This is a genomic window from Halorientalis regularis (assembly GCF_023698535.1).
Lineage (GTDB): Archaea > Halobacteriota > Halobacteria > Halobacteriales > Haloarculaceae > Halorientalis > Halorientalis regularis.
This window is the reverse complement of the sequence record NZ_JALJCL010000005.1, coordinates 110416-166457: the sequence shown is the minus strand read 5'-3', so window position 1 is coordinate 166457 and position 56042 is coordinate 110416. Positions and strand designations below refer to the sequence as shown.

The 56042-nt window shown below is 67.3% G+C and carries 57 protein-coding genes (1 of these 57 running past the window's edge); 30 read left to right on the top strand and 27 right to left on the bottom strand.

Annotated features, from left to right (window positions below):
* Positions 1-361: the final stretch of a class I adenylate-forming enzyme family protein gene (locus MU521_RS08265; protein ID WP_092690358.1), read on the top strand. The gene continues 1178 nt to the left of window position 1, outside the view; 361 of the gene's 1539 nt are visible here — the last part of the coding sequence; the start codon falls outside the window, past its left edge; its stop codon occupies positions 359-361.
* 24 nt (positions 362-385) lie between these two features.
* On the opposite strand, the gene MU521_RS08260 is transcribed toward MU521_RS08265, so the two are convergent.
* Positions 386-1603 (bottom strand): acyl-CoA dehydrogenase family protein, encoded by a 1218-nt coding sequence (locus tag MU521_RS08260; protein WP_092690784.1) that lies wholly within the window; start codon positions 1601-1603, stop codon positions 386-388.
* Between the two features lie 149 nt (positions 1604-1752).
* Here MU521_RS08260 and MU521_RS08255 point away from each other — a divergent pair, with 149 nt between their 5' ends.
* The 9 genes from MU521_RS08255 to MU521_RS08215 all read left to right on the top strand — a co-directional run bounded on the left by MU521_RS08255 (position 1753) and on the right by MU521_RS08215 (position 12761).
* A complete protein-coding gene (locus tag MU521_RS08255; protein ID WP_092690361.1) occupies positions 1753-2313 on the top strand; it encodes a SprT-like domain-containing protein in 561 nt (186 codons plus the stop codon).
* A 202-nt stretch (positions 2314-2515) separates the two neighbouring features.
* The gene (locus MU521_RS08250; protein ID WP_092690363.1) at positions 2516-3691 is read left to right on the top strand and encodes a CBS domain-containing protein; all 1176 of its coding nucleotides are present in this window, start codon (positions 2516-2518) and stop codon (positions 3689-3691) included.
* A 90-nt stretch (positions 3692-3781) separates the two neighbouring features.
* Complete coding sequence (gene leuS, locus MU521_RS08245; protein WP_092690366.1) at positions 3782-6457, top strand: leucine--tRNA ligase; 2676 nt, start codon at positions 3782-3784, stop codon at positions 6455-6457.
* 121 nt (positions 6458-6578) lie between these two features.
* Complete coding sequence (locus MU521_RS08240; protein WP_092690368.1) at positions 6579-7301, top strand: hypothetical protein; 723 nt, start codon at positions 6579-6581, stop codon at positions 7299-7301.
* A gap of 32 nt (positions 7302-7333) precedes the next feature.
* On the top strand, positions 7334-9781 hold the full coding sequence (locus tag MU521_RS08235) for a penicillin acylase family protein (RefSeq protein WP_092690370.1): 2448 nt from the start codon (positions 7334-7336) through the stop codon (positions 9779-9781).
* The gene (locus MU521_RS08230) at positions 9778-10131 is read left to right on the top strand and encodes a hypothetical protein (RefSeq protein ID WP_092690373.1); all 354 of its coding nucleotides are present in this window, start codon (positions 9778-9780) and stop codon (positions 10129-10131) included. The genes MU521_RS08235 and MU521_RS08230 overlap by 4 nt, the downstream gene beginning before the upstream one ends.
* Before the next feature lie 158 nt (positions 10132-10289).
* A complete protein-coding gene (locus MU521_RS08225; protein WP_092690376.1) occupies positions 10290-11543 on the top strand; it encodes an RNA-guided endonuclease InsQ/TnpB family protein in 1254 nt (417 codons plus the stop codon).
* 94 nt (positions 11544-11637) lie between these two features.
* Entirely contained in the window at positions 11638-11964 is a 327-nt protein-coding gene (locus MU521_RS08220) for a hypothetical protein (protein ID WP_092690378.1), read from the top strand.
* Positions 11965-12068: 104 nt separating this feature from the next.
* The gene (locus MU521_RS08215) at positions 12069-12761 is read left to right on the top strand and encodes a GNAT family N-acetyltransferase (protein WP_092690381.1); all 693 of its coding nucleotides are present in this window, start codon (positions 12069-12071) and stop codon (positions 12759-12761) included.
* 113 nt (positions 12762-12874) lie between these two features.
* Here MU521_RS08215 and MU521_RS08210 read toward each other — a convergent pair whose 3' ends face one another.
* A complete protein-coding gene (locus MU521_RS08210) occupies positions 12875-13624 on the bottom strand; it encodes a ribonuclease H-like domain-containing protein (protein ID WP_092690383.1) in 750 nt (249 codons plus the stop codon).
* Between the two features lie 87 nt (positions 13625-13711).
* Here MU521_RS08210 and MU521_RS08205 point away from each other — a divergent pair, with 87 nt between their 5' ends.
* Together MU521_RS08205 and MU521_RS08200 are read left to right on the top strand one after the other, a co-directional pair.
* Positions 13712-14092 (top strand): universal stress protein, encoded by a 381-nt coding sequence (locus MU521_RS08205; protein WP_092690385.1) that lies wholly within the window; start codon positions 13712-13714, stop codon positions 14090-14092.
* A 46-nt stretch (positions 14093-14138) separates the two neighbouring features.
* Positions 14139-15659, top strand: coding sequence for a glutamate-cysteine ligase family protein (locus tag MU521_RS08200; RefSeq protein ID WP_092690388.1), 1521 nt, complete (start codon positions 14139-14141; stop codon positions 15657-15659).
* A 12-nt stretch (positions 15660-15671) separates the two neighbouring features.
* On the opposite strand, the gene MU521_RS08195 is transcribed toward MU521_RS08200, so the two are convergent.
* Positions 15672-16124: a hypothetical protein gene (locus tag MU521_RS08195; protein WP_092690390.1), complete on the bottom strand. Its 453-nt coding sequence runs from the start codon at positions 16122-16124 to the stop codon at positions 15672-15674.
* Positions 16121-16570 (bottom strand): TIGR00725 family protein, encoded by a 450-nt coding sequence (locus tag MU521_RS08190; RefSeq protein WP_092690393.1) that lies wholly within the window; start codon positions 16568-16570, stop codon positions 16121-16123. The genes MU521_RS08195 and MU521_RS08190 overlap by 4 nt, the downstream gene beginning before the upstream one ends.
* A 79-nt stretch (positions 16571-16649) precedes the next feature.
* Here MU521_RS08190 and MU521_RS08185 point away from each other — a divergent pair, with 79 nt between their 5' ends.
* A complete protein-coding gene (locus tag MU521_RS08185) occupies positions 16650-16922 on the top strand; it encodes a hypothetical protein (RefSeq protein ID WP_092690396.1) in 273 nt (90 codons plus the stop codon).
* 45 nt (positions 16923-16967) lie between these two features.
* Here the strand turns inward: MU521_RS08185 and fabG are convergent, their stop codons facing one another.
* The 5 genes from fabG to MU521_RS08160 form a co-directional block, all read right to left on the bottom strand.
* The gene (gene fabG / locus MU521_RS08180) at positions 16968-17708 is read right to left on the bottom strand and encodes a 3-oxoacyl-[acyl-carrier-protein] reductase (RefSeq protein ID WP_092690399.1); all 741 of its coding nucleotides are present in this window, start codon (positions 17706-17708) and stop codon (positions 16968-16970) included.
* A 68-nt stretch (positions 17709-17776) separates the two neighbouring features.
* Positions 17777-19228 carry a class III poly(R)-hydroxyalkanoic acid synthase subunit PhaC gene (gene phaC / locus MU521_RS08175; protein ID WP_092690401.1) on the bottom strand — a complete coding sequence of 484 codons (1452 nt, stop codon included), beginning with the start codon at positions 19226-19228 and terminating at the stop codon, positions 17777-17779.
* On the bottom strand, positions 19225-19767 hold the full coding sequence (locus MU521_RS08170) for a poly(R)-hydroxyalkanoic acid synthase subunit PhaE (RefSeq protein WP_092690403.1): 543 nt from the start codon (positions 19765-19767) through the stop codon (positions 19225-19227). Before MU521_RS08170 ends, phaC begins: the two co-directional genes overlap by 4 nt.
* A gap of 51 nt (positions 19768-19818) precedes the next feature.
* On the bottom strand, positions 19819-20370 hold the full coding sequence (locus MU521_RS08165) for a hypothetical protein (protein ID WP_092690405.1): 552 nt from the start codon (positions 20368-20370) through the stop codon (positions 19819-19821).
* Between the two features lie 7 nt (positions 20371-20377).
* Positions 20378-20689, bottom strand: coding sequence for an AbrB/MazE/SpoVT family DNA-binding domain-containing protein (locus MU521_RS08160; protein WP_092690408.1), 312 nt, complete (start codon positions 20687-20689; stop codon positions 20378-20380).
* A 235-nt stretch (positions 20690-20924) separates the two neighbouring features.
* On the opposite strand from MU521_RS08160, the gene MU521_RS08155 reads away from it, so the two are divergent.
* The gene (locus MU521_RS08155; protein WP_092690411.1) at positions 20925-21542 is read left to right on the top strand and encodes a MaoC family dehydratase; all 618 of its coding nucleotides are present in this window, start codon (positions 20925-20927) and stop codon (positions 21540-21542) included.
* A gap of 163 nt (positions 21543-21705) precedes the next feature.
* Here MU521_RS08155 and MU521_RS08150 read toward each other — a convergent pair whose 3' ends face one another.
* The 4 genes from MU521_RS08150 to MU521_RS08135 all read right to left on the bottom strand — a co-directional run bounded on the left by MU521_RS08150 (position 21706) and on the right by MU521_RS08135 (position 26514).
* A complete protein-coding gene (locus MU521_RS08150) occupies positions 21706-22584 on the bottom strand; it encodes an alpha/beta fold hydrolase (protein WP_092690414.1) in 879 nt (292 codons plus the stop codon).
* A 42-nt stretch (positions 22585-22626) separates the two neighbouring features.
* On the bottom strand, positions 22627-23340 hold the full coding sequence (locus MU521_RS08145) for a hypothetical protein (protein ID WP_092690417.1): 714 nt from the start codon (positions 23338-23340) through the stop codon (positions 22627-22629).
* 217 nt (positions 23341-23557) lie between these two features.
* Positions 23558-24058 carry a KEOPS complex subunit Cgi121 gene (gene cgi121, locus MU521_RS08140; protein WP_092690420.1) on the bottom strand — a complete coding sequence of 167 codons (501 nt, stop codon included), beginning with the start codon at positions 24056-24058 and terminating at the stop codon, positions 23558-23560.
* A complete protein-coding gene (locus MU521_RS08135) occupies positions 24058-26514 on the bottom strand; it encodes an ATP-dependent DNA helicase (RefSeq protein ID WP_092690423.1) in 2457 nt (818 codons plus the stop codon). Before MU521_RS08135 ends, cgi121 begins: the two co-directional genes overlap by 1 nt.
* Before the next feature lie 124 nt (positions 26515-26638).
* Here MU521_RS08135 and MU521_RS08130 point away from each other — a divergent pair, with 124 nt between their 5' ends.
* On the top strand, positions 26639-27307 hold the full coding sequence (locus tag MU521_RS08130; RefSeq protein WP_092690426.1) for a chemotaxis protein CheC: 669 nt from the start codon (positions 26639-26641) through the stop codon (positions 27305-27307).
* On the opposite strand, the gene MU521_RS08125 is transcribed toward MU521_RS08130, so the two are convergent.
* Together MU521_RS08125 and MU521_RS08120 are read right to left on the bottom strand one after the other, a co-directional pair.
* Complete coding sequence (locus MU521_RS08125; protein ID WP_092690429.1) at positions 27304-27507, bottom strand: M48 family metalloprotease; 204 nt, start codon at positions 27505-27507, stop codon at positions 27304-27306. The two genes, MU521_RS08130 and MU521_RS08125, sit on opposite strands and share 4 nt — an antisense overlap.
* Before the next feature lie 132 nt (positions 27508-27639).
* A complete protein-coding gene (locus tag MU521_RS08120) occupies positions 27640-27948 on the bottom strand; it encodes a hypothetical protein (RefSeq protein WP_092690431.1) in 309 nt (102 codons plus the stop codon).
* Between MU521_RS08120 and MU521_RS08115 the strand changes: the two genes are divergently transcribed.
* On the top strand, positions 27947-28192 hold the full coding sequence (locus MU521_RS08115; RefSeq protein WP_092690434.1) for a ferredoxin: 246 nt from the start codon (positions 27947-27949) through the stop codon (positions 28190-28192). The two genes, MU521_RS08120 and MU521_RS08115, sit on opposite strands and share 2 nt — an antisense overlap.
* A 105-nt stretch (positions 28193-28297) precedes the next feature.
* On the top strand, positions 28298-29248 hold the full coding sequence (locus MU521_RS08110) for a GNAT family N-acetyltransferase (protein ID WP_092690436.1): 951 nt from the start codon (positions 28298-28300) through the stop codon (positions 29246-29248).
* Between the two features lie 24 nt (positions 29249-29272).
* Here the strand turns inward: MU521_RS08110 and MU521_RS08105 are convergent, their stop codons facing one another.
* On the bottom strand, positions 29273-30976 hold the full coding sequence (locus tag MU521_RS08105; RefSeq protein ID WP_092690439.1) for a histidine kinase N-terminal 7TM domain-containing protein: 1704 nt from the start codon (positions 30974-30976) through the stop codon (positions 29273-29275).
* Between the two features lie 209 nt (positions 30977-31185).
* On the opposite strand from MU521_RS08105, the gene MU521_RS08100 reads away from it, so the two are divergent.
* The 3 genes from MU521_RS08100 (at position 31186) to MU521_RS08090 (ending at position 33802) form a co-directional block, all read left to right on the top strand.
* Positions 31186-32649, top strand: a complete 1464-nt coding sequence (locus MU521_RS08100) for an MATE family efflux transporter (protein WP_092690441.1) — start codon at positions 31186-31188, stop codon at positions 32647-32649.
* A gap of 130 nt (positions 32650-32779) precedes the next feature.
* Positions 32780-33574 carry a DUF7089 family protein gene (locus tag MU521_RS08095; protein ID WP_092690443.1) on the top strand — a complete coding sequence of 265 codons (795 nt, stop codon included), beginning with the start codon at positions 32780-32782 and terminating at the stop codon, positions 33572-33574.
* A 30-nt stretch (positions 33575-33604) separates the two neighbouring features.
* Positions 33605-33802 carry a hypothetical protein gene (locus MU521_RS08090; RefSeq protein ID WP_092690446.1) on the top strand — a complete coding sequence of 66 codons (198 nt, stop codon included), beginning with the start codon at positions 33605-33607 and terminating at the stop codon, positions 33800-33802.
* Between the two features lies 1 nt (position 33803).
* On the opposite strand, the gene MU521_RS08085 is transcribed toward MU521_RS08090, so the two are convergent.
* On the bottom strand, positions 33804-34382 hold the full coding sequence (locus MU521_RS08085) for a DUF7090 family protein (protein ID WP_092690449.1): 579 nt from the start codon (positions 34380-34382) through the stop codon (positions 33804-33806).
* Positions 34383-34432: 50 nt separating this feature from the next.
* Complete coding sequence (locus tag MU521_RS08080) at positions 34433-34876, bottom strand: DUF2391 family protein (protein ID WP_092690452.1); 444 nt, start codon at positions 34874-34876, stop codon at positions 34433-34435.
* 85 nt (positions 34877-34961) lie between these two features.
* Between MU521_RS08080 and MU521_RS08075 the strand changes: the two genes are divergently transcribed.
* A complete protein-coding gene (locus MU521_RS08075; RefSeq protein ID WP_092690454.1) occupies positions 34962-35642 on the top strand; it encodes a class I SAM-dependent methyltransferase in 681 nt (226 codons plus the stop codon).
* A gap of 137 nt (positions 35643-35779) precedes the next feature.
* Positions 35780-36790: an AI-2E family transporter gene (locus MU521_RS08070; RefSeq protein ID WP_092690456.1), complete on the top strand. Its 1011-nt coding sequence runs from the start codon at positions 35780-35782 to the stop codon at positions 36788-36790.
* Here MU521_RS08070 and MU521_RS08065 read toward each other — a convergent pair.
* Positions 36787-37596 carry a sulfurtransferase gene (locus MU521_RS08065; RefSeq protein WP_092690459.1) on the bottom strand — a complete coding sequence of 270 codons (810 nt, stop codon included), beginning with the start codon at positions 37594-37596 and terminating at the stop codon, positions 36787-36789. The genes MU521_RS08070 and MU521_RS08065 overlap by 4 nt on opposite strands.
* A 264-nt stretch (positions 37597-37860) precedes the next feature.
* On the opposite strand from MU521_RS08065, the gene MU521_RS08060 reads away from it, so the two are divergent.
* Positions 37861-38724 (top strand): sulfurtransferase, encoded by an 864-nt coding sequence (locus MU521_RS08060; RefSeq protein ID WP_092690462.1) that lies wholly within the window; start codon positions 37861-37863, stop codon positions 38722-38724.
* A 232-nt stretch (positions 38725-38956) separates the two neighbouring features.
* Here MU521_RS08060 and MU521_RS08055 read toward each other — a convergent pair whose 3' ends face one another.
* Positions 38957-40210 (bottom strand): MgtC/SapB family protein, encoded by a 1254-nt coding sequence (locus MU521_RS08055; RefSeq protein WP_092690465.1) that lies wholly within the window; start codon positions 40208-40210, stop codon positions 38957-38959.
* Positions 40211-40319: 109 nt separating this feature from the next.
* Between MU521_RS08055 and MU521_RS08050 the strand changes: the two genes are divergently transcribed.
* Positions 40320-40943 (top strand): hypothetical protein, encoded by a 624-nt coding sequence (locus MU521_RS08050; protein ID WP_092690469.1) that lies wholly within the window; start codon positions 40320-40322, stop codon positions 40941-40943.
* A gap of 301 nt (positions 40944-41244) precedes the next feature.
* Positions 41245-42522 carry an MFS transporter gene (locus MU521_RS08045; RefSeq protein ID WP_092690472.1) on the top strand — a complete coding sequence of 426 codons (1278 nt, stop codon included), beginning with the start codon at positions 41245-41247 and terminating at the stop codon, positions 42520-42522.
* Here the strand turns inward: MU521_RS08045 and MU521_RS08040 are convergent.
* On the bottom strand, positions 42507-43256 hold the full coding sequence (locus tag MU521_RS08040; protein ID WP_175452821.1) for a HEAT repeat domain-containing protein: 750 nt from the start codon (positions 43254-43256) through the stop codon (positions 42507-42509). The two genes, MU521_RS08045 and MU521_RS08040, sit on opposite strands and share 16 nt — an antisense overlap.
* A 150-nt stretch (positions 43257-43406) precedes the next feature.
* On the opposite strand from MU521_RS08040, the gene MU521_RS08035 reads away from it, so the two are divergent.
* The 3 genes from MU521_RS08035 to uvrB are packed head-to-tail and all read left to right on the top strand — an operon-like array spanning position 43407 to position 47009.
* The gene (locus MU521_RS08035) at positions 43407-44717 is read left to right on the top strand and encodes an MFS transporter (RefSeq protein ID WP_092690478.1); all 1311 of its coding nucleotides are present in this window, start codon (positions 43407-43409) and stop codon (positions 44715-44717) included.
* A gap of 41 nt (positions 44718-44758) precedes the next feature.
* A complete protein-coding gene (locus MU521_RS08030) occupies positions 44759-44902 on the top strand; it encodes a hypothetical protein (protein ID WP_175452822.1) in 144 nt (47 codons plus the stop codon).
* Between the two features lie 46 nt (positions 44903-44948).
* Positions 44949-47009: an excinuclease ABC subunit UvrB gene (uvrB, locus tag MU521_RS08025; protein ID WP_092690481.1), complete on the top strand. Its 2061-nt coding sequence runs from the start codon at positions 44949-44951 to the stop codon at positions 47007-47009.
* Positions 47010-47175: 166 nt separating this feature from the next.
* Here the strand turns inward: uvrB and MU521_RS08020 are convergent, their stop codons facing one another.
* Entirely contained in the window at positions 47176-47367 is a 192-nt protein-coding gene (locus MU521_RS08020) for a hypothetical protein (RefSeq protein ID WP_092690483.1), read from the bottom strand.
* Between the two features lie 217 nt (positions 47368-47584).
* On the opposite strand from MU521_RS08020, the gene MU521_RS08015 reads away from it, so the two are divergent.
* Both MU521_RS08015 and MU521_RS08010 read left to right on the top strand, forming a co-directional pair.
* On the top strand, positions 47585-48667 hold the full coding sequence (locus MU521_RS08015; RefSeq protein ID WP_092690486.1) for a sulfite exporter TauE/SafE family protein: 1083 nt from the start codon (positions 47585-47587) through the stop codon (positions 48665-48667).
* A 6-nt stretch (positions 48668-48673) separates the two neighbouring features.
* Positions 48674-49111, top strand: coding sequence for a universal stress protein (locus MU521_RS08010; RefSeq protein ID WP_092690490.1), 438 nt, complete (start codon positions 48674-48676; stop codon positions 49109-49111).
* 2 nt (positions 49112-49113) lie between these two features.
* Here MU521_RS08010 and MU521_RS08005 read toward each other — a convergent pair whose 3' ends face one another.
* The 5 genes from MU521_RS08005 to MU521_RS07985 form a co-directional block, all read right to left on the bottom strand.
* Positions 49114-49917, bottom strand: a complete 804-nt coding sequence (locus tag MU521_RS08005; RefSeq protein ID WP_092690494.1) for an MOSC domain-containing protein — start codon at positions 49915-49917, stop codon at positions 49114-49116.
* Between the two features lie 86 nt (positions 49918-50003).
* Complete coding sequence (locus MU521_RS08000) at positions 50004-51158, bottom strand: SPFH domain-containing protein (protein ID WP_092690497.1); 1155 nt, start codon at positions 51156-51158, stop codon at positions 50004-50006.
* Between the two features lie 102 nt (positions 51159-51260).
* Positions 51261-52988 (bottom strand): hypothetical protein, encoded by a 1728-nt coding sequence (locus MU521_RS07995; RefSeq protein WP_092690499.1) that lies wholly within the window; start codon positions 52986-52988, stop codon positions 51261-51263.
* Between the two features lie 295 nt (positions 52989-53283).
* Complete coding sequence (locus MU521_RS07990; RefSeq protein ID WP_092690502.1) at positions 53284-55041, bottom strand: excinuclease ABC subunit C; 1758 nt, start codon at positions 55039-55041, stop codon at positions 53284-53286.
* 34 nt (positions 55042-55075) lie between these two features.
* The gene (locus MU521_RS07985) at positions 55076-56008 is read right to left on the bottom strand and encodes a hypothetical protein (protein ID WP_139171079.1); all 933 of its coding nucleotides are present in this window, start codon (positions 56006-56008) and stop codon (positions 55076-55078) included.
* Positions 56009-56042 lie beyond the last annotated feature (34 nt).

The window sequence follows — 56042 nt, the reverse complement described above, 5'->3', positions numbered from 1 at the left end:
CCTCGATCGCAAGAAAGACATCGTCCGCCGGGGCGGGGAGAACATCTCCTCGTTCGAGGTCGAGGGAGTCATCAAAGCCCTCTCGGCCGTCGACGAGGTGGCGGTCATCCCCAGTCCCGACGAGTTCTACGGCGAGGTGGTCAAGGCGATGGTGCGGCGGAAGGAGGGTCACGATCTCGCCCCGGAGGACGTGGTCGCGGCCTGCCGTGGCGAACTGGCGTCGTACAAGCTCCCCGAGTACGTCGAGTTCGTCGACGACTTCCCCTATACGCCGACCGGCAAGATCCAGAAACAGCAGCTCCGCGAGCGCGAGCGATCCGAGGAGCCCGACCACTGGGCACGCGAGGGCGACGCCGAATAACCGCTGGTTCGCCCGCTCGCCCCCTCACTCGCCGAACCGCGTCAGCGCGTCGAGTTCTTCCTCGGGCACGTCTTCGAAGGCTTCGCGGGCGACGGTGCGCTTGTGGACCTCGTCGGCCCCGTCGACGATGCGGAACTGCCGGACGCTCTCGTAGAAGTCCGCGACGGGCAGGTCCTTGGCGATCCCGTTGCCGCCGAGGAACTGCAGGGCGGTGTCGATGGCTTCCTGGGTGGCGTTCGCCGTGAACACCTTCGCCATGCTCACCTCGACGCGGGCCTCGTGGCCGGCGGCGATGCGGTCGGCGGCCTGCCGGACGAGCGAGCGGGCGGCCGCCAGGTTGGTCTCTTGCTCGGCGATGACCATCCGCGGGTGCTGTTTGTCGGCCAGCTTCTCGCCGAAGGCGTCGCGTTCGCTCATGTAGGCCTTGGTCACGTCCAGCGCCCGCTCGGCCATCCCGGAGTAGCGCATGCAGTGGGTCAGGCGGGCGGGCCCGAGCCGTTCCTGGACGTGCTGGAAGCCCTTCCCCGCCTCGCCGAGCAGGTGTTCTTCGGGGACGCGCACGTCGTTGTACTTGATCTCGGCGTGGCCCATCCCGTGCACGTCGCTGCCGACGTGGGGGATGTTCCGGACGACCTCGACGCCGTCGGCGTCTTTCGGGACGAGGAACACCGAACAGCCCTCGTAGGGGTGGGCCTCCTGGTCGGTTCGGGCGAACACGAGCAACACGTCGGCCTTGATGCCCTTGCTGGTCCACCACTTGTGGCCGTTGATGACCCACTCGTCACCGTCCTTTTCGGCGGTGGTCTTGAGCATCTTCGGGTCGGAGCCGCCGCCCTGCATCGGCTCGGTCATCGAGAACCCGGAGGCGATCTCGCCCTCGACGAGGGGTTTCAGGTACTCCTCTTTCTGGAGCTCGGAGCCGTGCAGTTCCAGCAGGTGCATATTCCCCTCGTCGGGGGCGTCGACCCGCATCGCGATCTGGCCCAGCGTCGACCGTCCGGCCTCCTCGAAGGTCGGGAGTGTGTCACGGAAGTCGTAGCCCATGCCGCCGTACTCCTCGTCGATCTGCGGGGCGTAGACGCCGTACTCGCGGGCCGCCTCGCGGAGTTCGTCGATGGTGCTGTCCGACACTGCCATTCCGCCCGACAGTTCCCGCTCTTTCGGGAGGACGACTTCCTCCATCAGGTCGTGTGCGCGTTCGGCCAGTTCCTCGGCCGCCTCGGAGTCGTTGAACGTGAGCATCTTCCCGAGAAATTCCGGCCCGGCCATCATAAATCCCGTGCCGAAATCTCACAATGTTAGAATATCAGTCGAAAAGCTCTCACGTTGTTAGTGCCCTCTGTCGGGTTGCGGGCGGAACCGCTTAGGGGGTCGGCTCCGAGGGGTCGGGCGTGACGACCGGGGAACCGACGACGCGCGACGGGTTGCTGGCGCGGGCGGCCGAGTACGCCGCGACGGTGCCCATCGACCTCGACGTGGCGCAACTGGAGTGGGCGATCTCGGAACGTGCCCGGCGGCGGGCCGGCTGTTGCCGGTACGACGCCGACAGCGGCGAAATCACCGTCGTCCTGACCTGGGACGCCTACCGGGAGTTCGGCTGGGACGAGTTCGTCGGGACGATCCGCCACGAACTCGTCCACGCCTGGGAGTTCCAGCGGTTCGGCGAGTCCGGCCACGGTGACCGCTTCTACCGGAAGGCCGACGGGATCGACGCGCCGCGCCACTGTCGGTCGTTCACCGACGGCCGGCTCGAACTGGTCTGCACCGACGAGCACTGCGACTGGCGGCCCGAGCGCCACCGCGCCTCGAAGCCCGTTCGTCAGCCCGATGCGGCTTACCAGTGTGGCGACTGTGGCAGCGAGTACGTCGTCCGACACCGTACCTCCGGCCGGACCTGGCGGACGGCGGACGGGTACGAACGCGCTCGCGAGGCGCTGGGCGACGACTGGTGAGACATATATAACTCTCCGGAGCGTCCGGGGGTCCGTTTCGGCTGCCGCTGGGGGCGGCCCGGACGCGGAGCAGTCAGTCGGTTCTCGACCCGAAGTGGGCGGGTTCGGCCGGCCGGCGCTCGGATCGCACCCCTCGCGGTTCCAGCGACCGCCCGCCGCCGGAGGGGGACGACTTATGCGGCCGATGGCCCTACACACGCATATGGCAAGTGTTCGGATCGGCTCGGCGTTCGGTATCCCGATTCGCCTGGGCGGATCGTTTCTGCTCGTTCTCCCGGTGCTGGTCTTCCTGATCGGGTCGCAGGTCGGCACGACCGCGGAGGTCCTCGGCGAGTCGCTCGGGACGACCATCGACGCGGCGGCCCTCGGCGCGGGGTCGCTCCCCTGGGTGCTGGGGCTAGCCGCCGCGCTCGGACTGTTCGCCGGCGTGTTGATCCACGAGTTCGGCCACGCCCTCGTGGCCCAGCGGTTCGGCGTCCACGTCGACTCGATCACCCTCTGGTTTCTCGGCGGGCTGGCCCAGCTGGAGGAGTTCCCCGAGGACTGGCAACAGGAGTTCACCATCGCCGTCGCCGGTCCCATCGTCAGCGTCGGCGTCGGCGCGGTCTGTTACGCGGCCTTCCTGGCCTTCCCGGTCGGCCAGCCCGCGCCGCGGTTCGTCTTCGGCTACCTGGCCATCCTGAACGTCTTCCTGGCCGCGTTCAACCTCCTGCCCGGGTTCCCGATGGACGGGGGGCGCATCCTCCGGGCAATCCTCTCGCGCAACCGCTCCCGGCTGGACGCCACGCGCATCGCCGCCGGCGTCGGGAAGGGCTTCGCCGTCCTGCTCGGGCTGGGCGGCATCCTGCTCGGCCAGCTGTTCTGGATCGCCATCGCCTTCTTCATCTACATCGGCGCGACCGGCGAGACCCGCCAGCTGATCCTCGAAGCCGCCTTCGAGGGGCTGTCCGTCGCCGACGTCATGACGCCCGCGGGCGACCTCTCGACGGTCACGCCCGAGACCAGCGTCGCCGACCTCGTGGACCGGATGGTCAAGGAGCGCCACACCGGCTACCCGGTCGTCACCGAGTCCGGCGACCTCCGGGGGATCGTGACCCTCTCCGACGTGCAACAGGTCGATCAGGTTGAGCGCGACGCGATGCGCGTCGCGGACGTGATGACCACGGACCTGCGGACGGTCACGCCCGACACGGAGGCCGAGGACGCCGTCTCGACCATCCTCGGCCAGAACGTCGGCCGCCTGCTGGTCGTCGACGAGACCGGCGACCTCGCCGGCCTGGTCTCCCGGACGGACCTGATGACCGTCTTTCAGATCCTCCAGGAGAGCCGCTCGGCGGCGCTGGGCAAGCCGGCCGGGGAGCCGCCCCTCCAGCGGTAGGCAGTCGCCGGCCGCCCCGCCGCCCGCACGCACCGCGCAACCGAACAGTGATGTGGCTCGCGGTTCCAGAGAGCACAACGGCGAATTCCGATGCCTCAGCGCTACAACCCCTCGCAGGTCACGGAGTACTGGCAGCACGTCTGGGCGGAGGAAGGGGTCTACGACTGTCCCGACGACGCCGAGGACCCCACCTACGTCCTCGGGATGTTCCCCTACACCTCCGGGGCGCTCCACATGGGCCACGTCCGCAACTACGCGATCACCGACGCCTACGCCCGCTACCGGCGGATGTGCGGCGACGACGTGCTCCACCCGATGGGCTGGGATGCCTTCGGCCTCCCCGCGGAGAACGCCGCCTTCGAGCGCGACACCGACCCGGAGTCGTGGACCCGCACCTGCATCGAGCGGATGCGCGACGAACTCGAACGGATGGGCTTTGGCTACGACTGGTCCCGGGAGATCACGACCTGTGACCCCGAGTACTACCGCTGGAACCAGTGGCTCTTCACCCAGTTCTACGAGGAGGGACTGGTCGACTACGAAGGGGCCGCGGTCAACTGGTGTCCCGACTGCGAGACGGTGCTGGCCGACGCGCAGGTCAACGAGCACGAGCGCGAGGCTAATACCGGGACCGAGACCGTCGAGGTCTGCTGGCGCTGTGAGACGCCGGTCGGCCGCCGAGAACTCGACCAGTGGTTCCTCTCTATCACCGACTACGCCGCCGAACTCCACGCCGACCTCGACGACCTCGACGGGTGGCCCGAGGGCGTCCGGGACATCCAGCGCAACTGGATCGGCCGCCAGGAGGGCGCTCGCGTCGCGTTCGAGATCGACGCCCCGGCGGACGACGCCCTCGACGGCGACGCGGTGGACGTGTTCACGACCCGTCTGGACACGCTGTTCGGCGCGACCTACATCGCGCTCTCGCCGGGTCACGACCTCGCCGACGCAATCGCCGTCGAGGACGAAGCCGTTGCCGAGTACGTCGATTCGGTGCGGGCGGCCGACCCCGGCGAGGGCGGGATGTCCGGCGTCGACACCGGAGTGACCGCGACCCACCCACTGACCGGCGAGGCGATCCCCGTCTACGTCGCGGCCTACGTGCTGGACGACGTGGGGACGGGGGCGGTCATGGGCGTGCCAGCGCACAACGAGCGCGACCACGCCTTTGCCACCGAGCAGGACCTCCCAATAGAGCAGGTGATCGAACCCATCGGCGACGCGACGGCCGACCTGCCCGCCGACCCGTACACCGAGGACGGGATGCTCACCGCGAGCGGCGAGTACGACGGGCTGGCCAGCGCGGCCGCCCGCGAGCAGTTACAGGCCCACGACGCCGTCGAGAGCGACGTGACCTACCGGCTCCGGGACTGGCTCATCTCCCGCCAGCGCTACTGGGGGACGCCCATCCCCATCGTCCACTGCGACGAGTGTGGCCCCGTGCCGGTCCCCGAGGACGACCTCCCCGTGGAACTGCCCGAGTACGTCCAGACGACGGGCAACCCCCTCGCCGAGAACGACGAGTTCGTCGAGACCACCTGTCCGGAGTGTGGCGGCCCCGCCGAGCGCGAGACCGACACGATGGACACCTTCGTCGACTCTTCGTGGTACTTCCTGCGCTACCTCTCGCCCGATCTGGACGACGCGCCCTTCGACACCGACGTGGCCGACGAGTGGCTCCCGGTCGACGTGTACGTCGGCGGCGAGGAACACGCCATCCTCCACCTGCTGTACATCCGCTTTTTCACCCGTGCGCTGGCCGATCTCGGCCTGCTCGACGCCCGCGAACCCGTCGAGCAGTTGGTCAACCAGGGCACGGTGTTGAAAGACGGCAAGAAGATGTCCAAGTCGAAGGGCAACGCCATCGCCCCCCACGAGTACGGCGCGGAGACGACGCGGCTGTTCGTCCTCTCGGCGGCCCACCCCCGTCAGGACTTCGAGTGGACCGTCAAGAACGTCAGGACGGCCTACGAGTTCCAGCAGGAGCTGTACGGGATGGTGGCGGAGTTCAGTGAGGGGGAAATCGAGAGCCGGACCGAGAGTGAACCGCACGACGCCTACCTCGAACGGGAGATCGACCGGACCATCGCGGCGGTGACGACCGAGTACGACCGCTTCCGGTTCCACCAGGTCGTCGGCGAACTCCGGCGCTTCGCCCGCCTGCTCCGGCGCTATCGGGACTACGAACCCCCGTACAAGTACGCCTACAGTCGCGCGCTCCGGACGCTCGCGGCGCTGGTCGCGCCAATCGCGCCGTACCTGGGTGAGGAGCTGTGGCACCTGCTCGGTGAGGACGGGTTGGCCGCGGGGGCCGACTGGCCGACCGCGCTCCACGACGTGGACGACTTCCGGATCGAGCGGGAACTCGTCCGGAACACGCTCGACGACGTGCGGGAGATTACGGACGTGGTCGACATCGACGACCCGGAAAGGATCGAGATCGTCGTCGCCCAGGACTGGAAGTACCGGGCCTACGGGATCGCTCGCGAAGCCGCTGCCGACACCGCCGTCGTGGGCCAGGTCATGGACGACGAGGCGGTCCGCGACCACGGCGAGGCGGCCGCCGACTTCGCCGCGTCGCTGGGCGAGCGCAGCGCCGAACTCGAACCGACGATGGCTCCGGACCGCGAGCGCGAGATCCTGAAGCAGGCGGTCTGGCTCTTCGAAGACGAGTTCGGGGCCGCGGTCACGGTCCGGCAGGCCGCCGACGGCGACGACCTCGCGGCCAAGGCCGAACCCAACCGGCCGGCGATCCACATCCACTGAGCGGCCGGCGGTCCGGCCACGGACCGCGGTTCGTGGCTTCGACACGACCGATACGCATTTCTGACAGCTTCGTGACGCACCGGATAGGATGGCAGTTTCGGTCCGAAGTACGGTACGTGGCATGGGGACGCGGGCGAATCCGGCGTTCGCGGTCGGGGCGGTGGCCGTCCCGGTCGCGCTACTGGTTTACGCGGTGACACTCGGGACGCTCCAGCAACATACCTACGTTCACGTCATGGCGGGCGTGCTGTGGACGGGGACGGACCTGTTCATGGCGCTCGTGCTGGGGCCGGTGCTGGGCGGGCTCGCCGTCGAGGAACGCGCGAGCGTCTTCCGGCGACTCACGCCGAAGACCTCGTTTCTGTTGCCCTCGCTGGCGCTCGTGACCATCGCAGGTGGGATCACGCTCGTGCTCCGTAGCCCCGTCTGGCCGTTCCCGCACGCACACGCCTGGCTGGCGCTGTTGACCGCAGCGACACTGTTGCCCGCCCTCGCGCTGATCGGCTGGCAGTTCGACGCGTTCACCGACTGGCGGTGGCTCGTCGCCTTCGGCGTCGCGCTCGTGGGCAGCGGCGCGTACCTCGCCGTCGCCCTGCCGAACTTCGGGATGACCCGGCCGGTGTTCGTGGTCATTCTGGCGATCGTCACGGTCCTCAGCGTGCTTGGCTTTGGCGTCTTGATGCCCGGCGAGGTGCGGATGTACCTGGAGATGCAGTCGGCCGACCCCGACGCCGATCTCATCAGCGACATTGGGATGCGCAACGCGAAACTCAGCGCGATTCAGGGACTGTTCCAGCTACTGATCATCGTCGCCATGGTCTACCTGCGCTGGGGCGGATTCTAGGGTTTTACACCGCTCGGGCTCCGTGACGGCTCATGGATCGCGAACGAACCCGTCGCGCCGTGCTGGGCGCGCTGCTGGCGGGCGGGGTCGTCGGTGCCGCCGGGACGCCGATCCGGCGCTATCTCGACCGGTTCGCGCCGTTCGGCGGCGACCTCTGGGACACCGCCGGCGACGACCTCCCCGAGACCGTCGAGAGCCCGTACGGCGCGGCGACGGTGCGCTACGACGATCACGGCGTGCCCCACGTGTCGGCCGACGACGAACGGGCGCTGTACTTCGCAGTCGGGTACGTGCAGGGGGTCGACCGCCTCTTTCAGATGGACCTCCAGCGCCGGCAGATGCGCGGCGAACTGTCGGCGGTCGTCGGCGACGCGACGCTGGCGTCCGACCGCTTTCACGTCCTGATGGATTTCGCTGGCGCGGCCGAGGCGTCATGGCAGCGGGTCGAAGGCACCGAGACGGGCGACCTCGTCACGGCGTACACCGAGGGCGTCAATCGCCACGTCGACAGCGACCGACCGCTCCCGATAGAGTACGACCTGCTGGGCTTCGAGCCGGAGCCCTGGACGCCGGCCGACGCCATGCTCGCCGAGAAACAGATCGGCTGGACGCTCACCGGGCGCTTCCGGACGCTCCGCGAGGCGACTGTCACCGCGGCGCTCGGGCCGGACGTCGCCGAGACGCTGTTTCCCACGCAGATGGACCACGAGGCGGCCATTCTGCGCGACCAGTCGTTCTCGGCCGACACCGGGTGGACCACGGCCGAGTCCGGGGCAGGTGGGACTGATGCGTCCCGGTCGGCGACCGCGGTCGACCCCGACCTCGTCGACTGGCTCGGTGCCTTCGAGTCGCCGCGGGGGATCGGGTCGAACTCCTGGGTCGTTTCGGGCGAACACACGGCCTCGGGGTCGCCGCTACTGGCCAACGACCCGCACCTCTCCCTGATGGCACCGCCGGTCTGGTACGAGATGCACCTCACAGGCCCGGAGACAGACGTTCGGGGCGTGACCTTCCCGGGCGTCCCCTTCGTCGTCATCGGCGAAAACGACGCCGGAGCGTGGGGATTCACCAACACCGGGACCGACGTCATCGACTTCTACGAGTACGACACCCGCGACGGGCAGTACCGCTACGGCGAGGAGTGGCGCGACTTCGAGACCGAGCAACGAACCATCGCGGTCGCCGACGGCGACGACCGGACGGTGACGGTCCGCAAGACGGTCCACGGGCCGATGCTGGGCGTCGAGAGCGACGGCGACGAGTTCCGAACCGAGGTGGCCGTCGCGTGGACGGGACTCGGTGCCACGCGAACCACGGCGGCCGTCTCCGAGTTGAACCGGAGCGAGGGGCTGGATGACGCCCTGTCCGCGGTTCGGAAGTTCGACCTGCCGACACAGAACTTCGTCTACGCCGACCGCGACGGCAACACCCACTACCGAGTGGTCGGGAAAGTGCCGATCCGACGGACCGCCGGCGAGGCGGTCCGGGGCGACCGGGTGTTCGACGGCTCCGCCCGCGAGGGGGAGTGGGCCGGCTACACGCCGTACGGGGAGACGGAGTGGGACGGCGACGGGTTCATCGCCTTCGAGGAGATGCCCCACGTCGACCAGCCCGAGTATCTCGGGACCGCCAACCAGCGCGTCCTCCCGCGGGACGACGACTATCCGTACTACTTCGAGAAGCCCTACTCGACACCGTTCCGCGGGCTGCGCCTGTGGGAACGCCTCGACGAACGTGTGGCCAGCGACGAGGCCGCCGACCCGGCGTTCATGCGGCGTCTCCAGCGAGACGTGTACGACAAACGGGCCGAGCAGTTCGTCCCCGTCATGCTCGATGTCCGCGATGATCTCCGGAGCGGGAGCGACGCACGCGCGCTGCTCGACGAACTCGACGACTGGGACTACCGCATGAGCCGTGACGCTCGTGGCGCACTGATCTTCGAGAAGTTCATGCAGAGCTACCGACACGTCGTGTTCGGCGACAGGCTGGAACAGGCACTCGGTGAGCGCCGGAACGTGTCGGCGTACTACGGCACCGACTGGTCGCTGATACAGTTGCCGCCCGATTCGGCGTGGTTCTCGGACGGCCGGCCGGAAGCGATCAGGCAGGCGCTGTCGACGACGGCCGTCCAGTTCGACAAGCAGGGCTGGGAGACCTACGGCGACTACAACGTCACGGCCATCGACCACCCGTTCGACCGGTCGTGGCTGAACTATCCACGGTACGCGACCGACGGCTCGGGCGCGACACTGAACAACTTCCACAGAGAGGAGCAGTTCGGGAGTAGCTGGCGGATGATCTGCCCGATGGACAAATCGGCGGCCACCTCCGAGGGTGCCTTCCCCGGCGGCAACGACGGCTCGGTCTTCTCGGATCACTACCACGACCAGTTGCGCGCCTGGGCCGACGGCGAGTACAAGCCGATCCCGCTCGGGACCAACGGCGAGATCGCCGTGCGGTTCGAGGAGGGCGAGCGATGAGCGAACAGTCCGGGACACTCGGTGGCCGCCTCGACGCGCTCCGGGCGGACCCGCGCCACCGCCGGCTCGCGGCCGTGGGAGCCGTCGTCGTCGGACTGGCGATCGTCCCGGTCCACTGGCTGGGGTTCGTCCTCGGCGGGGCGCTCGTCGCGCTCACCCAGCCCTCGCTGGGCCGTGGCCTGCTCGCTGGCCTCGGCTTCGGTATCCTCTCGTGGCTCGTCTTCGCTCTCTGGCTCGCAGGCACGGGCAACCTGGGACTCTTCCTCGGCATGGGACAAGTCTTCGCGGTCAGCACCGCCATCCCGCTCGTCGGGAGTCTGCTGGGCGCGCTGGCTCGCGGAATCCGCTAGCTATCTTGATACAGCGAGAGAATCCCGGCGTTCACGCCGGGCGTGAATCGCGTAAGCTTTGATACGACGCCACCGGGTGACAGACGGGCTGGATATTCTATGTTCACTTTCACCCCGGTTGGCCACTACTTATCAATTTCACACACAACAGGCTATGTATGGCGGATCAGGTCACTCGCACCTACGTTGCATCCATTCGCAACCACCAGCAGGTGCGTGCAGACCTCGATTCGCTCGGGTTCGCTGCCTCGAAACTCTGGAACGTCGCTCGATGGACGTGTGACCGGATTTGGGATGAAACCGGTACGATACCAGACGACGGCGTTCTCAAAGCGTACCTCAAGAATCACGAACGCTACGCGGATTTGAACGCACAATCCAGTCAGGAAATTCTCGAAGAATTGGCTGAAGCGTTCGACTCGTGGTACACGCTCCGTGGGAACGGTGACGAGAAGGCGAACCCACCCGGCTACCGCAAACATGGCGACGAGCATCCACGCTCGACAGTCACGTTCAAAGAAGATGGGTTCGAGCACGACCTCGAACATAATCAGATTCGACTCTCGAAGGGACGGAATCTGAAAGACGGACGGCAGGACTTCATTCTCTGTGAATATGCTGCTGACCCAGATGTGGCCATCAAGAACGTCCAACAGGTCCGAGCAGTCTGGACTGATACCGAGTGGGAGTTGCACATCGTGTGCAACGTCGAGATCGGCGACCCTGACCCACCGGGCGACCGGGTGGCAGGTATCGACCTCGGTATCTGCAATTTCGCCGCTGTTGCGGTTGGCGACGATGCTCTGCTGTATCCCGGCGGCGCACTCAAAGAGGATGAGTACTACTTCCTGAAAGAGCGAGCGAAGTGCGACGATAGTGACTCACAGAAGGCACGGCGACTGGACCGGAAGCGCGACGAGCGCCGGACGCACTTCTTCCACGCCGTCTCGAAGGATATAGTAGCCGAGTGCGCCGCTCGTAACGTCGGGAAAATTGCCGCAGGCGACTTGACTGGTATCCGCGAGGACGCCGACTGGGGCGACCACGGCAACCTCGACTTGCATGGGTGGGCGTTCGACAGGTTCACCGAGATGCTGGAATACAAAGCCGCTGAACACGGTATCAGCGTCGAGCGTGTGGATGAGCGTGACACGTCCAAGTCTTGCGCATCCTGTGGAACGACCGAGGACAGCCAACGTGTTGAACGTGGGCTGTACGTCTGTGAGGAGTGTGGACTGGTCGCCAATGCCGACGTGAACGGGGCTGAAAACATCCGACAGAAGGTACTCCCGACTCTCGCCTGTGATGGGGGAGATAGGGATAACGGCTGGATGGCACAGCCAGCGGTGCGCCTGTTCGAGAAATCCACGGGGCGAGTTGCCCCACAAGAACAGGTGTGCCGCGAACCATAATATCCCAACGCCTGGGAAACCCCGGCGTTCACGCCGGGGAGGACGTCATCACGTATCACTACTACTGTAAGTCGCTGGCCGACCTACTGGTGGTATGGCATTCGACGACGTAACTCTGTTCGAGCTACACTTCGACGGCGCGACCATCGGCATTCCGGCCCCTGGGGAGGACGTGGACGACGTAGTCGTCACCGACCCCGAGCGCATGATCAAGGGCGAGGACGTGGCGATGGCCGAGGGCGAGATGGAGCACTCCTCGCCGTCCCGCGGCCGACGCGTGATCGGTGTCGTGGCCGTCGTGGCCGCCGCGGTGGCGGCCCGTGCGATGTACCGACGCCGGGGCGGCCGTGACGAGGGGGCCGCGGTGGCGGTCGAGTCCGTCGACCCCGACGACCCCGGGGCCGAACCGGTCGAGCAGTGAGGACCAGCGGGGGTGGCCACCCGCCGTCCGGTTCGCTTCACCAGCCAGTACGATGCGACTACTTTTATTCGCGGCTCCGCTATCCCGGACAGGTCGCCGTAACGATGTCGGACGTCCGCTTTCGTCGGGCCGAGCCGGAGGACGCAGAAGCGATTCTCTCGATCAAGCGGGCGGCGATCGAGGACCTCGAACACTGGCAGTACAGTCCCGAACAGGTCGACGCCTGGAAACCGGAGGACAGCTACCTCGCCACGTTCGAGGAGGCCATCGGCGACGACCGCTTCATCGTCCACGTCGGGGAGCGTGACGACCGGATCGTCGGCTACGGGGCGCTGAACGTCCCCGACGAGCGTATCGACGCCGTCTACGTCCACCCCGACCACCACGGCCACGGCGTCGCCACGGCGCTGGTCAAACAACTCGAACTCTCCGCGCAGTTCCAGGGTATCGAACAAATCGACATCGTCGCGGCGCGCAACGCCGTCCAGTTCTACGAGTCGGTCGGCTACTGGCAACTCGACGACGAAGTGACCACCATCGAGGACGTCTCCGTCGAGTTCGTCCGCATGCGCAAACACGTCGCCGACGACGCGGACCCGTTCGACGGCGACCGCGACCCCGGCGACACGCCGGATCTCACCGGCGACGACGCGAGTGATGGTCCCGTCGAAGGCCCGTCAGCCCCGCGGCTCGCCGACTCCGAAGCCCCCGACTGGTTCCAGCTCGACGAGTGGCTCGACGACGAGACCGGCGACGTGGACGAACTGTTCGACTCCACCGACGAATCCGACGGTTAACCCTCTCTTCGACTGGAACCGATATTCACCGTCGTCCCGCTCACTACGACTGTTCGTGCAGTCGAAACGAAGGGGTGTTGTAGGTCCGGTGACAGGTACGGGGGTGGACAGTATTACCGCTCGGCGGCCGGCGCGAACACGTCGTCGTGGAGGCGGTCGGCGACGGTGTCGCTGAGCGTCCGGAGGTTGACGGCGTCCTCGCGGTTGTACGAGACCAGCGTTTCGAGCGCGCCGTCGCGGCCGCGCTGGTGTTCCTTCCAGAGGCGAACGGCGTCCTCGCCGGAGATGTCGGGGCGGTCGCGTTCGACGCCGATCTCCTGCTCGATCACCTTGAGCCCGCCCGTGAGGCCGAGTTGCTTGCAGGGGTACATGAGATCGAGGTGGGGGTGATCGAGCGAGAGGTCGAAGGAAGTCTCGAGGAAGGGCACGTCGAAGCGTTTCCCGTTGAACGTCACGAGCATGGCGGCGTCCTCGAACTGGGCGCGGAGAGCGTCGGCGGTGAGGTCGTCGCCCCGGACGAGGGTGGTGGTCTCGCCGTCCTGGTGGAAGCTGACGGTCGTCACCGTGTCGCGGTGCTGTGAGAGGCCGGTGGTCTCGATATCGAAAAAGCAGGCCTCGGATCGGAAGTTCTCGTACATCCGCCAGCGCTCGCCGCTGGGGAACTGCTCGCCGAAGTAGCGGGCGTCGCCGTCGGCCAGTCGGTCCCGTGCCGTGTCGATGAACGACTGGATCCGGTCGGCCGTGGTCTCCCCGACGACGGAGCCGTCGAACTCGTCCCAGTGGGTGACGCCGGCCTCCCAGAGCCGGCGCTCGGTCGTCTCGCCCACGCCCCGGACCGGAATGAAGCTGTTCTCGATTCGCACACCGACAGGGGTGGGCCCGGCGGACAAAACGCTGTCGCCTGCCGCCGCCGGAGACGATTTATGGTGGTCGCGCACGCAGTCGGGGGTATGACCACCTTCCTCGTCGCCACCGCGTCGGTCCACACGACCGCGGCCGCCTGTGACTACCTCGGCGAACGCACTACCGCCGCGGACACCGTAACCGTCGTCAGCGTCACCGAACCCGACGGCGATCCCCGCGATTCGGGCGACGCCACCAACGTCGCCCGCACGCGTCTCGTCGACCCGACCGTCGAGACGATCACCGAGGCGGGCCGGCCCAGCGAGGTGATCCAGTCGCTGGTCGCCGAGCGCGACGTCGACGAGGTCCTGATCGGCGCGCGACGGGGCGACCCCGACGCCGCGCCCGGACTGGGTGGAACCGCCGCCGACCTGCTGGTGAGTCTCGACGTGCCCGTCGTCGTCGTGCCCCTGCCGGACCTGTCCTGAGCCCGAGACCCCGCTTCTTTTCACCGAGGCCAGCACAGGGGGCGGTATGTCCGGCTCCGAGCTCGCAGCACGGGTCAGGGAGGCGCTCACTGTCGACGCCGAGGCGTTCCAGGAGCGTGCCGAAGCCGAAGCCGAGGAACTGATCGAGGAGGTGTACGACGGCACCTTCGACAACTCCCAGGCCATCATCGGGCTGGAGCAGGAGCTGTACGCCGTCGACGACCGTACCGACGCCCTCAGGCGGGTCCCCCGCCAGCTACTGGACCGCATTGGGTTCGAGAAGGAACTCGGCCTCCACAACGCCGAGATCCAGACCTCACCCGTCCCGCTCTCCCGGTACGGACTGGAAGCTCAGGAGGCCGAACTCCAGGCGCACGTCGACGCCGCCGAGACGGCCGTCGGCCGCGAGAACATCCAGCTCGTCGCCGACGGGATGTGGACCGTTCCGCCAAACGGCGAGACGGCCACCGACTACCTCTGTGACAGCATCGAGGCCGACGGCATCCGCATCGCGACCAACATGTCCGACGCCGTGCGGTACCACACGATGGCCAACACCGACTACCCCTCCGGGCTCCGGATCGACGCCCCCCACGTCACCCTCGAGGCCGACACGGTGATGCCGGAGAGCCTCATCACCTCGATCCAGCCCCACTACCAGGTCCCCCACGCCCCCGACCTGCCCGAACACTTCACCTACGCTCTGCGGGTGGCCGGCCCGCTGGCCGCCCTCGGTGCCAACTCACCCTTCTTCCCGCCGGAGATGTACGACGACGTGCCCGCGGGACAGATCCTGGCCGACGCCTGGATGGAGAACCGCATCACCGTCTTCGAGGACGTGTTGAACCCCCAGACCGGCGACGGCGATCCCAAGGTGTGTTTCCCGCCCGACTTCGACACCGTCGAGGACGCGATCCAGGACATCGCGGGGGACCGCACCATCGTCCCGATGGACGTGCCCGACGGCCAGCGCTTCGACGACCGCTTCCGGCACCTGCGACACAAACACGGCTCCTACTGGCGCTGGGTCCGCCCCGTCTTCGACGGTGCCTCCCGCTCGGCGGCCAACGCCCGTATCGAGTTCCGTCCGCTGGCGGCCCAGCCCACCATCCGGGACGCCGTCGCCTTCCAGGCCCTCTTCGCCGGCCTCATGGAGAGTCTGCCCCGCCGGGAACACCCCGTCCGGAACCTCGACTGGCAGACGGCCAAGGCCAACTTCTACGCCGCGGTCTGTGACGGTCTCCAGGCCGAATTCACCTGGCTCACCGCCGATGCCTCCGAGACCGGCGCTGTCGACGAGATCTACGGCGAGATCTTCGAGTACGCCCGCGACGGCCTCGAACTCCGCGGCCTCTCGACCGAGGAAGCTCGCCGGTACATCCGCCCACTGCGGGAACGCGTCGACCGCCGGACCACGCCCGCCCGCTGGAAACACGAGCTCGTCGAACGCCAGGTCGAGCGTGGTGTGCCACTCACGGAGGCCATCTGGGGCATGCAGGCCCGCTACGTCGAAAAACAGACCGAGACGCTCGTCGAAGGCACCTTCGCCGACTGGTTAGAGGGCTAGTCCGACCCCCGATCAGCGCCGCGACAGCACCACCAGCCCGAGCGCCCCGGCGAGGAACAACAGCACGTCCCCGGCGTCCGGAAGCGGGACGAGCGGGTCACCGAACAACCCGACCGCCATCGCCGCCAGCGCGACCGTCCCCGGGATCGGACGCTCCCGGACCGTCCCCGCCAACACTCGCAGGGACCAGTAGAACCCCGTCAGCTGTCCGGCGATCCACGCACCCGGCGACCGGCTCCCGTCCGGGTTCTCGGCCGGTTCGACCGCTGACAGGTCGTCCCGGTCCACGGTGACGACGGTACCGGTGTGACGACGCGTCCCGTCGGGGCCGGCTACCTGCAGGAGCGTGACGCCGTCCGCATCCGTCCCGACGACGCGATAGACGCCCGGTTCGAGGGCGTCGTCGATAGGTCGGACGTGGTCGTAGACATCGGGGTCGTCGAGGCCGGTGGTTCGGTCGATCATCGCTCGCCCACCGCCGACTCGACGTGTTCCACTGCGGCGGCCGCAGAGTCGACCACTGCGACCCCCTCGATGTCGTGGGTGTCGATGCCAGCCACGGGTCTGCCGAAATCCAGCGCGTGGCCGATCTCCGAGAGGGTGCCCGTCGACCCGTCGATGGCGATGGCCGCGTCGCCGTTCAGGACGACGAGGACGTTCCGGGCGTTGCCCATGGCCGTCGCGATGGCGGTGTCGACGTACTCGTTGGCCGCCTCGCGGTCCGGACCGGGGACGATGCCGATGGTGTCGCCGCCCGCCTCCTCCGCCCCTTCGCAGACGGCTTCCATCACGCCGCCGAGGCCGCCACAGACGACCGTGTGGCCCCGGTCGCCGAGTTCACGACCCACCGCGCGGGCCGTAGCGGCCGTTTCGCGGTCGATCACGCCGCCGCCGATCACGCTGACTCGCATGGGGGTCGGTGTGTCGCCCGACGAGTAAACAGCCACGGCTACCGACGATCTTCTGACACGTCCGGCTGAACAGCGGCGCATGGCTCCCTCCGTCAGTACCGCCCTGAACGGGGCGTTCTACGGAACCGAAGCTCCGACGTTCGTCCCGGTCCGCGGCCGCCGTGCCCTGATCGTCCTGTGTGGCATCTCGCTCGGTGCGCTCGTCACGCTCTGGCTCGTCCTCCGGTTCGACGTCGGCGACATCGGAACCACCGTGCTGAGCTACGTCGTCATGTTCGGCCTGATGCACGTTTTCGGATTCCTCGCGCACCTGTTCGGCCTGGCGGGCGAGACTGCCAGCGACGAGAACTGATTGCGCTCGCACGTCGGCGGACCGGTCACCTGCCGACCGCCCGAGTCACCACTCCATGCCGCCGTTGACGGCCAGCACCTGGCCGGTCATGTAACTGGATTCGGCGCTGGAGAGGAAGCGCACGATCCCGGCGATGTCCTCGACCTCGGCGAACCGGTTCAGCGGAATCCGGTCGATGATCTTCTGCTGGACGCGCTCGGGCACGTCCTCGAGCATATCGGTCTCGACGAACCCGGGGGCGACGCAGTTGGCCGTCGACCCGGTGGAGGCCAGTTCCAGCGCCAGCGTCCGGGTGAAACCAAAGAGGCCGGACTTGGTGGTCGCGTAGTTGGCCTGGCCGTAGTTGCCCTGCTGGCCCACGACCGAGGAGATGTTGATCAGCCGGCCCTGGTCGGCGGCCTTGATGTCGTCGAACAGGCAGTGCGTGCAGTTGAACACGCCCCCGAGGTTCACGTCCATCACCGTCTCCCAGTCCTCCTTGGTCATGTTCTCGAACTTCTTGTCGATGGTGATGCCCGCGTTGTTGACCAGCACGTCCACCTGCCCGAAGGTATCGTGGATCCGCTCACACATCGCTTCCACGTCGTCGTAGTCGGCCACGTCGCCCTGGACGGCGATGGCCGTCTCGCCCTCGTCCTCGATGGCGTCGACGACCTCGTGGGCCGCCGCCTCCGAAGAACGGTAGTTGACGACCACGTCCGCGCCGTGCCGACCCAGCTCTTCAGCGATACCGCGTCCGATGCCGCGTGAACTCCCAGTGACCAGGCAGGTCTGTCCGTCGAGCATACCCCACCTTCGAGCGCCGTGCCAAAAAGGATGTGCGCACGCAGCCGAAAAAATTGCCGTCGTGGGAATCAGGCGACCTGGTCGATCCAGTCCTGTGCGCGGGACGCCGAGACTTCGGCGGCCTCGGCGACCGTTGCGGCGTCGGCCGCTGCCAGGTCCGCGGTCGTCTCGATGCCGGCGGCTTCGAGTCGCTCGGCGTAGGTCGGGCCGATGCCGTTGACCGTGTCCACGCTGTCAGCGCCCTCCTCGTCGGTGAGGGTGGCCTGTTCGCCGTCCTCGCTCTCGGGCGTCTCGACTTCGATCTCGTCGTCCTCGGCCGGCGGTCCGCCGGCCTCGGGTTCCTCTCCGGCCTCGGTGGCCGCGTCGGCACCGTCGCCGATCTCGATCTCGGTGGCCGCCTCCTCGAGTTCCACGTCCTCGCTTTGCTCGTGGAACCACTCGGCGGCGCGGGGCCAGACGTCCTCGTGGGACGACCCGGAGACCGACAGGCCGATGTGGCCGGTCGGGTACTCGATGGTCTCGATGTCGTCGGCGCCGACCACGTCGTTGAACGGCTTGCTTGCCGCCGCCGGGATGAGGTGGTCGTACTCGCCCATGAGCTGGAGCAGGGGCATGTCGATGTTCTCCACGTCGACGTGTTTCCCGTCCAGGTACAGTTCGTTCTTGTAGAGTTTGTTCTCCTGGTAGATGTCGCCCAGGAACTGCTCGTAGGCCGCACCGGCGAGGTCGATCCCCTCGTCCAGCCACCGCTCCATCCGGGCGAAGTTCTCGACGAAGTCCTCGTTCTCGAGGTTGTCGTACAGCCGGACGTACTTCGAGACGAAGTTGTCGACGGGGTCCATCAGGGCGAACCCGACGTCGAGCATCCCCGCGGGGACGTTCCCGAACGCCGAGGTCACGTCCTCGGGGTCGTAGTACTCGTCGCTCCCCCACTCTTCGAGGACGCCGCCCGTGTCGTCGAAGTAGAGGCCGGCGGCCATCAGGGCCATCGCGTTGACCTTCTCGGGGTGGAGCGCGGCGTACATCGCCGTCATGGTCCCGCCCATGCAGTACCCGAGGACGTTGATCTGCTCGTTGCCCGTCCGCTCCGCGACCTCCTCGACGCAGTTGTGGATGTACCGGTTGACGTAATCGTCGAGCGTGAGGTACTGGTCCATCCGGGACGGTTCGTTCCAGTCGATGAGGTACACGTCGTGGCCCGCCTCCAGCAGGCGGCGTACGACCGACCGCTCGGCCTGGAGGTCGAGGATGTACGGCTTGTTGATCAGCGCGTACACGATGAGGATCGGCACGTCACACTGCTCCTCCTCGGGCACCTCGATGCCGGCGTCCTCGGGCTTGTAGTGGAGCAGCTCCAGCTTGTTCTCGGTGTAGACGACTTCGCTGGGGGTCTCGCCGACCTCGATCTTCGCCAGCGGGCCAGCCCGTTCGGGGGCGACGCTGGCCTTCTCCAGCCCGTCGGCCATCGCCTCGAACCCCTCGCGCTGGGCGTCCAGTGCGTTCGCGAACGGGTTGATCATAGTTCCTCGAGGATCTCGTCGAGCTTCTGCTCGACGGCGTGCTGGCGGCGTTCCAGTTCGACGAGTCGCTCGCCGACCTCCATCACGTCGTCACGGGTGGGCAGGCCCAGCTGCTGGATCGTGTCCTGGGTGACCTCGTCGGCCTCTTCCTGCATATCCATCATCGCCTCGACCAGTTGGCCGTTGGCGGCGGCAAAGGCGGAGGTGCCCATGACTTCCTTGAAGGCCTCGTTGGCCGACTGGAGCCAGATGTCACGCATCTCGGAGGGCTCGACGTCCTCGCCCTGGGCCGCGTCGGTCGTGCGCTCGAACATCTTCTCGGAGGCGTCCATCCAGACCTCGTAGGCGCGGTTGTACCCCTCGAAGCCCTCGGCGACTTCGTCTTCCTCGGGCATCGAGCCCTCGACGGCCTCTGCCCAGGACTCCATGAAGGCCGCCTGGGCCTTCATGTTCTGCTCCATCGAGTCCGCGACCGCGTCGTTCATCTCCTCTACCATCTCGTTCCAGTCGTCCATCGGGTCGTTGGTTGTATCGCTCATGGTGTATGGTTTGTAGCCGGCAACAAAAATCGGGTTGGTCGTTCGCGCCGGTCAGGCCTCGAGGGATTCCTGGGCCTGCTCCTGGACTTCCTGGACCTGGTCCTGCACCTGCTCGACCTGATCCTGCATCTGTTCGAGCTGGTCTTCGACCTGTTCGGCGGCCTCGATGGACTGGCCTTCGAGGTCCTCGTGGGCCTCCAGGACCATCTCGATCTGCTCGTCCATCGCGTCGAGGTAGTCCGTGGTCAGCTCGTCGTAGGCGTCGAGCCCGTCACGGGTCTCCTCTTCGATGTTCTCGAACAGTTCGGCGTGGTTCTCGAGCAGGAACTCGAACTGCTCGTCGACGGCCTCGCGGACCTCTTCGACGGAGCCGGCCGCCCCGGGCACGGTGCTCTCCATCGCGTCGAGGTAGCTGTGGAAGGCAGTCTTCGAGAGTTCGACGGTGCGGCGCTGGGCCGACTCCTGGCTGCCCAGGCTGTCGACGAAGGCCTCGCTGACCGTCTGCTGGAACTCGACGCCCTGCTCGACGGCGTTCTGTCCCTGCTTGATTGCCTGGCGCTGCATCTCGAATGTCGTGGTGATGGGGGTCGTGTATTCTGCCATAGTGGGTTCACTCCTGGGAACGCTTGCGCTTGACCGGCACGACGACAGTCTGGACGATATCACCCTCCTCGATGTCGAGCGCCTCGCGCTCGGCGTCGGGAATGCTGATGCGTCCGCCGCTCTGGACGCGGGTCTTGAACGTCGCCATCTGACTCATCGCGCCCAGCTGGGGGACGCCAACGCCCGACGTGCTGGCACCGAGCAGCTGCTGGATAAATTCCTGTTGCTGCTCCATCGCCTGCTCGCTGGCCTGCTGGAACCCCTTCATCATCGCGGGGGGCCACATGGACCCGTCCTGACTGTCGTGTTGCTCGGTCATCCCTTCACCCCTCTCTACTCCACTCGACACCATAAGGGTTATGATTCTCACCACTCATTACCATCTATTGGTAGCAAATGGTAGAAACTGAGCCCACGGGGGCCGGCCGGCGGCCCTCACCGACCACGACGAGCGCGCGCGATCCGTACAGAGCGGCCTCTAGAGGCCGTTCTGGAGCGGACGAATCATGTGAACCACCACGCTTTAATACAGCCACTTCCAACAACTGGTGCCAATGAGCTCCAACCCGAACCGGAGCGCGTTGCTGGATACGTGGACGGAGACCTCGTCGCACGTTTTCAACAGCGTCCTCGAGGCGAACAGAGCGGCGTTCGCGGCCTTCGGTGTCAACTCCGACGACGACACCAACGAGGACCCGACGCTGCCGCCGCGAGAGCGGATCGAACCCGACGAAGACCTCCCCGAGTGGACCATCGAACGGACCGAAGACGACCGAACAAAGCTCGGCGTCGGGGACCGTATCGAGTTCACCAAGACCATTTCCGAGGACGACGTGACTTCGTTCGCGGCCGCCAGCGGTGACACGAACCCGCTGCATCTGGACGACGAGTACGCATCCGAGACCCGGTTCCGGGGCCGGATCGCCCACGGGACGCTCGTCGGCGGCCTCATCAGCGCCGCCCTCGCCCGCGTGCCCGGACTGGTCGTCTATCTCTCGCAGGATCTGGAATTCCACAACCCGGTCCGCATCGGTGACCGGCTCACCGCCGAGATCGAGATCGTCGAGGACCTGGGCAACGACCAGTTCCGGCTGACCACGCAGGTCAAGCAGGGCGACGAAGTCGTCATCGACGGCGAAGCCGTCATCCTGGTCGACGAACAGCCCGAATAAACTCCAGCACGCGCGCTCCACATTCTGCCCGCACTGCGGCGGGAACACATTCTCGCCATCTCTCCGGTTGGTTTAATGACATTTGGTCCTGGCGGCCGAAACATTTCCAGTCGCTGGCCGTTCGCCCGACTCGTTTACCAGTGTTCGTGAAACGGTCGACGAGCTAGCTCGCCAGAAATTCGGCCAGCACGCGATTGAACGTGGCCGGGCGTTCCCGTGGCGGCCAGTGGCCACAGTCTTCGAGGACGTGCAGGCGGCTGTCGGGGAGCCGGTCGTGGGCGCGTTCGGACCACGTCGTCGGCAGGAGGGTGTCGTCGTCGCCGTGGACCAGTAGCGTCGGGATGCCCAGTTCGGAGAGCTCGTCCACGTAGCAAGTTCGGAACCCGCAGGCGCGGAATTCACTGCGCTGCCAGCTCCGGAGGGTGCGGCCACAGGCGTCGTCCTGCAGGACCTCGTGGATCTCCGTGACGAACTCCTCTGAGGCCTGGGTCATGTACCCGCGGAGCGTGTCCCGGACCGTCCCCTCGTTGACGCCCATCGTGTTCCAGACGAACTGATCGACGACCGGCATCCGGAGCGCCATCGACGCCATCGGTCGCCAGCCGGCGTCGGCTCCCAGCCCGTAACTGTCGACCAGCGCCAAGCGCTCGACCGCCGCCTCCAGTGCGTAGCCCAGCGCGATGGCACCGCCCATCGAGATCCCGGCGACGCTGGGCCGGTCGAGATCGAGTTCCTCGACCAGCCCCGCGAGTACGTCGACGTAGTAGTCGGTCGTGTACCGGATGTTCGGCTTGTCGCTGGCCCCGTGGCCCGGCAGGTCCGGGGCGATCACGCGGTGGTCCTCGGCCAGGTGTGGGATCGCGTGTTTCCAGGAGATGTGTTTCGCGTCGAGACCGACGCCGTGTAACAACACCAGCGGTTCTCCCTCGCCCGTGTCTCTGTACCGGACGGTCGTGGTCGTTTCCCGTCCCGACCCGTCTTCGGCCGTCACCTCGACCGCTCGTTGCCCGCCGGTTCCGGCGTCACTGCTCGAACTCGCCATTCACCCGTACCTCGGAGCGACAGACCTTGTGTCTTCGGAATCTTACGACGTGTCGATCCGTCGGTTTCGCGGCCACGAGCCGGTGAGGTTCGTCTCGGCGAGTCCGACGACGAGCAGGCTCCCGCCGGCGAACGCGAGGGCCGCCACCTGCCCGGCCGGCGACAGGCCGAACGTCCCGAGTCCGAGCACGGTCACGCCCAGGAACCCGATCAGGATGCAGACTGTGAGGGCCGTCGCCCGTAGCCAGCCGTCTCCGTGCCCGACCGCGGCTCTGACCGTGACGTGGCCGGCCAGGACCGCCGCGCCGAGCAGGCCAACCAGCGACCCGGCGGCGTACCCGGCTGCCAGCGTCGCACCGCCGACGCTCCGACGGCCAAGCGCCGCCCGACCGTTCGGCCCCGCCGCGCCGACGACGACCCACGCGAGAATCGTCCCGAACGAGGCCATCACGCCCGCGACGCCCGGGTTCTCGCCGGCCGCCGTCAGCATCGCGACCGCCCCGAGACTCGACAGCAGCGGTCCGACTGCCACCGCTAACCAGTCGGCCGCCAACCCCTCGCCGTCGTCCAGCCGCTGGGTCACCGCGATCCAGGCGACGAGCAACCCCGCGCTGACGGCCATGCCCGCGATGATCGCGACGCCCAGCACGCCGCCGTCGGTCCCCGGCGCGGCCGCCGCGGCCCGGCCGACGACTGCGCCGCTCCCGAGCGCGCCGACGCCCAATCCGACCGACGCGACCCGCCACGCGTCGCTCATGCCTGGGTTGTATGCCCGGACGGCCCGCGTTCGCGCCCGATACCCCCCGTTCCAGCTCCGCCCGAACCCATGTTATCGTATAGCATACCAACAGGTAGTTGCGCCGTGGTACCGGCATGAATCACTGGTTCTTCGCGAAGGGCCCGACTCGTCGTTCACTGCGCTCCCTCGGACGGATCGAGCGAGTCCGGTCGTTTCAACCTTCCGGACAGACAGGTTACTTTTCGACGGACAGCAGCGCCACGCGCTCGCCGACCAGCGCCGCCAGGCCGGCGTCGGTGGCCGCGAGTTCCCGGTCGGACACGCCGAAGAAGTCCCGAACGCGCTCCTCATCGTACGCACTGAGGGTTTCGGCCGGTTCCAGCAGGTCCGTCACCGCCGCGGCCGCCTCCCCCTCGTTCGCGCTCTCGGTCACACCGTGGACGAGGACCGCGACCGGGCACTCCCCCTCGGCGACCCCCATTTCGAGTGCCTGCGAGATCTGTCGTCGGCCCGCCGCGTACAGCAGGATCTCGACGGCGTGGTCGTCGGCGATGGCCTCCCCCTGTGCCCGGGCCCGGTCGGCACACGCGACCGCGCGTTCGAGGTGGTCGCGGCCGACGACGTACCGGGCGTCGAACGCCTGGACCGCACAGCCGTGTTCGTCGCCGATCTCGCCCAGTGTTGCGACGAACGCGTCGACATCCTCGACCGTCGCCGTGCCCTCGATCACCTCCATCAGAAATCACCCAGGCTGGACTGATCTTCGGGGTCGTCGGCCGTCCCACTCCCGCCGTCACCGCCGCCCGTGGTGGTCGTCTCGATGCCGTCGATGTCTGCCGGTTCGACCTCCGCCATCGATGGATCTTCGCGGCCGGCGTTCTCCAGGACGTTCTCCGCGGTCTTCTCCCGGCCCCGGAGTGCCCCGAGGACGACCGCTTTCTCGGCCTCCCGCAGGTCTGCCCGGGTCCGGATGCCGGCCTCGTAGAGCCGCCGTGCGCGTTTCCGCCCGACCCCGCGCACGCTCGCCAGATCGACGAGTTCGCTCTTCACGCCGTGTTCGACCCGGGTGCGCGCTTCCCGGATCGCCGGCACGCAGTCCATGCCGAGTTCGCCCGCCAGCGACTCCGCGGCCCCCAGCAACCACTGGGTGGTCTCGACCTTCCCGCGGATGTCCCCCGGGCCGACGCCGTAGCGGTCGGTGATCTCGTTCTCGTCGATCTCGCTGGCCCAGTCTTCGAGCAGGCGGGCGGTCTTCAGCGCCGACAGCCAGTCCTCGAAGCGGTCGTCCTCGTACTCGCTGGGCATCGGGCCCAGAAACTCCGTCTCGCGCTCGTAGGCCAGTTGCGTGAACTCCTCCTCGTCGCCGCTCCGGAGGTACAGTTCGTACATGTCCGGCGTGCGCGCGACGAGATGGTAGAGACCGAGCGCCGACGGCGGCTCCCGGGGGCCGTCGTCGTCGCCGTGGTCGGCCGCGAGTTCGCTCGCCCGGGTGAAGCCCGCGGGTTCCTCGGCTTCGGCCTCGTCGCCCGCCGTCTCGGCCCGCTCCCTCCCGGCGCTCGTCCCGCCCGCCCGCTCCCAGTCGCGCAGGCCGTCGATGATCTCGGCGGCGCTCATCGGGTCGAGATAGAGCCGCGAGACCGTGTGACCGAGGCCGGTGGCCTGTAACTGGTCGCCGTCTCTGGTAAGAAAGTCGTTCACCTCCAGATAGTCGAGCATCCGGTCGGTGACCCGTTCCAGTTCGTTCCGGTCGGCGTTCTGTGTGGCGTGGAGCGTCCGTTCGAGAAACTCCAGCAGTCCCTCGCGGGAACTGGCGAAGCCGGAGGCCACAGTCGCGAGCAGGTGGGTCCGGAGCGCGGGTTCGGCGGCGAGTTTCGACTGCACCGGCTCGGGATCGGCCCAGACGTACCGCTCGAACAGTTCGTCCAGTTCGTCGTGGCTGTTGGCCAGCAGGACGGCCTCACCGTAGGGGTCGAGGCCGGGTCGTCCGGCCCGCCCCATCATCTGGTGGACCTCGAGCACCGAGAGCGGGGCCATCCCGCCGGTCGACCCGTCGTAGCGCCGCCAGTCCCGGACGACGACCCGCCGGGAGGGCGTGTTGACCCCCGCCGCCAGCGTCGGCGTCGCACAGACGACCTTCAACAGACGGTCGCGAAAGGCGTCCTCGATCAGCGAGCGGTGGTCGCTGGCGAGCCCGGCGTGGTGAAACGCCGCGCCCCCCTCGACGGCGTCGGCCAGGTCGTCGCTCGTTTCGGTGTCGCTCACGTCCCGGATCTCGGCGGCGATCTCGGCGAGCGCCTCGCGCTCGTCGGCATCGAGGAACTCTCGCGTCGTCGAGGCGAGTCGGCGGGCCGCGGCCTCGGCGTTCCGGCGGGAGTTGACGAACACCAGCGTCGACCCGTCGTCGGCCAGCGTGTCCCGGACGATGGCGGCCGTCTCGCTCTCGCCGTTGCGGACTTCGAGGCGTTGCTGGCTGCCGTCTTCGAGGTGGAGCGCCTGCCCGTAGTGGACGCCCTTCTGGAGTTCGATGGGTCGCCAGTTCGAGTCGACCAGTTCGGCGTCGAGCCAGTCGGCCAGTTCGTCGGCGTTGCCGATGGTCGCCGACAGCGCGACGGTCTGGAGGCCGGCGTTCAACTGCCGGAGTTTCGCGAGGGTGACCTCCAGGGTGGGCCCGCGCTGGCCGTCGTCCACGAGGTGGACCTCGTCGGCGACGACACAGGACAGGTCTTCGATCCAGGCGGCGTCGTTGCGCACCAGCGAGTCGACCTTCTCGCTTGTCGCGACGATGACGTCCTTGTCGGCGAGCCAGCCGCCGTCGGAATCGTAGTTACCCGTCGAGACGCCCACCTCGACGCCGTACCGCTCGAACTGCTCGAACTCCTCGGCCTTCTCGCTGGCCAGCGCCCGGAGGGGAACGATGTAGAGCGCTTTGCCGCCGTCGGACAGTGGGCCCGACGAGGCCCCACTCGCGTCACTCCCGGGACCGCTCTCCTCGCCTGCGACCGCCGACAGCATCGCCAGCTCGGCGACCAGCGTCTTCCCGCTAGCGGTCGGTACGCTGGCGACGAGGTTCGCGCCCTCGGTGACGCCCGCCTCGACGGCCTCGGCCTGGGGCGGGTACAGCGCCTCGATGCCCTCGTCCTGCAGGTGTCCTGACAGCCAGTCGGGGACCCCCGGAATCGCCGAAACGTCCATTACCCGTCCGTTGCGCGTCACCGGGTTTAAATTGTCGTCCTCGGTCGACGGGAACTGGGCGTTCGCCCGTATCGAGTGCTTACCTGCCCCGTGGTTTCATGCCCGTGGACGCGTAGGTTTCCCTATGGATTCCCTGAAGGTCGACGTGCGGAAGCTCCACCTGTTCAACGGGCTGGCCAAAGAAGGGGCCGAAACCGTCGCCGACCACCTCCAGCAGATGAGCGGTCTCGAGACCACCGCGTCGGTCTCGAAGTTGAACTTCCTCGACTTCGGCGACGTGGGCACCCACCTGCGCACCGAGTCCGAGACCGATTCACACGTCGGCATCTACACCGAACTCGAAGACCCACCTCACGGCTACCTGCTCTTTCTGGTCTCCCGCGGTGAGTCGAAGCGGCTGACAAACGCCATGCTCGGGCAGGGAGCCGAGGCCGAAGCCGACGGCAGCGGCTTCTCGGACATGCAGAAGTCGGCGATCCAGGAGGTCGGCAACATCATGACCTCCGCGTTCATCGACGGCTGGGCGAACGTGCTGGGCACGACCATCGCCCACTCGCCGCCCCACTTCGCCTACGGCGACAGCGAGACGATGCTCGACGAGATCGCCGACTGGCCCGACACCGACATCGTGTTCGTCATCGACTCGGAGATCACCGCCGCCGACGTGGACTTCTCGCTGACCTGCTACACCTTCCCCGAACTGGAACCGCTCGTCGACCTGATCCACGACATCGACGTCGACTCGATCGACGACGCCGCGACCGCGCCCTCCGACTTCTCCGAACTCGTCTAGGCTGTCGTCGTCGGCCGTTCCCGCGCCGTCTCGTCCGCCAGCCGCGCGACTCGCACGTGGAGGGGCGGGTGCGCCGCGAAGGGACCGGGCGTCGTCAGCAGCACTCGCTGGACGGCCAACTCCTCCAGCGCCGACGCCAGCGCCGGGCCGAGCCCCTGCCCGGCAGCGTAGGCGTCGGCCGCGTACTCGGTGCGCCGCACGACGGCGAACGCGCCGACCGCACCCGCGGCCGCCAGCCAGCAGTGGGCGACGACCGTGACCGAGGGGAGGACATCGACGCGGACTGCGTTCCTGTCAATAAAAAACGTTGGCTGCTGCGTCCCCGTGCGCCGTCAGGACTGTCGTTGTTGCAGAAACGCAAGCGAGAGGCCGAGCGAAGTGCCGCCAGCGAGGCCCGTGAGCGCCATCGTGGTAAATCCCTGCGGTGCGACGACCTCGAACACCGCGTGGGTCACGACCCAGATGAGCAGGATACCGAGCCAGCTGACCAGCGGCAATCCGCCCGTGGAATCGAACATACACATCGATTCGTGTTGGCGGAGTACCGTCTTGTGGTGCGGGATCGTCGCCAGCCGATTCTGGTGGCGCTCTATTCTCGCCGTCGTCACACTCAAGCCCGCGTCGGCCGAACGCTTGGCCATGCGCGTCGAATTCGACCGCGACACCTGTATCGGGATGTTCCAGTGTACCGCCGAGTGGGACGGGTTCGAGGAGGACAACGACGCCGGCAAGGCCATCCTCGTCGACGGCGAGGAAGTCGACGAGGACCTGTTCGCCCGCGAGATTCCCGACGACGCCGAACTGGACGCGAAGTTCGCCGCCCGGTCCTGTCCCGTCGACGCCATCACGGTCTACGACGACGACGGCGAACAGATCATTCCCTGAGGCAGGCCGTGCCCGACCGCCACGCGACCGCGCCCCGCCCGACGGTTCGTGCCAGGTTGTTACATACCACGAAGCTTTTAATTTTCCACGTTGAACAGCGAACCGATGTCTTCGAGACATCGGCACGTGGGCGAGGTGGAACGAGACGTTCGACTGCGCGACGCGGTACTGGGGGTCCTCTCGACGGCGACGGGGCCGGTCACGGCGGCGGAAATCAGCACGCCGCTCGCCGCGACACCCGAAGAGATCGACGAGGTACTCTCGGAGCTGGCCGACGAGGGCGAGGTGGCACGGCTCCCGGACCCCGACGGGACCGTCCAGTGGCGGACGGAGACGGCGACGGTCCAACTGACCCACGAGGCGAACTCCTATCGGGCACAGGACAGCAAGACCGGCCTCGTCACGCGCGCCGGCGACCGGCCGGACGCGCTCAGACGGCTGGCCGACCGGATCGAGCAGTACGAACGTGGCGACTCCGTCGGTGCGCAAATAGAGGGTATCACGGACGTCGTCCTGAGTCCGGAGTACATAGACGGCATCACAGAACTCGTTGAGGGGTACGTCGAACCGGCAGAGAAACACCTCTACGTGTACGTCAAGGATCAGGGGGTCCGCGAGGTCGACACACGAACGTATCTTGACCGGGATCACGAAATCCTCGGAGTGGCACTCACCGGTCAGTACACGGCAGCGGAGTTCGATTCGGTCGCCCCTGTCTCCTCGGCGGACGTCCGCGAGCGTACTCGGATCCGGGACAGCCACTTCCCGATTGGAATGTTCAAACTGGTCGTCGTCCATCCCGAATACCATAGCAACGGTATCGGCAGTGCCCTCGCTACGCATGGGATGGCATATCTGGCGGAGAACCCACCCGTCGTATCGATGCTGTGGGTTCGCGAGAACAACGCGAACATGCACCTCGTCGACCAGTATGGGGCGACCTGTTTAGCGGAGTTCGAGAACGGCATACCGACATCCGAAACCAAGTGTCCCGAATGTGGGTTCGACCAGACCTGTGAGTGTTCCGTCAGGCTGTACGGGTGGGGATTCGAGTGATGAAGTCAAGGAACACGACGGGAGTCACGCGCCTCTCGACATCGTTCTGGGTCGGCTCCGAACCCTATCGAGTCGGATAGTGACGCGTGTTCCCGACGTGGCACTGTCGACGGTGATGTCCGCATCCGAATTCAGACAGACCCACTTCACGAGCCAGAGCCCGAGCCCGGTGCTGTGGTTCAGTTGATCGATCGGACGACCGTCGAATATCTGTCTCTCCTGGTCGGTCAGTCCTGGCCCGTTGTCCGTGATCTCTAGGCGCACGTCGTCGTGGCAACTGACACTGACGCGGACCCTGGGAGTTGATTTCTCGCTGTGAACGATGGCGTTCTCGATTAGGCTTTTAATTGCGAGCGAGATAGCTTCGTCTGCGAGAACCCACGCCTGGGGAGCCGTATCGAGCTCGATCTCCGCATCTGGGAACGACTGTCGTGCCCAGTCTGCTGTGGCCTCAACCTCCTGTACGAGGTCGATCTCGTAGCTCTCCCTGTCCGTTTCGACCAGCGAGCCGATTACCCGGGCTTTCTCGGCTGTATCGATGATCGAGTCGGATGTCTGCACGATCGTCTCGGTATGATTTCTGTATTTGGGGTCCACGCAGTTCGACAGTAGTTCTCCGTGCGCCCGAATGACGTTGAGTTTGTTCCGTATATCGTGTCGGAGTACCCGTGAAAATACTTCTTTCAATAGCTCCAATTCTTCCTCGTACTGGAGCAACTCCGTTTGGTCGTTGAATACGATCACGTCGCCCGGTGAACTGTCGTCCTGAAATACCGGGAACTTGTTCACCGTCAGGTGGCGGTCTTCCCCCTGCACGGTGACTGTAACCGTTTCGTCGTGTACGTACTCCCCTTCGAGCTGTGAGAACAGCGACGGGTATTCCGCCAACACGTCTCGAAGTCGATCGCCGACCGGATCTCGCGCAACACCGAGGATCTGCCGTAACGCGGGGTTCGAGTCGGTAACGATCTTCTGATCGTCGACGATGAGGATCCCTTCATCCATCTCGTTCAGCACGGTACGTCGCGCAATCGGCATCGCTTCGAGGAGGCGATACCGGAAGAGTCCCCATCCCCAAATGGTAGTTCCGACGAGGAACCCGAGCGGTGTCGGATTGAGATAGTACCTCGGAACGGTCCGGAAGAAGAACACGATCGACGTGGCGATCGGGATGAGCCCACCCAGCAACAGGAGGAGTGTCTGTTTCCGGTACAGCTTCTCGCGCTCGACGTACACTGCCGACAAGAGGACGATGCTCGCTATCGCCAACAGGTAAGCGTGAGCTGCGTGGATATAAAAGCCGATCTCGTAGTCGGGGTTGAAGATCCCGCTCGGCGTGACCTGTGTCTCGGGTCCCCACATCAACATGTGTATCGGGTTCGTCCACGCGAGAATTTGGATGGCTGACGGGATGATCAGGAAGGGCAAAACCGTGCGTGCCGTGACCCGCTTCTGCCAGACGTACTCGACAGCGATAAAAAACCACCCGATGACCGAAATATTCACGAACAGTAGTACCAGGTTAAAGCTCGCCGTCGACAGCGAATAACTGTCGAAAAGCAGCATCAGGCCCCAAAAAACTGCCCAGCCGCCCATCCCAGTGAACGTGACGACGAACCAACGTCCACTGGGTCTGCCCCGGTGATCCCAAAACAGCCTGATCAAATAGATCGCTGGGAGGCCTGCTAACATCATTAGCGCCCCGTAGAGTTCCGGCCCCGGGAACATACACTACCCTTTGTGAACATCCTATATCAGGATTGGTACTGTTTGAAGTAATAATTCGTTCAGATGAAATTTTTCTCGACGGACGAGCCGATAGACGGAACTCGTGTTTGTCGATCGGTCGCTCGCCGTCGAACCGGGTGCGAAACGGGCGACTGTCCCGGCGCGCAGGGTCGAAACCCACAGGGAGCTCCGGCCCAAGATGCGTGTAGATGGGTCTCCAAGACGCCGTGCGCGCCGCGTTGTTGCGGTTCCCCGCGCTCCTGGCTCGGCTCGGACTGGTCGACCGCGAGAAGGGGACCGAGGCGTTCGATCTGGCCGTCCCCGTCATGGTCACCGGTGGGTTCCGCATCCTCCTGCGGATCGCGGACTTCCTGATGGTCGGCATCGCCATCGGCGACACGGCTATCGCCGCGCTCGAACTGGGGTTCCAGTACTACTTCATCGGATTCGGCCTGTCGCTGGCGCTCTCTTCGGGGACGATCAGCGTCGTCTCCCGGTTACAGGGCAGCGGCGAGTCCGGGCGGGCCGATCTGGCGGTCAAGCAGTCGCTGTGGCTCTCGCTGGCGATCTCGATCCCGCTGACGGTCCTGACGTGGGTCTTCGCCGGGCCGATGCTGGACGTGCTGACCGACGATCCCCGGACCATCGAACTCGGCGCGGTCTACCTGCGGATCGTGATGCTCTCGCTCGCCTTCCGGTTCTGGAGCATGATCGCCGCGCGGGCGCTGGCGGGCAGCGCCGACACGCGGACGCCGATGTACGTCCGCCTGTTGACCTTGCCGACGAACGTGGTCCTCAACGCCGTCCTCATCTTCGGGTGGGGTCCGTTCCCCGACCTCGGAATCGCAGGGGCGGCCTGGGGAATGGCCGCAGCCAACACGCTCGCAGCGGTGGTCTTTCTCGGCCTGCTGGCCTCCGGGCGGTACGCCGTCCGGTTGCCCCTCCGGGGTCCGCAGATCGATCTCTCGCTGTGTCGGGAGATCGTCCGCGTCGGTCTGCCACTGGCCGGCATGCGCCTGCTCCAGACGTTCGGTCGATTCCCGTTCCTGTTCGTGCTGGGCGTGCTGGGCACGCCGGTCGTCGCGGCCTACGCCATCGGCCGCCGGGTGATGTTGCTGGCGCTGATGCCTGCGTGGGGGTACGCGACGGCCGCCAGCACGCTCGTCGGGCAGTCCGTCGGCGCGGGCGAGGACGCCGACGCGACCGCCTACGGCTGGCAGACCATGCGCATCGCGCTGGTGACACAGCTGCTGTTCGGCGCGGTGCTGGTTGCCCTCGCCCGCCCCATCGCGCTGGCCTTCGGCACCGCCTACCCCGATCTGGCGGTGCAGTTCATCCGCGTCTTCGGCGTGATCGTCGCCGGCTTCTCCATCTCGCGGACGATGCGGGGGAGTCTGCGAGGTGCGGGCGACACACGCTGGCCGCTCTACGGTACGTTTGCGGGCTCGTATCTCGTCCGGTTGCCCATCGCGGCGCTGGCGTTGCCCGCGGGCTACGCGGTCTCGGTCGCCGGGTTCTCCGTCGCGCCGGGGCTGGGCTGGGGCCTGCCCGCGATCTTCGTCGCGCTGATCGCGGACTTCTACGTGAAGGCGGCGGTCAACACCGCGCGCTTCTGGACGGGGAAGTGGCAGGGGGTCGCCCGGAGTGCCGGGGTTGGAACGATGGACGACTAATACGTCGGATTTAAACCGCTGCTGGCGGAACTCACGGGTTATGAGCCAGGCAACCAAGATCGTCCTGTTGACACTCGGCTTCACGGCCGTGCTCGCCGCCGCACAGATCCTCGGCGCCGCGCTGGCGTAGATGTTCGAGACGCGTTCGCTCTCGGGAGACCTCGCGGACTGCCGCGAGGCCCACGCCCCGGACACGCTCGTATTGAATACCGAACGGGACTTCGAGACGCTCGACCCGGCCGTCGCCGAGGAACTCGGCCTGCTGGTCGACGGCCTCGACCCCGTCTCCATCCCCGACGAGTGGCTCCCAGCCGACGTGCCGGACCCGCTCGCCCAGTACGCCGGCAGTGACTTCACCGTCGGCCTGCCCGGCGACGGCGGCGTCACCTGGACCCGCCAGACCGACCCGCCAGTGGTGTTCGTCAAACCTCGACTGTCCACCTCGCCCGACCCCTTCGTGGACTTCCTGCTCGCCGAGGCACTCGTGGAGGTCGGCTGCGACCTGCCCGAGTCCTTCCTCGGCTTTTTCGGGGAGCGCTACCGCGACCTCGCGGCGGCCACGCCGCTGGACCCGGCGGGCGTCTACCAGCTGGCCGCCGCTCTCTACGTCGCGTACTGCGGCTTGCACACCCGCGAAACTTTCGCCGACTGGGAGGGGAGCCATTCCGACCTGTTCGACGCGTGGGTCGACGCTGGCGAGCGCCTCGAACCGCGACTGGGCGACCTCTCGACGGAGGTCGCGCGCGGCCAGACCGAGTTCCCGGCCGCGGCGGAACTGGCCTGTAGCGCGATCAAACACGCCGAAGACGGGCGGGTCGAGATTCCGACGCCGTTCGCCGCGCTGGATTCGAGCGCCTACGCACAGACGGGTCCCGAGTACGCCGTCGAGTGGGCGCGGAAAACGTTCGAAAAGTTGGATCGCTAACCTTTTTCAGCTGGCGCGGCACGAGCCGATATGGTCGCCGCTGTCCCTGCCCTAACGGGTCCGTTCGAGCCCACACCGAGCCTGACGTTTACGCTCGGGCTGGTGTTCCTGCTCGTCCTCGCCGTGGTGGTCGCCCTGCTGTTCGACATCCGGTCCAACACGCGCCGGACGGCCGAGGCGGTCGAACAGCTGGCCGAACAGCGCGAAACCGACGAGTCCGACCCCTGACTTAGAACTCGCTCGTGACGGTACCGTCCGCGGAGAGTTCGACCACGCCGTCGAACAGGTCGCGGTAGCCGGAAACGATGGCCTCGTCGTGGACCTCCGGCGAGAGGTGAAAGAGACCGACGGCGTCGTGTTCGGCGAGCAGGTCGAGCAGGTCCTCGATGGCCTCGCGGGTACGCTCGTCGTCGGCGTAGTAGGCCATCTCGGTGATGGAGTCGACGGTGATGCGGAGTTTGCCGTCGTGGGACTCGATCCACTCGCGGGCGTCCTCGAGGATGCCGTCGAGGTCGTCCGGCGAGGAGACGTAGTGAACGTTCTCGGAGCGCCGGCGGGTGTAGCCCCGTTCGATGGAGAGAGTGTCGAGGATCGTGGCGCGGTCCTCGTCGACCTCGTAGTACTCCAGCTTTTGCTCGACTTCGCGGGCGGTGGTGCGGGTCGAGATGATGAGCATGTGGTCGGTGTCGGTCGCGAGGAAGTCGGTGTCGATCCGGTCGGTTTCGCCGGTGCTCGGGTGCAAGAGGAGTACGCCCGTCCCCCCGGAGATGGTGTCCGGCGTGTTCTCGACGGCGAGTTCGTAGTCCATGCGGGCAACACGGAGAGGGCCGGCGTTAAATTTGCGGGTCTGGAAGCGGGTCAGAACACGCTGTCGGCGGTGGCCGCACCGACGACGCTGAAGATCGCGCCGACGGCGACGGCTCTGATCGTCGTCAGCACGACGCTGAACTGTGTCGGCGCGGACAGAATTCCGCCCTCGACGAGGAACGTGGTAGGTGCGGTCAGCGCGACGGCCAGCACCGCGACCGAGCCGTAGGCCACGCCCATCAGCGAGACGAACCGGACGGGAATCCCGGCGACTTCGGCCTCCTGGTCGGGGTCCCGGTCGTCGTCGGCCTTGTACAGTGCGCCGTAGCCGATGCCGAAGACGATGGTCACGACGGCCAGCGTGTGGACCCACGACATCTGCGAGGCCAGCACCCACACCTCCTCGGTCACGACGAACGGGCCGGCCAGCAGGAACCCCCCGACCAGCTGCTGGGCGGTGTCGGCGACCCGGTACCGGCGGCGTCGGCGTCCCATACCCCGAGGGGGACGCCCAGCCCGAAAAGCGTCTCGGGTCGCCGGGACCGAATCCGTTATGCCCGCGCCGCCGCTTCGCTCGACAATGAGCGTTCGCGAGGAGTTCGACCGGTGGGCCAGCGAGGGCCGCGACAGGGGCATGGCGGAGCGCCACTGGCACACTGCGAAACACGCGCTCGCCCGGGCCCCAGTCGAACCCGGCGACACCGTCCTCGACCTGGGCTGTGGGAGCGGCTACGCCGGCCGCGCGCTCCGGGACACCGCCGACGCCGGCCGGGTCTACGGCCTCGACGCCTCGCCCGAGATGGCGCGCAACGCCCGCTCGTACACCGACGATCCACAGGTCTCGTACCTCGTCGGCGACTTCGAGCACCTCCCCTTCGCCGACGACGCCATCGACCACTGTTTCTCCATGGAATCGTTCTACTACGCGAGCGACCCCCACGCCGCACTGGCGGAACTGGCCCGCGTCCTCCGACCTGGCGGCACGTTCTACTGCGCCGTGAACTTCTACGAGGAGAACGTCCACTCCCATCACTGGCCCGAGAAGGTCGACGTCGGGATGACTCGCTGGTCCGAACGCGAGTACCGACAGGCGTTCCGCGAGGCGGGCCTGCACGTCGCCGGCCAGGACCGCATCCCGGACCGGGAGATCACCATCCCGCCGGCCGACGAATTTCCAACCGAAGACTGGGAGTCACGGGATGCCATGGTCGAGCGCTACCGCACCTACGGCACGCTCCTGACGGTCGGGGTCGCTCCCTGACCCGCCAACCGAACCCCCTCTGTTTCACCTGCAAGTACCGACTATTGCAGTGTGATACCGCTTGCCGTGACGCAATTTTGGACAGATGATATGTTCGGCCACGAAAGGTTTAGTCGGGCCGGCCGGAAGTGGGTGTCATGGCGGTAGATCGGCGTCGGCGTCGCGTGTTGCTGGGGGCGTTCGTCGTGCTGGCGATCCTGGCCACGCTGGTCCTGTCGCAGGTACTCGCGACGGTATTTTTCGCGGTGACGGTGGCGTACGTCCTCTATCCCGTCCGCCAGATGATCCGTCACCGGGGGTGGGGGCGGCGGGTGTCGGCCGGTGTGGCGACGCTGGTGGGCTTTCTCGCGGTCGTGATCGCGGCGCTACCGATCATCGGCGCGCTGTACGCTCGTCGGCTGACGTTCGTCTCGTTCGTCCGTGAACTCCCGGCGGAGATCCCCGTCTCGGCCTTCGGCTTCGAGTTCGCGGTCGACGTGAGCGTCGTGCGCACGCGGGCCCAGTCGGTGCTGACGGACGTGGCGGTCGATCTGGCCGCGGCCGCCCCGGTCATCGCGCTGAAGGCGACGCTGTTCGTCCTGCTCGTGTACGCCCTGCTGTGGCGGCCCCACGAGATCAGGGCGACGACGTTCGAACTCGTTCCCTCCGTCTATCACGACATCGTGGAGGGCTTTCACCGCCGGGTGCGGGACACGCTGTACGCGATCTACGTCCTGCAGGCTGCGACGGCCTTTGGCACCTTCTGTATCGCCTACGGCGTCTTTGCGGCGCTGGGCTACGACTCGGTCCTCGTCCTCGCCGTGCTGGCCGGCCTCCTCCAGTTCGTCCCGATCATCGGCCCGAGCGTGCTGGTGATCCTGCTGGGAATCTATCAGGTGACGCTGGGCAACCCCAGCGGCGCGGTACTGGTCGTCGGGTTCGGACTGGTGCTGATCGGGTTCCTCCCGGACGCCCTGATTCGCCCGCGGCTGGCGTCGTACACCGCGGGGATGCCCGGGAGCCTCTACTTCGTCGGATTCGTCGGCGGCGTCCTCACCATCGGGGTCGTCGGCTTCATCGCCGGGCCGCTGGCCGTCGCCGTCCTGCTGGAAGCTGGCCAGCAACTCTCGACGGAGATGGGCGTCGAACCCGCTCCGCCGGACGATTAGGACCCGGTCTCCAGTGGCCGCCCTTCCGCCTCCCACTCCGTGAGGCTCCCCTCGTAGAACTGCAGGTTCGAGTAGCCGAGGTGGCGGAGGACGGTGTAGGTGTGGCTAATCCGCCGGGCAGTGTTACAGTAGAGGACGACCCGCTTCTCGGGCGTGACACCGCGGGATTCGAGGATCTCCTCCATCTCTCCGCGCGGTTTCAGGCCGCGCGTGTCGTCGTCGACGAGTTCCCGCCAGTCCAGTCGGACCGCACCGGGGATGTGACCCTCCTCGTACTCCCACTCCTCGCGGGTGTCGACGAGGACGGCGTCGGGATCGTCGGCGGCCGCGGCCACCGTGTCGGCGTCGACCAGCGGCGTCTCGATCTCGGCCGGGTCTGCCACCTCGTAGGTCGCCGGTTCCACGTCGGTGGTCTCGCTCGCGGTCTCGCGCTCGCGCTGCCAGGCCGAGAAGTCCCCGTCGAGCAGGTGGAGCGTCGCGGGGTCGTGGCCGTACAGTTCGGCGGTCACGAGCAGGCGCGCGGCGAAGACGCCGTGGTGGTCGTCGTAGGCGACGATGCGGTCTTCCCGGCCGATCCCGGCCTCGCCCATGAGATCGGCGAAGACCTCGCCGCCGGGGAGCATCCCGGTCTCACCACCCTCGTCCGCCGCGGCGTGTTCGCCTGCCCGGAACGAGTCGAAGGGCACGTTCACGGCACCCGGGAGGTGGCCGATGCCGTCGAACTCCCAGGCGTCTCTCACGTCGACGAGAACGACCTCGTCGCGTCGGTCGGCCACCCACGCCGCTGGAACCACAACCTCGCTCATACCCACAGATACGCGAGCGGCCGTTTCAAGCCTTCTCTCTCGCTCTCTCTCAGATAGAGGCAACACTGGCCGCAACTCTCACACACCGGCCAGCCGCCGACGTGGACGGTGGGCTGTTGGCTCCGCTGCGCGTCTCGTGATGTGTGACCACTAGTCACGGTCTGCAGGGGCGAAGAGGTAAATACTGCCGGGAGGGGGGAGGAGGGGCCGAATGTGCCGTGAGGTGCAGTACTATATGAGTCGTGGGTGTACGGGAAGATGCATATGAGCGATTACGCCAAAGACGTTCTCGTCTCTGCGGACTGGGTCGAGGACCATCTCGAGGAGTTCCAGAGCGACGATCCCGAGTATCGGCTCGCGGAGGTCGACGTGGACACGGAACTGTACGAGGACGAGGGCCACGCGCCCGGTGCCATCGGCTTCAACTGGGAGACGGATCTGCAGGACCAGCAGACCCGCGACATCCTCTCGAAGGAGGACTTCGAGGACCTGCTGGGCAGTCACGGGATCACAGAGGACTCGACGGTCGTCCTCTACGGTGACAACTCCAACTGGTTCGCCGCCTACACCTACTGGCAGTTCAAATACTACGGCCACGACGACGTGCGCCTGATGGACGGTGGCCGCGACTACTGGGTCGAGAACGACTACCCGCTCACCGACGAGGAGCCGGACTTCTCCGCGCAGGAGTACGACGCCTCCGGCCCGCGCGAGTCCATCCGTGCCTACCGCGAGGACGTGGAGAACGCCATCGACCGCGGCGTGCCCCTCGTGGACGTTCGCTCGCCCGAGGAGTTCTCCGGCGAGATCCTCGCGCCCCCGGGCCTGCAGGAGACCGCCCAGCGTGGCGGCCACATCCCCGGTGCCCAGAACATCTCCTGGGCCGCCGTCACCAACGACGACGGCACCTTCAAGGACGCCGACGAGATCGAGGAACTCTACGCCGAGGAAGGCATCGACGGCGAGGGGACGACCGTCGCCTACTGCCGCATCGGCGAGCGCTCCTCGGTCGCGTGGTTCGCGCTCCACGAACTGCTCGGTTACGAGGACACCATCAACTACGACGGGTCCTGGACCGAGTGGGGCAATCTGGTCGGCGCGCCCATCGAAACGGGCGAGGCCGAGTGACGCAGGAACGAGGCCTCGGAGCGGAGCGGGAAGCGGATGCGACCCGCGGAGAAAGGCGAGGCCGAGTGAGCAGAGGGAACTCGGCCTCGAAGCGGAACGGCGAGCAAAGCGAGCCGTGAAGCAGGGCGAGGCCGAGTGACGCGAGACTCGACCGAACCGAGAGTCCCGATACGGCCGAGCGGGGAGCGGATGCGACCCGCGAGGCGGGACAGTTCCGTTTTTTTGGCCGGTTTCACAGGAGCACGGCGATCCCGAGGCCGACGGCGGCGACGACGCCGAGGACGGCGGTGACGAGTTTGCCGAGCTGTCGCGTCCCGATGACCCACGCCAGGCCGGCTTTGACGAGCGTGTTCGCGGAGGCGGCGATGACGATGCCCGTCGTGGCGACCCCGGGTCCGACCGCCCCCTCGGCGGCGAGTTTGCTCAGCGTGAGCGTCATCGCGTCCACGTCTGCCAGTCCGGAGACGAACGCCGTCGCGTAGATGCCCGACGCGCCGAGCCAGGCGTTCGCGTAGTCAGAGAGGAGCAAGACGGCACCGAACAGTGCGCCGAAAAAGAGCGCAGTCCGCAACTGGAACGGGTTCTCGATCTCGGCGTCGACGGTCGTGTCGACGGCCGAGCGCCAGTAGACGACGACGGCGACGACCGCACCGACGGCGGTCATCGCTCCCAGCGGGATAGCGACGTACGGCAGGAGCGTGGGGTTGACGACCGCGACCTCGACGAGCGCGCGCGGGAACATCACGACCGCGGCGACGACCGTCGAGAACGCACACAGCTGGTAGAGGCTGGGCGACTCCCGGGTCTGTTCGGCCATCGAGACCGTCGTCGCCGTCGAGGAGACGAACCCGCCGAGAATACCGGTGAGCGCGATGCCGCGCTCGGTCCCGACGACCCGACTCAACACGTAGGCGACGAAACTCAGGCCGGTGACGAACACGACCATCAGCCAGACGAAGCGAGGGTTGAGACCGTACAGGACGTCCAACTCCCGGTCGGGCAGGACCGGCAGGACGACGAACACGACGAGGACGAACTTCACCACGGCGCGCTGTTCGTCGTCGTCGATGCGGTCCGCGAACCGGTGGAGGGACCCCTTCACCGAGAGCAGTGCCGTGACGATTCCGCCGACGACGATGGTGACGACGGCACCCCGTCCGGAGTGTGTCGCCAGCGCGCCAAGCAAGACCGTCAGCAACGCCGCCGTCAGCGTGGTGAGACCAACGTCTCCCTCGACCCACACCTTGGCCCCGTAAGCGACGGTCAGGGGTACGGCGATGACGGCGATCGCGACCGGGAGCGCATCCGGATAGAACGCGCCGACCAGCGCCCCGTACAGCGCGAACAGGGGGAAAGTGCGACTGCCGGCGAAGGTCCCGCCCGACTCGCTTTGCTCGCGCTCCAGGCCGATCAGGGCCCCCACGCCGAAGGCGATTCCCAGCCGGAAGACGAGCGTCGGCAGCGATTCGACGGGTGGCAGGGCCATCTCTCGCAAGTCTACTCCCGACGCCGAAGTGAAACTTCTGGACGACCCGCGCGCGGACGCCGGGCCCGTTGTCGATGCTTACAAGCGCCCGCCGGTCGAATCGAGGACTATGAACGCGGCAGACTTCGTTGATAGCGTCCGCCAGGCACAGCAGACCGAACTCTCCCGGCTCGGCTCATCGAAGTCGCTGTACGCAGACACCGAGGGCGAGATGGAGGAAGACGCAGTGCTCGCGGCCGTCGCCGACACCTTCCACCACGCCGCAGCCACCTTCGAGGACTGGGCCGACGCGGCAGACGGCCCCGCCGCCGAGTTCTTCGCCGACGCCGCCGATCTGGCCGGCGAGCAGTACGGCACCGTCGCCGGCGAACTCGGCGACCACGAGGCCAGCACGCCCTCCCCGCTCGCCGAATCCATGCAGGCCCTCGACACCGCGCCCGAGCGCGTCGCCGGTGTCCTCGGCTGGACGCTGGTTGTCGAGAACAAGACCTCCCAGGCCGTCGGCTTCTTCGTCGGGCAGGCTGCCCCGGGGACCGCCAGCACTTTCCGCGACGTGCGCGACGCCGTCGAATCGCTCGCCGACGACGCCGCCGACACCCTCGCCGACGCGTGTGCGACCGACGCCGACGAGGACCTGGCCCACGAGGCCGCCGTCGACACCATCCAGGCCGCCTACGACGACTACTTCGACACCCTCGAAGACTTGGGCGTGAACCCGAAACCCGTCTGCTAAACCACCTTTTTACTTCGGAGGGTGCGCCGCTGGCGCACCCTCCTCGCAAAAACGTGGGCGAAAAACACGGGATTCGCGAGTGACCGCAGGGAACGAGGGGGTGCTCGTCAGAGCGTCGCTCTGACGGTGACCGGCGGCCTGCGGCCGCCGGATGCTGGTGCTCCACCGCACGGCGACTGCCCGACCGCCACACCGCCCTGCCAGACACTACCAAACAATGTTATACCACCGCGCCGCAGACTGAACGCTGACTGCCTCTGGACTACGAATACTTAACAACCAGCAGGTCGGACCGGGACGTGTGCGCATCTGGTCGGACCCGACGAAGCGGCGCTGGCTCATCTGGGCGGCGTTAGCGGCAGCGTACACGCTGGTCAGCGTCCACCGGCTCTCGACGGCGGTGCTGGCCGAGCAGTTGGCGACGGCCTTCGATACGACCGGTGCGGCGCTTGGCACCCTGCACGCCTCGTTTTTCTACATCTACGCGGCGATGCAACTCCCCGCAGGGTTCGTGGCGGATCGGGTGGGGAGTCGCCGCGCCGTCACCGCCGGAACGGCCGTGATGAGCGTCGGCGCGCTCGCCTTCTCTGTCGCGGACAGCTACGCCGTCGCCTTCCTCGCCCGGGCGCTGATCGGTCTCGGCGGGAGCCTGCTGTTCATCTCTGTCCTGCGGTTCTGTGCGAACTGGTACCGACCGACCGAATTCGCCCGTATGAGCGGGTTGACCATCGCGGCCGCTGGCTTCGGTGGCGTCCTCGCGACCACACCACTCGCGGTCGTCGTCGCGGCGACCGACTGGCGGACGACGCTGTTCGGACTCGGACTCGCCGGGTTCGTGCTGGCGACCGTGGCCTACCTGTTGGCCCGGGACTCGCCGGCCGACGCCGGCCTCGCCGAGATCGAGGGCGTCCCGCTTGCACAGACCCCCTCGATCTCGGCGGTGGCCGCCAACGCCGCGGGCGTCCTCCGCGAACGAGAGACCTGGCTCGTGGGTATCCTCCTGTTCTGTGGCACCGGCGTCAACATCACCGTCTTCGGGCTGTGGGGCGTCCCCTACGTCGTCCAGACCTACGGCGTCTCCGTCACCGGCGCGTCGACGTACACGCTCGCCGGCAGTGCCGGCCTGCTCCTGGGGCCGCCGCTGGTCGGCTGGCTCTCGGACCGACTGGGCCGCCGGCTGGGGCTGATGGCCACCGCGCAGGCCGCCTTTGCCGGGTCGTTCGCCCTGCTCGCGATCACGGGCAAACCACCCCTGCCCGTCGTTGCCGTCGCCTTCTTCGCCGCTGGCTTTCTGGCCGGCGGGTACGCGCTGGGCTACACCGTCATCAAAGAGCGCCACGAGAGCGGGGCCAGCGGCGTCGCCACCGGGACGGTCAACACCCTCGGCTTTACCGGCGCGGCACTGCTCCCGACGCTGATGGGCCTCGTGCTGGACGCCTACAAAACCGGTGAGACGATCAACGGCGCGCAGGTCTACTCGACGCTTGGCTACCGGGTCGCGTTCGGGCTTGCGGCCGCCGCCGGCGTCGTCGCCCTGCTCGCCTCGGTCGCGCTCTACCGGTCTCAGGAGAACCAGTAGTCCGCGACGCGGTCGAGCCAGTCGTCGGCGGCGTCTCTGACTTCGCTGGCCTGGTCGCCCGTCGCCACCTCCAGCGTCGAGCGAATTCGCGGATCCGGCCGTTCGTCGGGTCGTCGGGCCGTCACCGCTAATCGCCCGAGCGCCGTCACGACCGCCCGGCGGACGCTGGGGTCGCGCTCCACGCGGAACTGGGCGACCAGCCGGTCGACCGCACACTCCCGACCGCGGTGGCCGAGGTGTGTCGCCGCCTCCCGTCGCGCCGCCGGGTCGTCGCTGTCGAGCTGGGACAGGTACGCCTCGTAGGACTGGCCCGTCGGCGACATCCCCGTAACGTGGACGACCGGGTCGGCGAGTTCGAGGAAGTCGCCGACGTAGAGCCGCTGGTCGACCGAACTCGTGTCGAACCGGACCGTCCCCGCGCCCACGTCGAGTAGCGCCTCCGCCCCCGCCTCGTCGAAGGCGACGACGATACCGTAAAACGTCACGGCGTCGCCGTCCGCCCGAGAGACGATGCCGACCTCACCCGTGGGACAGGGTTCGACCGAGGGCACCTCCGCCGACAGTACTACCTCCCGTTCGGTCCCCACTGCGTCGGGTGTCACCACTGTCTGGGGATCGTAGACGGCGATGGTCGCGTCGTCGACCTGGAGGTGGACGTGGCGACTGCGTTTCGGCCGACGGCGAACCGTTCCCGGTTCGATCGCCTCGACCTGGACGGGGAGGGCGGCGTCCATGTCACCCAGCATGGAAGCCACTCAAAAAACGACTGGCCCCGTTTCCGGCAGTGACCTACGCCGAATCCCCCGCCGCGGGACGCCTCGGGCCACAGTACAGTTTCCCGAATCGACACAACGTTTTTTTAACTGGTGTCGGTGGCTCCAGTGATGGGCGTTTGGTCCGATCCCGTTCGACGGCGCTGGATCGTGTGGACGGCACTGGCGACTGCCTTCTTGCTGGTGAACGTCCACCGGCTCTCGACGGCGGTCCTCTCGGCCGACCTCATGCGAGCGTTCGACACCACCGGGACCGCCCTCGGAACCCTCCACTCGGCGTTTTTCTACGTCTACGCGCCGATGCAGGTGATCGCGGGCGTCCTCGCCGACCGGCTGGGCATCCGCCGGACTGCGACCGCCGGCACCGTCGTGATGAGCCTCGGCGGCCTCGCCTTCGGCCTCGCGGACTCCTACGCCGTCGCCTTCCTCGCGCGCCTCTGTATCGGTCTCGGTGGCAGTGTTATCTTCATCGCCATCCTGCGGTTCTGTGCCAACTGGTTCCGTCCCGGCGAGTTCGCCACGATGAACGGCCTCACCGTCGGCGTCGCCGGCCTCGGTGGCATCCTCGCGACGACGCCGCTGGCGGTCACCGTCGCCGCGCTCGGCGTCCGGACCACCCTGCTGGGTATCGGTATCGTCGGCCTGCTGATCGCCACCCTCGTCTGGGTGCTGGCTCGGGACACCCCCGAGGACGCCGGCCTCCGGTCGCTGGACAACGTACCGTCCGCGCCGACGCTCTCGCTCCGCCAGGTCGGCCGGAACGTCCGGGCCGTCTTCGGCCAGCGCGAGACCTGGCTAGCCGGCCTCGCCCTCTTTACCTCGACTGGCATCAACATCACCGTCCTCGGCCTCTGGGGCGTCCCCTACGTCTCGCAGGTGTACGACGTGTCGATCACGACCGCCTCCACGCTGACCCTGCTGGGCAGTGTCGGCCTGCTCGTCGGCCCGCCCGTCGTTGGCCGCATCTCCGACGGTCTGGGCCGGCGCACGGGCCTGATGATCGTCGGTGCGGGCCTCTACACCGCGACGTTCGCGACCCTCTCGCTGGTCGGCAGGCCGCCGTTTCTGGTCGTCGGACTCCTCTTTTTCGTGGTGAGTTTCCTCGCCGGCTCCTACGCGCTGGGCTACACCGTCGTCAAGAATCGCCACGGCGCGGGGGCATCGGGGGTCGCCACCGGCGCGGTCAACGCCGTCGCCTTCGCCGGGGCCGCCGTCTTCCCGACCGTGATGGGCGCGATTCTGGACGCCTACTGGACCGAGGAGACCCTCGCTGGCGCGCGCGTGTACACCATGCTCGGCTACCGGGTCATGTTCGGGCTCGCCGCCGCGGGCGGCCTCGTCTCCCTGCTCTGCGTGAGCTACCTCCACCTCCGGACCCGCGGGGCGGGGACGGGAGCCGAGGGCGGGGCCGTGGAGGGGTGACCGGGGGCAAGGTTCACAGGCACAGTCGCAGTAATGAATGTGTGGACGACGACGGTTCGGTGTCCCGGCCAGAACTCATCGAGAAGATGACTGGTTGTATCGACGAAGAGACACAGGCCGACGACGCCGAGCCGATGGACCCACGCGAGCTGAAACGTATCCGGACCGAAGACATGCCACTCTAACTCGCGAGCGAGCGCCTGAAGTATCCGCGGCCCTAGTCTTCCTGCAATGAGCGACACCTCCGGGAACCCCCTCTCGCCCGACCGTCCGGACGTGGACCGCGAGTTCCGCGTCGACGCGCCGTTCGACCCCGCGGGTGACCAGCCCGAGGCCATCGAGCAACTGGCCGACGGCTTCCGGCAGGGCATGGACACGCAGACCCTGCTGGGCGTCACCGGCTCGGGCAAGACCAACACGGTCTCGTGGGTGATCGAGGAGATCCAGAAGCCGACGCTGGTGATCGCCCACAACAAGACGCTGGCCGCGCAGTTGTACGAGGAGTTCCGGGAACTGTTCCCCGACAACGCCGTCGAGTACTTCGTCAGCTACTACGACTACTACCAGCCCGAGGCCTACGTCGAGCAGACGGACACCTTCATCGACAAGGACGCCTCGATCAACGACGAGATCGACCGCCTGCGCCACTCCGCGACCCGCTCGCTTTTGACGCGGGACGACGTGATCGTCGTCGCCTCCGTCTCGGCCATCTACGGCCTCGGTGACCCGCGCAACTACGTCGACATGTCCCTCGAACTCCGGCAGGGCCAAGAGATCGAACGCGACGAGTTGCTCGGCCAGCTGGTCGACCTCAACTACGAGCGCAACGACGTGGACTTCACGCAGGGGACCTTCCGCGTCCGGGGCGACACCCTCGAAATCTATCCGATGTACGGCCGCTACGCCGTCCGCGTGGAGTTCTGGGGCGACGAGATCGACCGGCTCGTGAAGATCGACCCGCTCGAGGGCGAGGTCAAGAGCCAGGATCCCGCCGTCCTGCTCCACCCCGCAGAGCACTACTCGATCCCCGAGCAGCGCCTCGAAGAGGCCATCGCGGAGATCGAGGAGCTGCTAGAACAGCGTGTACGCTACTTCGAGCGCAACGGCGACGCCGTCGCCGCCCAGCGCATCGAGGAACGCACCACCTTCGATCTGGAGATGCTGAAAGAGACCGGCTACTGTTCCGGCATCGAGAACTACTCCGTCCACCTCTCGGATCGCGAATCCGGGGAGGCACCGTACACCCTGCTGGACTACTTCCCCGACGACTTCCTGACCGTCATCGACGAGTCCCACCAGACCGTGCCCCAGATCCGCGGGCAGTACGAGGGCGACAAGAGCCGGAAGGAGAGCCTGGTCGAGAACGGGTTTCGGCTCCCCACCGCCTTCGACAACCGCCCGCTCACGTTCGAGGAGTTCGAGGACAAGACCGGGAAGACCCTGTTCGTGAGCGCGACGCCCGGTGAGTACGAGCGCGAGGAAAGCGACCAAGTGGTCGAACAGATCGTCCGACCCACCCACCTCGTCGACCCCGCGGTCGAGATCGCCGACGCGACGGGGCAGGTCGACGACCTGATGGACCGGATCGACGACCGCGTCGCACGCGACGAGCGCGTCCTGGTGACGACGCTCACCAAGCGGATGGCCGAGGACCTCACCGAGTATCTCGAAGAGGCCGGCGTCGACGTGGCGTACATGCACGACGAGACCGACACGCTCGAACGACACGAACTGATCCGCTCGCTCCGGCTGGGCGAGATCGACGTTCTCGTCGGCATCAACCTGCTCCGGGAGGGGCTAGACATTCCGGAGGTCTCGCTGGTCGCCATCCTCGACGCCGACCAGGAGGGCTTCCTCAGGAGCGAGACGACGCTCGTCCAGACGATGGGGCGGGCCGCGCGGAACGTCAATGGCGAGGTGGTGCTGTACGCCGACGAGGTGAGTTCGGCCATGGAGTCGGCCATCGCGGAGACCAACCGCCGCCGGGAGATTCAACAGGCGTACAACGACGAACACGGCTTCGAGCCGACGACCATCGACAAACCGGTCGGCGAGACGAATCTCCCCGGGGCCAAGACCGACACCGGCACCGTCTCCGGGATGGACCCGAGCGACGAGGACGAGGCCGAGCAGTTGATCGCCGACCTGCAGGAACGGATGGACGAGGCCGCCGACAACCTGGAGTTCGAACTCGCCGCCGACATCCGGGACCGCATCCGCGAGTTGCGCCAGGAGTACGAGCTACAGGACGCGGAAGACGGCGTCGTCCCGGAACCGGCCGAGGAGTTCTGAGGGGACGGCCGTCGCTGGCGACCTACCGTTTCCAGAAACCGCGTGCGCCGGAAGACTCGTCGTTCGTCTCCCGAATCCGGTCACACGGCGTGACCGATACCGGCTCGTTCACACAAAATTCACCCGACACTCCCGTTCCGGGTCGGTCGGGTGTTACGTCCGCGCTCTACTTCCGCGTCCGCGCCTGAACCCGCATCTCGACGTAGCGGCGGGACCAGTCTCGACTGAACCGTTTGAGCTTGCCGCGGAGACCAGTCGCTGGGGGCTCCGCTGTCGGCGGGAGAGACTCCGAGTCCATCCGGCGCTCACTCTCTGTGGACTGCTCGGCTTCCGTCGGAAGTCCCTCCTTAAGGCTCATTACATCCATTAGTTTATTCGGGTCTGTCTTAAAGATTTGGGGAACGTATTCGTCGGTGGTCGAGTCGGCAGTTGTTGCCACTAACCCGGCCGCAAATATAACGGTCTGTCACTGTCGGTCGAAAAGTTACCGGTTGTATCCGATTGTCGGGGATCAGAGCCCGAGCAAACGACAAGACATTTGTAAGGCAATTCCCAAACCGGGATTCAAGAATCAAATGACCGCGTCGTCAGCGTCCAGCAGGTTCCAGAAGACGTTCCTGAGGTATCAGCACTTCTTCGTGTTCACTGCCCCAGTGATATTCGTGGCTACAGTGCTCCTGTTTGCGCCGACCGAGGGGAGTGGGACGAGCTACTGGCTGGAGTACTGGTGGCTGTTCCCCTTCTTCCTGCTGGGCGCGACCACCGTGAACACCGTCGGCATCAGCGGGTCGGCCCTGTTCGTGCCGTTTTTCATCTTCATCTTCCCGCTGCTGGCGTATCCGATCGGTCCAGAAACCCTGGTGAAGGTCGGGTTGATCAGCGAGTCGTTCGGTCTGTCCAGTTCGGCCATCGCGTTCATCCGGTACGGCCTCGTCGACCGTCGGCTGGCGCTCACGCTCGTCGGCGGCAGCATCCCCTTCGTGGTCGGTGGCGCACTCCTGTCGTTTTTCATCCCGGAGTGGCTCTTCCACGCGGCGCTCGGGGCCGCGCTCATGACGGCCGCCTACCTGATGTTCAAAGCGGATCTGGCACACGACGAACCCACCGGTGACGACACCGAGGTGACCGCCGACGGCGGCTCCGAGCGGGACCTGCCCGACGACGCCGGGAAACTCGGTCCCGCCGGGGTCGACGCCGCCGACGACGGGCAGATCACGCGAGTCGACACGCAGGGCGACACCTACGAGTACACCTGGTCGGGGTACCTCGAACGCTTCGCCAACTACAGCATCGGCGGCACCTTCCAGGGGCTGGCCGGGTTCGGGATCGGCGAACTCGGCATCATCTCCCAGCTCCGGACGGACGTTCCGACGCGGGTGGCCATCGGCACCAACCACATCGTCGTCGCGACCACGGCGATCCTCGCGTCCATCGTCCACGTGTTCGCCGGGAGCGTCATCCCCGGCATCCACGCGCTGAGCATCGCGTCGACACCCTGGAACATGGTCGTGTTCACCGTCCCCGCGACCGTCACGGGCGGTCAGATCGCGCCATACGTCTCCAGCGCGCTCGACACGGAGACGATCCAGGTGGGTGTCGGCGTCCTCTTTACGCTGATCGCGATCGCACTGTTCCTGATGGCGAGCGGGGGCTTCTGATTCACGATGTACCAGCACATCCTCCTCCCGACCGACGGCAGCGAGGGGTTCGCCGCGGCCGCCGACCACGCCGCGGCCGTCGCCGAACGATTCGACGCCACGGTCCACGTCCTCTCGGTCGCCGACACGCGCAACCGATTCGAGAGTCCCAGCAGCGGCCTCTCCTCGAAAGTCTGGGACGAAGCCGAACACGAGCGCGCCGAAGACGCCGTCGCAGCCGCCGTCGACGCGCTCCCGGACGGTGTGGCCGTCGAGACCCACGTCGCCGAGGGCGTCCCGAAGACGGCAATTCTCGACGCCATCGACGATCTTCCCGTCGATCTCGTCGTCATGGGTACCCACGGCCGCACCGGTATCGACCACTACCTCATCGGGAGCGTCGCCGAGAAAGTCGTCCGCAAGTCCCCGGTTCCCGTGATGACCGTCCGACTCGACGAGGACTGACCTCAGAACTCGGCCGTTCGAACGCCGTCGACCGTCACCTCGTCGCCCACCGCGATCTCGGTGTCCCACGACGCTTCGGGGACCACCGTGTTCAACATGAGCCGATAGGGGTGGTCGAACCGCTCCGAGGGCGTCCACTCCGGGAGGGTCGCCTCCCGACGCTGGATGAATCGCTCGCGGAAATCTTCGGTCTCTTCGCCCGTGTCGGGGTCCCGCGTCGGCACGACACACCGCTGACACGGGTTGACGCCGTGGACCCGGCAGTCCCCGACCGCGAACGCGACGACCTCGCCGTGATCGGCGAACAGCCGATCCTCCCAGAACGGTTCCGGACTGCCAATCTCGATGTTGGCCCGGAACCGCCGCCGGACGTTCTCGGGCGGGAGGTCGAACCAGTCGGCGACCGCCCGCACCGTGCCGGTGCTGATCACCGTCGGCCCGTGGAGGTCCTCGTCGTCCGGATAGCCACCCGCGTCGTCGCGCTCGACGGTGACGGGGTCGCCGAAGAAGTCGGTGAGCCACTCGCCACAGGCCGCCCGCCCCGCCTCGTCGCGCAGCGAGAAGCTGTGGCGCTCGTCGTCGCCGTACCGACCGACGGTCAGTTCGTGGGTCGCGGGGTCGAACGACGACTGGAGCCGGTGGATCTTCGCGGTGGCTTTCCCGTTGACGTACTCGCCGTCGACGTCGAAGAGTGCGTACTCGCGGTCGAGTTCGAGCGCGCCCCGCTCGCCGACGGTGGCGCTGTCGAGTGTCAGCCCGTCCAGGGATTTGACGGGGAAGACGGTGATGCGGGAGAGCGTGGGCATCGTGACGAGCGGTTCGTCGGCCGCCCGCTCAATAGTTGTGATCCCGAACGCACGACGGCGTATCCCTCGAACCGGTGGACGTTCGGTCAGTCGTCACCGTCGGCCGCCGCCTCGGCGGTGCCCGTCGGCCGCTCGGCCTCGGTGTCGAGTTCCTCCAGGGTCGCCGCGATGTCGTCGAGGCCGAGCATCTCGCGGGTCTCCGCGTCGAACTCCAGACTCTCCAGCGTCCCCTCACCGCTGGTCTGTACGTCGCTGCCGGAGAGGTGTTTGCCGTAGCGACCGACCAGCGAGGACAGTTCCTGGGGCAGGACGTACGTCGTCGACGGGCTCTGGCCGATGCTCGACAGCGTCTCCATCCCCCTGTCGACGATCGCCCGTTCGCCCATGGACTCGGCGGATCGCGCCCGGAGGACCGTCGAGACGGCGTCACCCTGGGCTTCGAGGATCTGGCTCTGCTTTTCGCCCTGGGCGCGGATGATGTCGGACTGTTTGTCCCCCTGGGCGCGCTCGATGGCCGACCGGCGCTCGCCCTGGGCTTCGAGGATCATGGCGCGCCGGCGGCGCTCGGCGGCGGTCTGTTGCTCCATCGCGTCCTCCACGTCCGCGGAGGGTTTCACCTCGCGGACCTCGACGGACTCGACGCGGACGCCCCACTCGTCGGTCGGCTCGTCCAGCTCCCGGCGGATGACGGCGTTGATCTTCCCCCGCTTGCTCAGCGTGTCGTCCAGTTCCATGTCGCCCAGCACCGCCCGCAGCGTCGTCTGTGCGAGGTTGGAGACGGCGCGTTTGTAGCCCTCGACCTCGAGGAATGCCTGCTTCGCGTCCATCACCTTGATGTAGACGACGGCGTCGGCGGTCACGGGCGAGTTGTCACGCGTGATCGCCTCCTGCTGGGGCACGTCCATCGTCTGCGTTCGCATGTCGTAGCTGTGGGTCGTCGAGACGAACGGCGGCACGAAGTTGATCCCCGGGTCGAGCGTCCGTCGGTAACTCCCCAGCACCGTCAGCACCTGCTTCTCGGTGGCCTGGACGATGACGACCGCGCTGTTGACCGCCACGACGGCGATGGCCAGCAGGAGGACCCCGACGAGCTCCGTCCCGCCGATCACGTCGAAGAGGAAGAGGACGACCCCGAAGACGGCCAGCGAGGCCGCGATTCTGCGGGGCGAGGCCGGCGAGCCGCCGCTCGCGCTCGCTCGCCCGAGCTTGTACGCGAGACTCTCCCGACCCCCGTCTGTCATGCCTGTGGCTTCGACGCCCTGGGGTTTAACTGTTGGTGGGCGGACCGGCTCGGCCGGGTCGGGGTCCCGCCGTTCGCCCGGCACGGGACGCCAGCGGCCCCGTCAATCGTCCGCGGGTTCGCCCGCGTCGTCGAGTTCCGCGCTCGGTCCGCCCTCGAAGACGAAGCCGGTCTCGGTCTCCTCGTCGGGGACCGAGCCGTCGCTGTCGAGCGTGATCACGTCCTCGTCCGTCTCGTTGTCGAAGACGAACCCGCCGTCGTCGGCCGCGTGGTCGTCGAACGCGAACTCCGTGTCCGTGCCGGGCGAGTCGTCGGCGTCGAACGCGCTCTCGCCGAACACGTCGTGTGGGTCCGAACTGTTCGCCTCGGCCATCATCGACTCGGCACCGGTCGGCTGGGGCAACCCGTCGTCGTCCGATCCGGTCCCCCCGAAGCGGCGGTAGACGATCACCCCGGTGCCGGCCGTCAGGACGAGGAGCAACGCCGATCCGGCGGCGACCGGGATGCTGTCGCCGCTCCCGCCACTGCTCCCGTCGTCGCCGCCCGGATCGGCGGCTGCCGCCACGTCGCCTTCGTCCTGCACGTCGGGGTCACGCGGTGCGTAATCGTACGGGTCCGGGACACCGTCGCCGTCCGAATCCGCGAACTGCACGCTGGCGTTGTACGGTGCGTAGTCCCGCGCGTTGACGACGCCGTCACCGTCCGAGTCGAACACCTCGGAATCGGGGTCGTCCATCGGTGTCGACGAGTCGGCCGATGCCGCCCCGTCGGTGGACGACCGCGAGTCGCCGTCGGTCGACGGCCCCGAACTCGCCGTCAGTCCGAGTCGCTCGCGCACGTCCGGCGGGAAACACTCGACGTACTGCTCGGGAACCATCGTCCGGAACTGCGCGGCCGACATCTTTTCGAGCGTTCTGTTCACGTCCTTCCGGATGGTTTCGGCCGGCGGACAGTTCACGCCGCCACCGTCAGTCGCCGTCTCGGCCCCGGTGTCGCTCCCCGTCGCTGTCGTGGTGTCGGTTGCTGTCGAGTCCGCGGACGCGCTGGTCCCCACGTACAGCTTCGATTTCACGTCCGCGGGGAGACAGTCCTCGTACTCCTCCGGAATCTTCTCGCGGACCGTCGCGGCCGACGAGCCCGCAAGCGCCGTCTCGATCGACTCGCGGATCGTCTCGTCCGACGGACACTCGACGCCGGTCGTGCTGTCGCCGGTCGCGTCGTCGGTTCCGTTCCCGCTCCCCGAACTGCCGTCCCCGATGTTCAGGTCGTCTTTCACGTCCGCGGGGAGGCAGTCGATCTCCTCGTCGGTGAACTCCGCCCGCACCTCGGCTTTGGACTCGTCGGCCAGCGCCGCGTTGACCTCCAGCCGGATCACGTCGGCTGGCGGACAGTCGCCGCCCGAACCGGTCTCGTCGGTCGAATCGGAGCCGTCCGTCGGGTTCGTCTCCTCGCTCGAGTCGGTACCGTCTGTCCCGTTCCCGTCGTTCTCCGCGGTCGAATCGTCCGTCCCGTTCCCGAGATTCAACGTCTCCAGTACGTCTTCGGGGAGACATCTGACGGCCTCGGACGGGATGACTGACCGGACTTCCTTGATGCTACGGGTTTCCAGGCCGTCGAACACTTCCTGCCGGAGCGCGTCGGCGGGCGGACAGCCCGGGGCGACCGCGGTCGAACCGTTGGTCGTGTTCCAGTCGGTGTCGTTGGACTGCGTGGCGACCGCTGTGCCGGCCGGTCCCGCGTTCGAGAACGCGAGGCCACCGACTACGGCCACGGCGAGGAGGACGGCGACGCTGCCGATCACCGACCAGGGCGTGCCCTCGTCAGTTGTCATCACCCGGTCCCCCTCCGGACCGGCTGCAGGCGTGTCGACGGCGTCCCCGCCGTGTCCCCCCGGACTGCCACGCCCGTGCCTCCCGGCCGGTCCTCCGTCCCGTGGTCTCGTCTCCGAGCGCCGGACCACCCGCGACGCCCGCGCTGTTCACTCCCTCCCCCATGCTCGTCTTCATATCATTCTGCAACGTCTTAGAATTTTCCCACCGGAGAACGAACGAAACGAACCGCGCAGGGGGCTTGCATCGCCACCTCCGTCCTGTTGGTATTCCATCAGATCGTCGGTGCGCTCGCGGTCACAGTCGCGAGGCGATGGTCTCGGCGGTCTGCTCGCCGACACCGTCGACCTGCCGGAGCTGGTCGGGGTCGGCCCCGCGGACGTTCTCGACGCTGCCGAACCGCCGGAGGAGTCGCCGGCGGGTCTCGGGACCGACGCCCGGCACGTCGTCCAGCGCCGTCGACACGTCGTCGCGCAGGGACTGGTGGTACTGGACGGCGAAGCGGTGGGCCTCGTCGCGGACCCGCTGACAGAGGTGGAGGTGGGGCGCGTCGTCGTCCCAGTCGTACGTTCCGGCGGGTGTCACCACCAGTTCCTCTTCCTTGGCGAGCGCGACGGCGGGCCGGCTCCAGCCCGTCTCCGCGAGGGCGTCCCGGGCCGCGCCGAGTTGCCCGTCGCCGCCGTCGATCAGGAGCAGGTCGGGGTCGGGGCGGTCGTCGCGGCCCTCGACGGCGCGCTCGGCCCGCCAGCGCACCAGCGCCCGCATGTTCGCGTAGTCGTCGTTGCGCTCGTCGAGTTTCCGCCGCCGGTAGTCGCTTTTCTCCGGGCTCCCGTCGACGAAGGTGACGTTGCTGCCGACGACCGCGCTGCCCTGGGCGTGGCTCACGTCGAACCCCTCGATGCGCTCGACGGGCGCGTCCAGCCCCAGCGCCTCCGCCAGCGCCGCTCCCCCGTCGTCCCGGGCACCGACGCCCCGGCGGGCGTTCTTCAGCGCCAGATCGACCAGCTTGGCCTCCCGGCCCGCGCCGGGCACCCTGAGTTCGACTCCCTCCGCGGCGAGCCAGGCGTCGAGTTCGGGGTCGTCGGGTCGCTCGGACAGCAGGATGGCGTCGGGCAACGCCCGCTCGGCGTAGTACTGCGGGACGAACGCGGCGAACACCGCGCCGATCCGGGTCTCGCCGTCGTCGCCCTCCGGCGCGGCCAGCGTGTGGCGTTCGCGCTCGACGAGCTGGCCGTCGGCGGCGTGGAGGCGAGCGACCGTCGCCTCGTCGCCCTCGACGGTCGCGCCCAGCACGTCGACGGCCCGCTCGCCGTCGCGCCCGCCCGCGCTGACGGCCTCGCCGCCCTCGCCGTGGAACGCCTCGACGGCATCCAGCCGATCCCGGAGGTTCGCGGCGCGCTCGAACGCCTCCGCCTGGGCCGCCTGTTCCATCTCCCGCCGGATGGGGTCTGCCAGCACGCCCGTCTCGCCCTCGAAGAACCGCCGGACGCTCTCGACGTCCTCGGTGTAGGCCTCCGCGCCGATCTCGCCGGTGCAGGGCGCGGTACAGAGCCCGACCTCGTAGTCCAGACACGGCCGGTCGCGGTTGGCGTACTTGTGATCGGAACACCCCCGCAGGCCGTAGGTCTCCCGCAGGGCCTTGACGACCGTCTCCACGCGGCCCTTGTCCGTGAACGGGCCGTAGACGGTCGCGTCGTCGTCGGGATCCCGGGTGATCTCGATGCGAGGGACGTCGTGGTCGGTCAACTGAACCAGTGGATAGGACTTGTCGTCTTTCAGCCGGACGTTGTAGCGGGGCTGGTGGCGCTTGATGAGGTTGGCCTCCAGAAGCAGCGCCTGGGTCTCCGTGTCGGTGACGGCCACGTCCAGGTCGGTGGCCCGCTCGACCATCCGGCGGATGCGCTCGCCCCGCGGATCACTGTAGGAGCGCACCCGGTCGCGCAGGTCGACGGCCTTCCCGACGTACAGCACGACCCCCGACTCGTCGAGGAACTGGTAGCTCCCCGGCTCGCGGGGCAGGTCGGCCGCCCGATCACGGACCTCGCTCGGGTCCATCTCGGAGGCCGTACGGGCCCGCCGTGTATGTGGATTACTCTTCGTCGTCGTCGAAGTCCAGAATCTCCTCGGCGGGGGCTTCCTGCGCTGACTCGGATGCTTCTCTGATCGCCTCGGTGGCGTCCGCCGACTCGGCCGTCTCCACCGGGGCCGCCGCGTCGTCCTCGCTCGCCGAGCCGGTGGCCGCCGAGACCTCGTCGGGGGACGCCTCCGCGTTCGTCCCGCGAGTCTCGGCGTTGGGGGTCGTGTCGTCCTCGGGCCGGTCGTCGACCGACGGTTCGGTGACGGCGGACGCCTCGGCCGCGTCCGCGTCGTCGCCGGTGAGCGAGTCCACGATCGTCCCGAGCGTTCCGCGGTCGCTCGATTCGGCGGCTTCCGCCAGCGGTTCGCCTGCGGGCGTGCCCGAGAGGTGCCGTCGCAGTCGCGCGACCGGGTCGTCGTCACCGTCTGCGGACGGAACGTGCAGGTCCGCGTCGCCGGCGACTGTAACCTCGATGATCGCCGTCCGGCTCTCGATGTACATCCCGACTGCGCCCAGTGCCGCCGCGAAGCCGAGCAGGCCGCCCACCAGCAGGGCCTCGCCGAGCATCCCCACCGCGTTCGAAATCTGTCCGAGGAGGCCGAGCATACCGCCCATTCCGGTCCGCCCGGCGGCCTGCGGGTCGATCGTGCCGAGGTCGATCAGCGAGTCGAAGTCGACGACGAGGCCGACCCCGACGCCGGCCACGCCCGCGACCAGGCCCCGGAGCGCGTAGCCGATCCAGCCGGTCTCGCCGACGGTCTCGCGGCCGACGCCCTCGACGTTGGGCCGCTCGATGGCCCGGAAGTTCGACCCGTCGCCGTCGGGGGTGAACGCCAGCACGCGCTGGCTGGTGACGACGATCCCGTTCTCGCCGATGGGCACCGTCGTCTCGATCCGTTCGCCGTCCCTGAGGCGACGGCTGGCCTGCTCGCTCCACCGCTGCATGCCCTGCCGGTTGTCGGCCAGCACACATGAACCT

Coding starts and splice junctions, on each gene's coding strand:
- MU521_RS08260 (WP_092690784.1), bottom strand. CDS start 1,603: ATGCTCACGTTCAACGACTCCGAGGCGGCCGAGGAACTGGCCGAACGC.
- MU521_RS08250 (WP_092690363.1), top strand. CDS start 2,516: ATGGCAAGTGTTCGGATCGGCTCGGCGTTCGGTATCCCGATTCGCCTG.
- leuS (WP_092690366.1), top strand. CDS start 3,782: ATGCCTCAGCGCTACAACCCCTCGCAGGTCACGGAGTACTGGCAGCAC.
- MU521_RS08240 (WP_092690368.1), top strand. CDS start 6,579: ATGGGGACGCGGGCGAATCCGGCGTTCGCGGTCGGGGCGGTGGCCGTC.
- MU521_RS08235 (WP_092690370.1), top strand. CDS start 7,334: ATGGATCGCGAACGAACCCGTCGCGCCGTGCTGGGCGCGCTGCTGGCG.
- MU521_RS08230 (WP_092690373.1), top strand. CDS start 9,778: ATGAGCGAACAGTCCGGGACACTCGGTGGCCGCCTCGACGCGCTCCGG.
- MU521_RS08225 (WP_092690376.1), top strand. CDS start 10,290: ATGGCGGATCAGGTCACTCGCACCTACGTTGCATCCATTCGCAACCAC.
- MU521_RS08220 (WP_092690378.1), top strand. CDS start 11,638: ATGGCATTCGACGACGTAACTCTGTTCGAGCTACACTTCGACGGCGCG.
- MU521_RS08215 (WP_092690381.1), top strand. CDS start 12,069: ATGTCGGACGTCCGCTTTCGTCGGGCCGAGCCGGAGGACGCAGAAGCG.
- MU521_RS08205 (WP_092690385.1), top strand. CDS start 13,712: ATGACCACCTTCCTCGTCGCCACCGCGTCGGTCCACACGACCGCGGCC.
- MU521_RS08200 (WP_092690388.1), top strand. CDS start 14,139: ATGTCCGGCTCCGAGCTCGCAGCACGGGTCAGGGAGGCGCTCACTGTC.
- MU521_RS08195 (WP_092690390.1), bottom strand. CDS start 16,124: ATGATCGACCGAACCACCGGCCTCGACGACCCCGATGTCTACGACCAC.
- MU521_RS08190 (WP_092690393.1), bottom strand. CDS start 16,570: ATGCGAGTCAGCGTGATCGGCGGCGGCGTGATCGACCGCGAAACGGCC.
- MU521_RS08185 (WP_092690396.1), top strand. CDS start 16,650: ATGGCTCCCTCCGTCAGTACCGCCCTGAACGGGGCGTTCTACGGAACC.
- fabG (WP_092690399.1), bottom strand. CDS start 17,708: ATGCTCGACGGACAGACCTGCCTGGTCACTGGGAGTTCACGCGGCATC.
- phaC (WP_092690401.1), bottom strand. CDS start 19,228: ATGATCAACCCGTTCGCGAACGCACTGGACGCCCAGCGCGAGGGGTTC.
- MU521_RS08170 (WP_092690403.1), bottom strand. CDS start 19,767: ATGAGCGATACAACCAACGACCCGATGGACGACTGGAACGAGATGGTA.
- MU521_RS08165 (WP_092690405.1), bottom strand. CDS start 20,370: ATGGCAGAATACACGACCCCCATCACCACGACATTCGAGATGCAGCGC.
- MU521_RS08160 (WP_092690408.1), bottom strand. CDS start 20,689: ATGACCGAGCAACACGACAGTCAGGACGGGTCCATGTGGCCCCCCGCG.
- MU521_RS08155 (WP_092690411.1), top strand. CDS start 20,925: ATGAGCTCCAACCCGAACCGGAGCGCGTTGCTGGATACGTGGACGGAG.
- MU521_RS08150 (WP_092690414.1), bottom strand. CDS start 22,584: ATGGCGAGTTCGAGCAGTGACGCCGGAACCGGCGGGCAACGAGCGGTC.
- MU521_RS08145 (WP_092690417.1), bottom strand. CDS start 23,340: ATGAGCGACGCGTGGCGGGTCGCGTCGGTCGGATTGGGCGTCGGCGCG.
- cgi121 (WP_092690420.1), bottom strand. CDS start 24,058: ATGGAGGTGATCGAGGGCACGGCGACGGTCGAGGATGTCGACGCGTTC.
- MU521_RS08135 (WP_092690423.1), bottom strand. CDS start 26,514: ATGGACGTTTCGGCGATTCCGGGGGTCCCCGACTGGCTGTCAGGACAC.
- MU521_RS08130 (WP_092690426.1), top strand. CDS start 26,639: ATGGATTCCCTGAAGGTCGACGTGCGGAAGCTCCACCTGTTCAACGGG.
- MU521_RS08115 (WP_092690434.1), top strand. CDS start 27,947: ATGCGCGTCGAATTCGACCGCGACACCTGTATCGGGATGTTCCAGTGT.
- MU521_RS08120 (WP_092690431.1), bottom strand. CDS start 27,948: ATGGCCAAGCGTTCGGCCGACGCGGGCTTGAGTGTGACGACGGCGAGA.
- MU521_RS08110 (WP_092690436.1), top strand. CDS start 28,298: ATGTCTTCGAGACATCGGCACGTGGGCGAGGTGGAACGAGACGTTCGA.
- MU521_RS08105 (WP_092690439.1), bottom strand. CDS start 30,976: ATGTTCCCGGGGCCGGAACTCTACGGGGCGCTAATGATGTTAGCAGGC.
- MU521_RS08100 (WP_092690441.1), top strand. CDS start 31,186: ATGGGTCTCCAAGACGCCGTGCGCGCCGCGTTGTTGCGGTTCCCCGCG.
- MU521_RS08095 (WP_092690443.1), top strand. CDS start 32,780: ATGTTCGAGACGCGTTCGCTCTCGGGAGACCTCGCGGACTGCCGCGAG.
- MU521_RS08090 (WP_092690446.1), top strand. CDS start 33,605: ATGGTCGCCGCTGTCCCTGCCCTAACGGGTCCGTTCGAGCCCACACCG.
- MU521_RS08085 (WP_092690449.1), bottom strand. CDS start 34,382: ATGGACTACGAACTCGCCGTCGAGAACACGCCGGACACCATCTCCGGG.
- MU521_RS08080 (WP_092690452.1), bottom strand. CDS start 34,876: ATGGGACGCCGACGCCGCCGGTACCGGGTCGCCGACACCGCCCAGCAG.
- MU521_RS08075 (WP_092690454.1), top strand. CDS start 34,962: ATGAGCGTTCGCGAGGAGTTCGACCGGTGGGCCAGCGAGGGCCGCGAC.
- MU521_RS08070 (WP_092690456.1), top strand. CDS start 35,780: ATGGCGGTAGATCGGCGTCGGCGTCGCGTGTTGCTGGGGGCGTTCGTC.
- MU521_RS08065 (WP_092690459.1), bottom strand. CDS start 37,596: ATGAGCGAGGTTGTGGTTCCAGCGGCGTGGGTGGCCGACCGACGCGAC.
- MU521_RS08060 (WP_092690462.1), top strand. CDS start 37,861: ATGAGCGATTACGCCAAAGACGTTCTCGTCTCTGCGGACTGGGTCGAG.
- MU521_RS08055 (WP_092690465.1), bottom strand. CDS start 40,210: ATGGCCCTGCCACCCGTCGAATCGCTGCCGACGCTCGTCTTCCGGCTG.
- MU521_RS08050 (WP_092690469.1), top strand. CDS start 40,320: ATGAACGCGGCAGACTTCGTTGATAGCGTCCGCCAGGCACAGCAGACC.
- MU521_RS08040 (WP_175452821.1), bottom strand. CDS start 43,256: ATGGACGCCGCCCTCCCCGTCCAGGTCGAGGCGATCGAACCGGGAACG.
- MU521_RS08035 (WP_092690478.1), top strand. CDS start 43,407: ATGGGCGTTTGGTCCGATCCCGTTCGACGGCGCTGGATCGTGTGGACG.
- uvrB (WP_092690481.1), top strand. CDS start 44,949: ATGAGCGACACCTCCGGGAACCCCCTCTCGCCCGACCGTCCGGACGTG.
- MU521_RS08020 (WP_092690483.1), bottom strand. CDS start 47,367: ATGAGCCTTAAGGAGGGACTTCCGACGGAAGCCGAGCAGTCCACAGAG.
- MU521_RS08015 (WP_092690486.1), top strand. CDS start 47,585: ATGACCGCGTCGTCAGCGTCCAGCAGGTTCCAGAAGACGTTCCTGAGG.
- MU521_RS08010 (WP_092690490.1), top strand. CDS start 48,674: ATGTACCAGCACATCCTCCTCCCGACCGACGGCAGCGAGGGGTTCGCC.
- MU521_RS08005 (WP_092690494.1), bottom strand. CDS start 49,917: ATGCCCACGCTCTCCCGCATCACCGTCTTCCCCGTCAAATCCCTGGAC.
- MU521_RS08000 (WP_092690497.1), bottom strand. CDS start 51,158: ATGACAGACGGGGGTCGGGAGAGTCTCGCGTACAAGCTCGGGCGAGCG.
- MU521_RS07995 (WP_092690499.1), bottom strand. CDS start 52,988: ATGACAACTGACGAGGGCACGCCCTGGTCGGTGATCGGCAGCGTCGCC.
- MU521_RS07990 (WP_092690502.1), bottom strand. CDS start 55,041: ATGGACCCGAGCGAGGTCCGTGATCGGGCGGCCGACCTGCCCCGCGAG.
- MU521_RS07985 (WP_139171079.1), bottom strand. CDS start 56,008: ATGCAGCGGTGGAGCGAGCAGGCCAGCCGTCGCCTCAGGGACGGCGAA.